General features: G+C 60.7%; 55 protein-coding genes and 1 other RNA gene (2 of these 56 cut by a window edge). 30 read left to right on the top strand and 26 right to left on the bottom strand.

From position 1 onward, the window contains the following. On the top strand, window positions 1-850 hold the end of the coding sequence (gene ppk1 / locus KUA23_RS29025) for a polyphosphate kinase 1 (protein ID WP_252993218.1). 1373 nt of this gene lie to the left of the window's left edge; only the last 850 of its 2223 coding nucleotides appear in the window; the start codon falls outside the window, past its left edge; it ends in the stop codon at window positions 848-850. 136 nt (window positions 851-986) lie between these two features. Here ppk1 and ppx read toward each other — a convergent pair whose 3' ends face one another. Then, window positions 987-2489 carry an exopolyphosphatase gene (gene ppx, locus KUA23_RS29020; RefSeq protein ID WP_252993217.1) on the bottom strand — a complete coding sequence of 501 codons (1503 nt, stop codon included), beginning with the start codon at window positions 2487-2489 and terminating at the stop codon, window positions 987-989. A gap of 447 nt (window positions 2490-2936) precedes the next feature. On the opposite strand from ppx, the gene KUA23_RS29015 reads away from it, so the two are divergent. The 4 genes from KUA23_RS29015 to KUA23_RS29000 all read left to right on the top strand — a co-directional run bounded on the left by KUA23_RS29015 (window position 2937) and on the right by KUA23_RS29000 (window position 7450). After that, window positions 2937-3596 carry a DUF1120 domain-containing protein gene (locus KUA23_RS29015; protein WP_252993216.1) on the top strand — a complete coding sequence of 220 codons (660 nt, stop codon included), beginning with the start codon at window positions 2937-2939 and terminating at the stop codon, window positions 3594-3596. Between the two features lie 132 nt (window positions 3597-3728). Then, on the top strand, window positions 3729-4418 hold the full coding sequence (locus tag KUA23_RS29010) for a fimbria/pilus chaperone family protein (RefSeq protein ID WP_252993215.1): 690 nt from the start codon (window positions 3729-3731) through the stop codon (window positions 4416-4418). Window positions 4419-4425: 7 nt separating this feature from the next. Continuing rightward, window positions 4426-6927, top strand: a complete 2502-nt coding sequence (locus tag KUA23_RS29005) for a fimbria/pilus outer membrane usher protein (protein ID WP_487250804.1) — start codon at window positions 4426-4428, stop codon at window positions 6925-6927. Continuing rightward, the gene (locus tag KUA23_RS29000) at window positions 6917-7450 is read left to right on the top strand and encodes a DUF1120 domain-containing protein (RefSeq protein WP_252993213.1); all 534 of its coding nucleotides are present in this window, start codon (window positions 6917-6919) and stop codon (window positions 7448-7450) included. Before KUA23_RS29005 ends, KUA23_RS29000 begins: the two co-directional genes overlap by 11 nt. On the opposite strand, the gene KUA23_RS28995 is transcribed toward KUA23_RS29000, so the two are convergent. From KUA23_RS28995 to KUA23_RS28980, 4 genes are read right to left on the bottom strand one after another with little or no spacing between them, the layout of a single operon-like run. Beyond that, window positions 7422-8159 carry an amino acid ABC transporter ATP-binding protein gene (locus KUA23_RS28995; RefSeq protein ID WP_065938032.1) on the bottom strand — a complete coding sequence of 246 codons (738 nt, stop codon included), beginning with the start codon at window positions 8157-8159 and terminating at the stop codon, window positions 7422-7424. The genes KUA23_RS29000 and KUA23_RS28995 overlap by 29 nt on opposite strands. Next, entirely contained in the window at window positions 8146-8796 is a 651-nt protein-coding gene (locus KUA23_RS28990) for an amino acid ABC transporter permease (protein ID WP_078050660.1), read from the bottom strand. Before KUA23_RS28990 ends, KUA23_RS28995 begins: the two co-directional genes overlap by 14 nt. Beyond that, window positions 8793-9461 carry an amino acid ABC transporter permease gene (locus KUA23_RS28985; RefSeq protein WP_017736949.1) on the bottom strand — a complete coding sequence of 223 codons (669 nt, stop codon included), beginning with the start codon at window positions 9459-9461 and terminating at the stop codon, window positions 8793-8795. The genes KUA23_RS28990 and KUA23_RS28985 overlap by 4 nt, the downstream gene beginning before the upstream one ends. Before the next feature lie 17 nt (window positions 9462-9478). After that, window positions 9479-10264, bottom strand: coding sequence for a transporter substrate-binding domain-containing protein (locus tag KUA23_RS28980; protein ID WP_078050658.1), 786 nt, complete (start codon window positions 10262-10264; stop codon window positions 9479-9481). Window positions 10265-10519: 255 nt separating this feature from the next. Here KUA23_RS28980 and KUA23_RS28975 point away from each other — a divergent pair, with 255 nt between their 5' ends. The 5 genes from KUA23_RS28975 to KUA23_RS28955 all read left to right on the top strand — a co-directional run bounded on the left by KUA23_RS28975 (window position 10520) and on the right by KUA23_RS28955 (window position 15751). Continuing rightward, window positions 10520-11215: a FadR/GntR family transcriptional regulator gene (locus KUA23_RS28975; RefSeq protein WP_078050657.1), complete on the top strand. Its 696-nt coding sequence runs from the start codon at window positions 10520-10522 to the stop codon at window positions 11213-11215. A 121-nt stretch (window positions 11216-11336) separates the two neighbouring features. Next, window positions 11337-11666 (top strand): thioredoxin TrxA, encoded by a 330-nt coding sequence (trxA, locus tag KUA23_RS28970; protein WP_015886460.1) that lies wholly within the window; start codon window positions 11337-11339, stop codon window positions 11664-11666. Window positions 11667-11900: 234 nt separating this feature from the next. Continuing rightward, window positions 11901-13160: a transcription termination factor Rho gene (gene rho / locus KUA23_RS28965; protein ID WP_016973082.1), complete on the top strand. Its 1260-nt coding sequence runs from the start codon at window positions 11901-11903 to the stop codon at window positions 13158-13160. 156 nt (window positions 13161-13316) lie between these two features. After that, window positions 13317-14783, top strand: a complete 1467-nt coding sequence (ubiD, locus tag KUA23_RS28960) for a 4-hydroxy-3-polyprenylbenzoate decarboxylase (protein ID WP_003176824.1) — start codon at window positions 13317-13319, stop codon at window positions 14781-14783. Next, on the top strand, window positions 14783-15751 hold the full coding sequence (locus tag KUA23_RS28955) for a CDP-6-deoxy-delta-3,4-glucoseen reductase (RefSeq protein WP_078050655.1): 969 nt from the start codon (window positions 14783-14785) through the stop codon (window positions 15749-15751). Before ubiD ends, KUA23_RS28955 begins: the two co-directional genes overlap by 1 nt. Before the next feature lie 98 nt (window positions 15752-15849). Here the strand turns inward: KUA23_RS28955 and KUA23_RS28950 are convergent, their stop codons facing one another. Next, window positions 15850-16332 carry a sn-glycerol-3-phosphate transporter gene (locus tag KUA23_RS28950; RefSeq protein WP_078050654.1) on the bottom strand — a complete coding sequence of 161 codons (483 nt, stop codon included), beginning with the start codon at window positions 16330-16332 and terminating at the stop codon, window positions 15850-15852. Between the two features lie 328 nt (window positions 16333-16660). Here KUA23_RS28950 and KUA23_RS28945 point away from each other — a divergent pair, with 328 nt between their 5' ends. Together KUA23_RS28945 and KUA23_RS28940 are read left to right on the top strand one after the other, a co-directional pair. Next, window positions 16661-19048: a TonB-dependent receptor plug domain-containing protein gene (locus tag KUA23_RS28945; RefSeq protein ID WP_252993212.1), complete on the top strand. Its 2388-nt coding sequence runs from the start codon at window positions 16661-16663 to the stop codon at window positions 19046-19048. A 26-nt stretch (window positions 19049-19074) separates the two neighbouring features. Further along, window positions 19075-19728, top strand: a complete 654-nt coding sequence (locus KUA23_RS28940) for a gamma-glutamylcyclotransferase (protein ID WP_099493183.1) — start codon at window positions 19075-19077, stop codon at window positions 19726-19728. Here the strand turns inward: KUA23_RS28940 and glpT are convergent. Beyond that, a complete protein-coding gene (glpT, locus tag KUA23_RS28935) occupies window positions 19725-21062 on the bottom strand; it encodes a glycerol-3-phosphate transporter (protein ID WP_025857408.1) in 1338 nt (445 codons plus the stop codon). The two genes, KUA23_RS28940 and glpT, sit on opposite strands and share 4 nt — an antisense overlap. Window positions 21063-21331: 269 nt before the next feature. After that, the gene (locus KUA23_RS28930) at window positions 21332-22309 is read right to left on the bottom strand and encodes an NADPH:quinone oxidoreductase family protein (protein ID WP_099493182.1); all 978 of its coding nucleotides are present in this window, start codon (window positions 22307-22309) and stop codon (window positions 21332-21334) included. A gap of 150 nt (window positions 22310-22459) precedes the next feature. Here KUA23_RS28930 and KUA23_RS28925 point away from each other — a divergent pair, with 150 nt between their 5' ends. After that, the gene (locus KUA23_RS28925) at window positions 22460-22867 is read left to right on the top strand and encodes a flagellar basal body-associated protein FliL (protein ID WP_015886451.1); all 408 of its coding nucleotides are present in this window, start codon (window positions 22460-22462) and stop codon (window positions 22865-22867) included. Window positions 22868-22964: 97 nt separating this feature from the next. On the opposite strand, the gene KUA23_RS28920 is transcribed toward KUA23_RS28925, so the two are convergent. The 4 genes from KUA23_RS28920 to KUA23_RS28905 all read right to left on the bottom strand — a co-directional run bounded on the left by KUA23_RS28920 (window position 22965) and on the right by KUA23_RS28905 (window position 28281). Next, window positions 22965-24083 (bottom strand): ABC transporter permease, encoded by a 1119-nt coding sequence (locus KUA23_RS28920; RefSeq protein ID WP_252993211.1) that lies wholly within the window; start codon window positions 24081-24083, stop codon window positions 22965-22967. After that, window positions 24083-26800, bottom strand: a complete 2718-nt coding sequence (rbbA, locus tag KUA23_RS28915; protein ID WP_252993210.1) for a ribosome-associated ATPase/putative transporter RbbA — start codon at window positions 26798-26800, stop codon at window positions 24083-24085. The genes KUA23_RS28920 and rbbA overlap by 1 nt, the downstream gene beginning before the upstream one ends. Beyond that, window positions 26797-27762 (bottom strand): HlyD family secretion protein, encoded by a 966-nt coding sequence (locus tag KUA23_RS28910; protein WP_078050649.1) that lies wholly within the window; start codon window positions 27760-27762, stop codon window positions 26797-26799. Before KUA23_RS28910 ends, rbbA begins: the two co-directional genes overlap by 4 nt. Window positions 27763-27831: 69 nt before the next feature. Further along, a complete protein-coding gene (locus tag KUA23_RS28905; protein WP_025857402.1) occupies window positions 27832-28281 on the bottom strand; it encodes an EVE domain-containing protein in 450 nt (149 codons plus the stop codon). Between the two features lie 195 nt (window positions 28282-28476). Here KUA23_RS28905 and KUA23_RS28900 point away from each other — a divergent pair, with 195 nt between their 5' ends. After that, a complete protein-coding gene (locus tag KUA23_RS28900; protein ID WP_164299887.1) occupies window positions 28477-28626 on the top strand; it encodes a hypothetical protein in 150 nt (49 codons plus the stop codon). Between the two features lie 7 nt (window positions 28627-28633). Here KUA23_RS28900 and KUA23_RS28895 read toward each other — a convergent pair whose 3' ends face one another. From KUA23_RS28895 to KUA23_RS28880, 4 genes are all read right to left on the bottom strand, one after another. Then, window positions 28634-29263 (bottom strand): 5-formyltetrahydrofolate cyclo-ligase, encoded by a 630-nt coding sequence (locus tag KUA23_RS28895; RefSeq protein ID WP_252993209.1) that lies wholly within the window; start codon window positions 29261-29263, stop codon window positions 28634-28636. 57 nt (window positions 29264-29320) lie between these two features. After that, window positions 29321-29499, bottom strand: a non-coding RNA gene (gene ssrS / locus KUA23_RS28890) — 6S RNA. A gap of 30 nt (window positions 29500-29529) precedes the next feature. Continuing rightward, window positions 29530-29847 (bottom strand): cell division protein ZapA, encoded by a 318-nt coding sequence (locus KUA23_RS28885; protein WP_003176812.1) that lies wholly within the window; start codon window positions 29845-29847, stop codon window positions 29530-29532. After that, window positions 29844-30053 carry a TIGR02449 family protein gene (locus KUA23_RS28880; protein ID WP_007982902.1) on the bottom strand — a complete coding sequence of 70 codons (210 nt, stop codon included), beginning with the start codon at window positions 30051-30053 and terminating at the stop codon, window positions 29844-29846. The genes KUA23_RS28885 and KUA23_RS28880 overlap by 4 nt, the downstream gene beginning before the upstream one ends. A 138-nt stretch (window positions 30054-30191) precedes the next feature. Here KUA23_RS28880 and KUA23_RS28875 point away from each other — a divergent pair, with 138 nt between their 5' ends. From KUA23_RS28875 to gcvH, 9 genes are all read left to right on the top strand, one after another. Next, the gene (locus tag KUA23_RS28875) at window positions 30192-30749 is read left to right on the top strand and encodes a YecA/YgfB family protein (protein WP_078050646.1); all 558 of its coding nucleotides are present in this window, start codon (window positions 30192-30194) and stop codon (window positions 30747-30749) included. A gap of 20 nt (window positions 30750-30769) precedes the next feature. Beyond that, window positions 30770-32092: a Xaa-Pro aminopeptidase gene (gene pepP, locus KUA23_RS28870; protein WP_078050645.1), complete on the top strand. Its 1323-nt coding sequence runs from the start codon at window positions 30770-30772 to the stop codon at window positions 32090-32092. Beyond that, the gene (gene ubiH, locus KUA23_RS28865) at window positions 32089-33276 is read left to right on the top strand and encodes a 2-octaprenyl-6-methoxyphenyl hydroxylase (protein ID WP_078050644.1); all 1188 of its coding nucleotides are present in this window, start codon (window positions 32089-32091) and stop codon (window positions 33274-33276) included. The genes pepP and ubiH overlap by 4 nt, the downstream gene beginning before the upstream one ends. Next, the gene (locus KUA23_RS28860) at window positions 33269-33754 is read left to right on the top strand and encodes a DUF4442 domain-containing protein (protein ID WP_078050643.1); all 486 of its coding nucleotides are present in this window, start codon (window positions 33269-33271) and stop codon (window positions 33752-33754) included. Before ubiH ends, KUA23_RS28860 begins: the two co-directional genes overlap by 8 nt. A 9-nt stretch (window positions 33755-33763) precedes the next feature. Then, window positions 33764-34981 (top strand): 2-octaprenyl-3-methyl-6-methoxy-1,4-benzoquinol hydroxylase, encoded by a 1218-nt coding sequence (locus KUA23_RS28855; RefSeq protein ID WP_177409536.1) that lies wholly within the window; start codon window positions 33764-33766, stop codon window positions 34979-34981. Between the two features lie 160 nt (window positions 34982-35141). Continuing rightward, window positions 35142-36146, top strand: a complete 1005-nt coding sequence (locus tag KUA23_RS28850; RefSeq protein WP_078050641.1) for an extracellular solute-binding protein — start codon at window positions 35142-35144, stop codon at window positions 36144-36146. Window positions 36147-36310: 164 nt separating this feature from the next. Beyond that, the gene (locus KUA23_RS28845; protein ID WP_078050640.1) at window positions 36311-37927 is read left to right on the top strand and encodes an ABC transporter permease; all 1617 of its coding nucleotides are present in this window, start codon (window positions 36311-36313) and stop codon (window positions 37925-37927) included. Window positions 37928-38083: 156 nt separating this feature from the next. Next, window positions 38084-39166, top strand: a complete 1083-nt coding sequence (gene gcvT, locus KUA23_RS28840) for a glycine cleavage system aminomethyltransferase GcvT (protein ID WP_078050639.1) — start codon at window positions 38084-38086, stop codon at window positions 39164-39166. 53 nt (window positions 39167-39219) lie between these two features. Then, window positions 39220-39603, top strand: a complete 384-nt coding sequence (gcvH, locus tag KUA23_RS28835; protein ID WP_033897550.1) for a glycine cleavage system protein GcvH — start codon at window positions 39220-39222, stop codon at window positions 39601-39603. 126 nt (window positions 39604-39729) lie between these two features. Here the strand turns inward: gcvH and KUA23_RS28830 are convergent, their stop codons facing one another. From KUA23_RS28830 to KUA23_RS28800, 7 genes are all read right to left on the bottom strand, one after another. After that, window positions 39730-40872: a DegT/DnrJ/EryC1/StrS family aminotransferase gene (locus tag KUA23_RS28830; protein WP_078050638.1), complete on the bottom strand. Its 1143-nt coding sequence runs from the start codon at window positions 40870-40872 to the stop codon at window positions 39730-39732. Between the two features lie 157 nt (window positions 40873-41029). Beyond that, complete coding sequence (locus KUA23_RS28825; RefSeq protein ID WP_252993208.1) at window positions 41030-41695, bottom strand: outer membrane protein; 666 nt, start codon at window positions 41693-41695, stop codon at window positions 41030-41032. 188 nt (window positions 41696-41883) lie between these two features. After that, entirely contained in the window at window positions 41884-42198 is a 315-nt protein-coding gene (locus KUA23_RS28820; protein ID WP_003176799.1) for a DUF2388 domain-containing protein, read from the bottom strand. Between the two features lie 69 nt (window positions 42199-42267). Further along, window positions 42268-42714: an NfeD family protein gene (locus KUA23_RS28815; RefSeq protein ID WP_034110117.1), complete on the bottom strand. Its 447-nt coding sequence runs from the start codon at window positions 42712-42714 to the stop codon at window positions 42268-42270. A gap of 10 nt (window positions 42715-42724) precedes the next feature. After that, window positions 42725-43645: an SPFH domain-containing protein gene (locus KUA23_RS28810; RefSeq protein ID WP_078050636.1), complete on the bottom strand. Its 921-nt coding sequence runs from the start codon at window positions 43643-43645 to the stop codon at window positions 42725-42727. A gap of 77 nt (window positions 43646-43722) precedes the next feature. Next, the gene (locus KUA23_RS28805; protein WP_214497191.1) at window positions 43723-45402 is read right to left on the bottom strand and encodes a GspE/PulE family protein; all 1680 of its coding nucleotides are present in this window, start codon (window positions 45400-45402) and stop codon (window positions 43723-43725) included. Between the two features lie 84 nt (window positions 45403-45486). After that, window positions 45487-45825 carry a hypothetical protein gene (locus tag KUA23_RS28800; RefSeq protein ID WP_252993207.1) on the bottom strand — a complete coding sequence of 113 codons (339 nt, stop codon included), beginning with the start codon at window positions 45823-45825 and terminating at the stop codon, window positions 45487-45489. A gap of 127 nt (window positions 45826-45952) precedes the next feature. On the opposite strand from KUA23_RS28800, the gene KUA23_RS28795 reads away from it, so the two are divergent. Beyond that, a complete protein-coding gene (locus tag KUA23_RS28795; protein WP_010207358.1) occupies window positions 45953-46423 on the top strand; it encodes an Lrp/AsnC family transcriptional regulator in 471 nt (156 codons plus the stop codon). A 67-nt stretch (window positions 46424-46490) separates the two neighbouring features. Here KUA23_RS28795 and KUA23_RS28790 read toward each other — a convergent pair whose 3' ends face one another. Then, a complete protein-coding gene (locus tag KUA23_RS28790; protein WP_099493171.1) occupies window positions 46491-47858 on the bottom strand; it encodes a CYTH domain-containing protein in 1368 nt (455 codons plus the stop codon). Between the two features lie 158 nt (window positions 47859-48016). Between KUA23_RS28790 and argE the strand changes: the two genes are divergently transcribed. Together argE and argA are read left to right on the top strand one after the other, a co-directional pair. Then, window positions 48017-49165 (top strand): acetylornithine deacetylase, encoded by a 1149-nt coding sequence (gene argE / locus KUA23_RS28785; protein ID WP_078050632.1) that lies wholly within the window; start codon window positions 48017-48019, stop codon window positions 49163-49165. A gap of 135 nt (window positions 49166-49300) precedes the next feature. Next, a complete protein-coding gene (argA, locus tag KUA23_RS28780) occupies window positions 49301-50602 on the top strand; it encodes an amino-acid N-acetyltransferase (protein WP_122427232.1) in 1302 nt (433 codons plus the stop codon). A 110-nt stretch (window positions 50603-50712) separates the two neighbouring features. On the opposite strand, the gene tauA is transcribed toward argA, so the two are convergent. Further along, window positions 50713-51699, bottom strand: a complete 987-nt coding sequence (gene tauA, locus KUA23_RS28775) for a taurine ABC transporter substrate-binding protein (RefSeq protein WP_252993206.1) — start codon at window positions 51697-51699, stop codon at window positions 50713-50715. A 370-nt stretch (window positions 51700-52069) separates the two neighbouring features. Between tauA and KUA23_RS28770 the strand changes: the two genes are divergently transcribed. Further along, complete coding sequence (locus tag KUA23_RS28770; protein WP_100491915.1) at window positions 52070-53476, top strand: OprD family porin; 1407 nt, start codon at window positions 52070-52072, stop codon at window positions 53474-53476. A 291-nt stretch (window positions 53477-53767) separates the two neighbouring features. Further along, window positions 53768-54406 carry a peroxiredoxin gene (locus KUA23_RS28765; protein WP_078050628.1) on the top strand — a complete coding sequence of 213 codons (639 nt, stop codon included), beginning with the start codon at window positions 53768-53770 and terminating at the stop codon, window positions 54404-54406. Window positions 54407-54526: 120 nt separating this feature from the next. Here KUA23_RS28765 and KUA23_RS28760 read toward each other — a convergent pair whose 3' ends face one another. Next, complete coding sequence (locus KUA23_RS28760; RefSeq protein ID WP_149873291.1) at window positions 54527-54724, bottom strand: hypothetical protein; 198 nt, start codon at window positions 54722-54724, stop codon at window positions 54527-54529. Between KUA23_RS28760 and ssuE the strand changes: the two genes are divergently transcribed. Further along, window positions 54723-55316, top strand: a complete 594-nt coding sequence (ssuE, locus tag KUA23_RS28755; RefSeq protein WP_015886424.1) for an NADPH-dependent FMN reductase — start codon at window positions 54723-54725, stop codon at window positions 55314-55316. The genes KUA23_RS28760 and ssuE overlap by 2 nt on opposite strands. Window positions 55317-55410: 94 nt before the next feature. After that, a protein-coding gene (locus tag KUA23_RS28750; protein ID WP_252993205.1) for a sulfonate ABC transporter substrate-binding protein crosses the window boundary here: on the top strand, window positions 55411-56014 show its 5' portion. 365 nt of this gene lie beyond the right edge of the window; the window shows 604 of its 969 coding nt (coding positions 1-604); it begins with the start codon at window positions 55411-55413; its stop codon lies beyond the right edge, outside the window.

The following is a 56014-nucleotide window of genomic DNA, read 5'->3' as shown; positions in this document are numbered from 1 at the left end:
AGAGTCCAACCTGCAACTGGCCAGCCGTCTGCAGGCGGCAGGCGCGGTGGTGATCTACGGTGTGGTCGGCTTCAAGACCCACGCCAAGATGATGCTGATCCTGCGCCGCGAAGCCGGTGAGATCGTGCGTTACGCCCACTTGGGCACCGGCAACTACCACGCCGGCAACGCCAAGCTCTATACCGACTACAGCCTGCTGACCTCCGACGATGCCTTGTGTGAAGACGTCGGGAAGCTGTTCAGCCAGTTGATCGGCATGGGCAAGACCTTGCGCATGAAGAAGCTGCTGCACGCGCCGTTCACCTTAAAGAAGGGCATGCTCGACATGATTGCCCGCGAGACCCAGTTCGCCCTGGACGGCAAGCCGGCGCACATCATCGCCAAGTTCAACTCGCTGACCGATCCGAAGATCATCCGCGCGCTGTACAAGGCCAGCCAGTCCGGCGTGCGTATCGACCTGGTGGTGCGCGGCATGTGCTGCCTGCGCCCTGGCATTGTCGGGGTGTCGCACAACATTCATGTGCGCTCGATCATCGGCCGCTTCCTGGAACACACGCGGGTGTTTTACTTCCTTAACGGTGGCGAAGAGCAGATGTTCCTCTCCAGCGCCGACTGGATGGAGCGCAACCTCGATAAGCGTGTAGAGACCTGCTTCCCGGTGGAAGGCAAGAAGCTGATCATGCGGGTCAAGAAGGAGCTGGAAAGCTACCTGACCGACAACACCCACAGCTGGAGCCTGCAGTCGGACGGCCGCTACGTGCGCAACACGCCGACCGGCAACCAGAACCCGCGCAGTGCGCAGGCGACGTTGTTGGAGAAGTTGGGTAGCCCGATTCTGACGGTGAATTAAAAACCGACGCGGTCTGAAAATGTGGGAGGGGGCTTGCCCCCGATGACGGTGTCAGTCAACAGATTCATTGACTGGTCCACCGCCATCGGGGGCAAGCCCCCTCCCACATTTGTTTTGCAGAGTTCTTCAGGTCAGGTCAGCGCAGGTTCAGGCTGAACCCCACCCGCGTCAGCCACTCCGCTTCCTGGGCGAAGTCCGCCTGGGTCAGCTGGTTCTCATCCAGCCAGCCTTTCGGAAACACCACGTCCAGGCTGTCGTCGTTGGCGCGCAGGGTCACCTGGGGCATTTCCTGGGTGCCACGGATGTGGTGGAACAGGATCGCAAAGCGCAGCAACACGCACAGGCGAATCAGCTTGATGCCTTCGTCGCCGAATTCAGCGAACTTGTCCTTGGGGATGTTACGGCGATGGCCGCGCACCAACAGGGCGAGCATTTGCTGGTCCTCGCGGGAGAAACCGGCCAAGTCCGAGTGTTCGATCAGGTAGGCGCCGTGCTTGTGGTAATGATAGTGGGCGATATCCAGGCCCACTTCGTGCACCTTGGCGGCCCAGCCCAGCAGTTCGCGCCAGACGCCGTCTTCCAGGTCCCAGTCCTCGGCCACCTGGTCGAAGGCGTGCAGGGCTTTGCGCTCGACACGGGCGGCTTGTTCCAGGTCGACGTGGTAGCGCTCCATCAACGAGGTGAGCGTGCGCTCACGCACGTCTTCGTGGTGATGGCGACCCAGCAGGTCGTAGAGCACGCCTTCCCGCAGGGCGCCGTCGCAGTGGTCCATGCGTTGCAGTTCGAGGGCGTCGAAGATCGCTTCGAGAATTGCCAGGCCCGCCGGGAAGATCGTGCGGCGGTCCGGCTTGATGCCGTCGAAGTCGATTTTCTCGGCGTCCCCCAGCTTGAACAGTTTGCGCTTGAGCCAGGCCAGGCCTTCGGCGTTGACTTCGCCGGTGCCATGGCCGCCAGCCTTGAGGGCCAGGCCGATGGCGCGAATGGTGCCGGACGAGCCGATGGCTTCATCCCAGGTCAGGCGGTGCAGGGCGTGCTCGATGCTCATGATCTCCAGGCGCGCCGCCGTGTAGGCCTGGGCGTAGCGCGCCGGGGTGATCTTGCCGTCCTTGAAATAGCGCTGGGTGTAGCTGACGCAGCCCATCTGCAGGCTTTCGCGCAGCAGCGGTTCAAAGCGCTGGCCGATGATGAATTCGGTACTGCCGCCGCCGATGTCGGCGACCAGGCGTTTGCCGGGGGTGTCGGCCAGGGTGTGGGACACGCCCAGATAGATAAGACGTGCCTCCTCGCGACCGGAGATGACTTCCACCGGGTGCCCAAGGATCTCCTCGGCGCGGCGGATGAATTCGCCACGGTTGCGGGCTTCGCGCAACGCGTTGGTGCCGACGATTCGAACGGCGCCCAGGGGCATGCCGTTGATCAGTTGGGCAAACCGCTTCAGGCAATCGAGCCCGCGCTGCATGGATTCTTCATTGAGCTGGCGCTCGTCGTCGATCCCGGCAGCCAGTTGCACCTTCTCGCCAAGTCGCTCAAGGATGCGGATTTCACCGTTCTGGGCCTTGGCCACGACCATGTGAAAGCTGTTGGAGCCCAGGTCGATGGCGGCGATCAGGGACAGATTCTTGGCTTGGGATTGCGGCATGGTTTGGGGGTCTCGGTCGATAACCTGACCATCGTGCCACGATCGACCGCTGACGCCAACGCGTAGTGCTTGGGGAATTTCCCTGAGGTGGTCTGTAGGTAATTCCTGTGGGATATGTAGGTTGCGCTTTCGCGCTTCTGTTAGCGATGTATTCGAGGTATGTAGGAATATGTAACTTTGCACTGTTGGAGGGGTGATTATGATGTCGCCTACAAATTCAGTGCCGGTTTTCTTTTTGGTGCCTGACTCAGTACTACTGCCGAAAAACGCACTGCCGACAGCTTGTTTATATGCCTCCGACAGTAATTGAGGTGTTGTCTTATTCTTTAATTGGGCATCGACAAGACAGACTGTCACTCGGCAATTGTGCCGTGGCGTTATTTATTTGTCGTCGGTTATCCAAAACAGAAATAAATGCGCCTGCTAACTTTAAGTGACAGGTCGAACATGAAAAAGATTGTTGGATTGACTCTGGGTATCGCTTGCCTGGCTGCGGCTTTTGGTGCACAGGCAACAACGAGTGCCCAGTTGAGCGTCAGGGGCACGATCAAACCCGCTTCTTGCAACCTCAGCATGACCGGAGGGGGCAATATCAATTATGGGGATATTCCCTCGAGCTCGTTATCCCAGACGGCCTATACACCGCTGCGGGAGATGACCACGCCCGTGACGATCAATTGCGGAGCAGGCTACACCCAGTTCGGGCTGACATTTGACGACCTGCAGCCGAACAGCAGGGTGAGAGACATTCTGAGCGCGCTTAACCAAGGTCATAGGGACATTCACAACTTTGGCTTGGGTACGGTCGCACAAAAAAACACGGGTGGTTATGCGATCACGCTTAAAGACCTGCAGTCGACAGGTAAAACGCTTTCTCTTATTACGCGTGGTACCAACGCCGGTGCCTGGCAGAACAGTGATGGCAAAGTCGCATGGCAGTCAAGTCAATATTCCTGGCGCAGCGGTGTAGTCCTTGTCCCGGCGTCACTCTCCCAGATGAGCGGGACTATCGCTGTTAGAGCGGTTATCAATAAGGCTCAAGACTTGACGCTAAATCGCGATGTCATTCTTGATGGGCGCGCCACGCTTACATTGGTTTACCTCTAAGCGATTCAACTATGGCCGATCAAAAAGCGGATACTTTTTGATCGGCTGTTTTCATATGAGTGCTTGGCTGTAATAGCTAACCTCATATTCTGCGGGGAACACTGAGTGTGTAGTCTTTCAGTAATAAATAAAGTGCGGTTGTTCGGTGTAAGCCTGTGTCTATGTTTTGTCGATGTGGCCACGGCCGACGGGATGCTGCCGGAGACTTCGGTGGTTATTCTTTATGAAGAGCAGGGCGAGGCCACGATAAACATCAGGAATACCGAGGCGAGGCCAGCGCTTCTTCACTCGGTCGTGGAGAACGTGCCCGAGGACGTGGAGCCCTTATTGATAGTGACACCCCCCATTACGCGGGTGGATGCGGGTGAAACCCAATTAGTGCGCTTCATTGCCACCTTGAAGGAACCGTTGAAGACCCAGCGCTTGAAGCGTGTGTCCTTTGAGGGTATTCCGCAGGCGCGGGCCGGAACGGGTGCGACCATTGGTATCACTGTTCGACAGAACCTGCCGCTGATCCTGCATCCCAAAGGCTTGCCTCGGCATGATTCGCCTTGGGAGTTGTTGACGTGGAGCCGGTCGGGGGAACGTCTGACCGTTCATAACGACAGCGCTTATGTGGTGCGCCTGGCGCCGGATGTGCAGCTACTTCCCCAAAAAGCCTTGGCCACTTTGCCGCGTACCTACATTTTGCCGGGGGAGGTGCTGACGGCACAGGTTGAGGGCAGCCTGGGCGGCTTGGCCGAGGTCGAGATACAGCCGGCCACGGTCTACGGTTTTTCGGTAGACCGCTACCGAGCCCCGATCACTACCGAAGGGAGTTGATCGGCGCATGGCTAACTTGTCGAATAGAAGCCTTTCAGCTTCTTGCTGGTCGCGCCGACCCTCGTTGCTCATGGGGTTTGCGACGCTGTGGAGTTTGCCCGGCCTGGTCTCTGCGCTGGAGTTGGGGGAGGGTTTCGACGTCGCGGCACTGACCACCTACGGTATCGACCCCAAGGTCTCGGACTATTTTCGCACTGCGGCGCGTTTTCGCGAGGGCACCCAGGTGGTGGGGCTACGGGTCAATGGCAATCCGCACGGGTTGGTGGATGCGCGGTTCGACGCGGAAGGCCAGTTGTGTTTCACCCCAGGGTTGTTGGAAAAAGCCGGTTTGGTGCAGCCGCGTGAAGTCGTCCGTGAAGGCACCACCGTCGATGACGCCTGCCACGACTTCCTCGGTGCGTTCCCGACGACGATGGTGCGACTGCGGCCCGGTGTCGATGAGGTGGCATTGGTAGTGCCGACCCAGTCGTTTCGCGAGCCGCAATGGGAGGCTGGGCATTTCGCCCATGGCGGCACGGCGGCCCTGTTCAACTATGACGTGCTGGGCTTTGACAGCCATTCGCGCAGTGGGTCCAGTCGGTTCGTGTCGGCTTATACCGAGGCAGGCTTCAACTTGGGCGACTGGATTGTGCGCAGTCACCAGTTCTATGTCGCTGACAAGGGTGACACCCGTACTGAGCACCTCTATGCCTACGCCCAGCGCGACATTGCTGCGCTGCAGTCCACTTTCCAGGTAGGGCAGATCTCCACTAACAACCCGTTGTTCGGTGGTCTCCAACTGTCGGGCGTGCAGTTTTCTCCGGACGGCCAGTCGCGGGTGCCGGCGGGCAGTAACAATGCGGTGGTAGAGGGCTTGGCCCGGAGCCAATCGCGGATTGAAGTGCGCCAGTCCGGCGTGTTGATTCACAGCACGCTGGTGCCTGAAGGCCCCTTCCGGCTGACGGGTCTGCCTTTGCTCAATGGCACCAGCGACCTGGAAGTCAGCGTCATCGATGTGCGGGGTGCCAAGCGCAGTTTCGTGGTCCCGGCGGCATCATTCGCGGGCGCCGCTCCAGCGGCTCCCGGTTACTACTTTTCCCTTGGCAAGGTGCGGGGCAACGTATCCGAGAGCGGGCCGTCGCCCGTGGTCGCCATGGGCAGTGGCACATGGGGACTGGGACGTGACTCCTCTGCGGGCTTTGGTCTGTTGAGCACGGATGAATACTGGTCGTCTGGCGGCACGCTGAGCAGCGTGTTTTTCCAGCGCGTCTCCGTAGGTGCGCGTCACAACCTGTCCCGTGACAGTCGAGATGCGCGCTACGGCTCACGCAGCAGCGTGTCCATGAGCAGCCCGGTGATTGCCGATATCGAGGTCAGCCTGAGCGCAACCACTCAGACCCGCGGTTATCGTGAGGTGCTTGAAGTCGGGCGCTCATCCAGCGCCGATGGTCTGGACTCTCGCTTCAAGAACCAATATACGGCGGGCATGAGCTGGGTCGACCCCACACTTGGGGGCTTTTCGGTGGGTTACACCCGTAGCGCCCAATTCGACGGGCACACGACCGAGCATGTGTTTGCGGCGTGGAACAAGTCATATCGCTATGCCGACATTGCGCTGATCGGCGACTCGCAGGTGGGCGGCTCCCAGGCTCGCCGTGATGCCCGGCTTGAAGACCGGCGCCGCGATTCGGCTCAGGAAGATAAGCTGTCCGTGCGGCTGCAAGTCCGTGTGCCCTTGGGGGCTGATCGGCGCGTGAGCAGCTATATCAGTCGCCAAGGGGGCCAGTCACGAGCAGGTAGCGCATTCAGTGAGCGGGTCAATGAGTACGTGAATTATGAGGTGGGTGTCGAACGCGATCTAAGCCATCGGGAGCAATCGATCCGAGCCAATGTGGACGTGCTGCCAAGGTATGTCCGAGCCGGGCTGGGTGTCAGTCGTGATCCGCAGGGCACCACCTATTCAGGGCAGGTGCAGGGTGGAATGGTGGTGCACCAGGGTGGCTTGACCTTCTCGCCTTATGCTGTGCAGGACACGTTTGGCATCGTCTCGGTGGGTGACATTGGCGCTGCAAAAGTCGATACCCCGCAAGGTCCGGTGTGGACCGACTTCACCGGGCAGGCGGTGCTCGCCAATCTGCCCGCCTACACCAACAGCCGCATTGAGGTGCAGACCCAGTCATTGCCAAAACGGGTCGACCTGAAGAACGGCACCCAAGTGCTTGCGGCAGGTCGGGGCTCCGTCAATAACGTGGCTTTCGAGGTCGTGACGGTGCGCCGTGTGCTGCTGAGCGCCAGCGATCAACAAGGGCGGCCGCTGCCTCAGGGCGCTTCGGTTTTGGACAAGAACAATCGGTTCCTGACCAGTGTGGTGGGTGATGGCATGATTTTCCTCAACGACGCCAATGACGCCCAAATACTGCGGGTCCTAATGCCGGACTCTTCCTCTTGCCTGCTCAACCTTACCCCCGAGTCGAAGGCCGACAATGACAGGTTCTATGAGACAAGTTCGGCGGTGTGCCATGGCCGTTAAGTTGAAAAGCGTGGGCTTCGCATTGCTCTGCATCGTGTGGATGGCCGAGGGAGCACAGGCGCAAAACTGCCGGGTGTCCGTAAGCCAGTCGCGCGTCGATTATGGCGTTATTCGCAGGGAGGCACTGGTTGAGACTCCCTCAATAGCGCTCAGCACACGCAGGGTGCAACTGAACGTACTGTGCGAGGAGCCTTCGGTCATCGCGTTGCGATTTACCGGCGCAGCCAATGGACAAGGTTTTCGGTTCGGCCGTCAGGGGCGCTTCAACCTGACCCTCAAGCATGCCCTGATGGATGGGCGTGCGGTCGAGTGGACGCAGGCACACTTGCCCGGCGAAAACGCCAGCGGGCAGTTATTGCCAGGCCAGGTCCTGGTGGCACGAGGGGCTGGCCAGCGGTTGAGCGCCCAGGTAGAAATCGATACCAACCTGCCCGCTGATGCGCTGCATGTTCGCAATCAAGCGGTGCTGGAGGGGCAGGGCAGTTTCGAGCTGGTCAGTCCGGCTGCTCCACGGAGCCGATGAAATTGGCGAACTCGGGGGTTTGCGGGTTGGCGAACAGCACCTTGGGGTCGCCCACTTCATGCACCTTGCCCTGGTGCATGAACACCAGCTTGTCGCCGACTTCCCGGGCGAAGCGCATTTCGTGGGTCACCATGATCAGGGTCATGCCGTCCTTGGCCAGTTGGCGCACCACGCTGAGCACTTCGTTGACCAGCTCCGGGTCGAGGGCCGAGGTGATTTCATCGCACAGCAACACCTTGGGCGACATCGCCAGGGCGCGTGCGATGGCCACACGCTGTTGCTGGCCGCCGGACAGGCGATCAGGGAAGGCGTCGAACTTCTCGCCCAGCCCCACACGCTCAAGCATTTGCCTGGCCAATTGGGCGGCCTTGGCCTTGGGCACTTTCTGCACCACTTGCGGCGCGAGCATCACGTTTTCACCGACGGTCAGGTGCGGGAACAGGTTGAACTGCTGGAACACCATGCCGACTTTCTGCCGCAGGCTACGCAAGTCGGCGCGTGCGGCGTCGAGGTATTCGCCATCGACTTCGATCACGCCGTCGTTGATGGACTCCAGGCCGTTGAGGGTGCGCAGCAAGGTGGACTTGCCCGAACCGCTGCGGCCGATGATCGCCACCACCTGGCCTTCTTCAACGGTCAGGTCGATGCCCTTGAGTACATGGTGATCGCCGTAATACTTATGCAGGGCGGAAATTCTAAGCAGAGGCATGCAGTCTCCTTTCCAGGTAGCGAGCACTGAGGGACAGGGGGTAGCAGAGCAAAAAGTAACCAAGGGCCACCAGGCCGTAGACCATGAAGGGCTCGAAGGTGGCGTTGGCGAGCATGCCGCCGGTCTTGGTCAACTCGGTGAAACCGATGATCGAGGTTACGGCGGTGCCTTTGATCACTTGCACCGAGAAGCCCACCGTCGGCGCCACGGCAATGCGCAGCGCCTGGGGCAAGATCACGTAGCGCAGCTGCTCCAGCGGGTTGAGCGCCAGGCTGGCCGAGGCTTCCCATTGCCCGTGGGCGATGGAGTCGACGCAGCCGCGCCAGATTTCGGCGAGGTAGGCGCTGGTAAACAGGGTCAGGGCAATGGCGGCTGCCAGCCAGGGCGAGATGTCCACACCGAGCAGGGCAATGCCGAAAAACACCAGGAACAGCTGCATCAACAGCGGCGTGCCCTGGAACAGCTCAATGTAGGTGCGGGCGACATTGCGCGGGAAGGCTTTGCGACTGATGCGCATCGTCATCACCAGCAAGCCGATCACGCCGCCACCGATAAACGCCACCAGTGAAAGCAACAGCGTCCATTGCAGGCCAGTGGCCAGGTTGCGCACGATGTCCCAGAAGGAGAAATCACTCATCGGCTGTTCCTCATCACGAAGCGGCGGCCAATCCAGTTGAGCAACTGGCGAATCATCAACGCCATGCACAGGTACACCAGGGTGGTCAGGGCATAGGTTTCGAATGCACGGAAATTGCGCGACTGGATAAAGTTGGCGGCAAAGCTCAACTCTTCGGTGGCGATCTGCGAGCACACCGCCGAACCGAGCATCACGATGATGATCTGGCTGCTCAGGGCCGGCCACACCTTGCCCAGCGCCGGTAGCAGCACCACGTGGCGAAAGGCTTCGAAGCGCGTCATGGCCAGCGCGGCGGCGGCTTCCAGCTGCCCGCGTGGAATGGCCTGGATGCCGGCGCGGATGATCTCCGTGGAGTAGGCGCCCAGGTTGATCACCATCGCCAGCACGGCAGCTTGCCACTCGGTGATCTTCAGCCCCAGGGACGGCAGGCCGAAGAAGATGAAGAACAACTGCACCAGGAATGGCGTGTTGCGGATCAACTCGACATACACGCCAAAGAACCAGGCGAACGGCTGGATCTTCCACGCCCGCACCACGGCGCCGACGGTGCCCAGGGCCACGCCGAGGATGGCGCCGATGGCGGTCAGCTCAAGGGTGAACAGCGCGCCGCGCAACAGCAGGTCGGTGTTGGCCAGGACCGGTACAAAGTCAAATTGATACGCCATGAGTCAGCTCCGTCGCTTCACAGATCGGCGGGCAGCGGCTCTTTCAGCCATTGCATAGCGTTCTTTTCCAGGCTGCCATCGGCCTTGGCCGCGACCAGGATCTGGTTGACCTTCTCCAGCAGCGCCGGCTCGTTCTTGTTCACGCCCACGTACACCGGCGAATCCTTGAGCTTCACTTTCAGCGCCGGCACCCGTTTCGGGTTGCGTTCGCTGATCGCGACCATCACCACATTGCCGCTGGCGATCAGGTCAACCTGGCCGGCCAGGTAGGCGGCGATGGTCGAGTTGTTATCTTCGAAACGCTTGATCGTGGCTTCCTTGGGCGCAACGGCGGTCAGCTCGATGTCTTCGATGGCGCCACGGGTCACGCTGATCGTCTTGCCCTTGAGGTCGTCGGTGCTGCTGATGGCGGCTTCAGGCGGGCCGAACACGGCCAGGTAGAACGGCGCGTAAGCCTTGGAGAAGTCGATGACTTTCTCGCGCTCGGCGTTCTTGCCCAGGCTGGAGATCACCAGGTCGACCTTGCCTGTGGTGAGGAACGGAATACGGTTGGTGCTGTTGACGGGGGTGAGTTCCAGCTTGACCTTGAGTTGGTCGGCCAGCAGCTTGGCGGTATCGATGTCGAGGCCGCGTGGCTTCATGTCAGGGCCGACCGAACCGAACGGCGGGAAGTCCTGGGGCACGGCAACCTTAAGGGTGCCACGGGCAATGATGTCGTCCAGACCATTGGCCTGGGCGGGTGCCTGGCTCAGCATCAGGCTGGCAAACAGGGCAGTAAGCAGGGCGCTGTAGCGCTTGGTCATGGCAACTCTCCGAGAAGGGCGAAGGAATTTTCTGGATTTGCTCAGTGCACAGCCCATGCCATCACGCTCAATAACGCCTGAAAGCCAGGGATCTATTGCGTTTTGGTGGTCGGACTGGTCTGAACAGTTCGCGGACTTTTCGCACCCTTTTCGAGCGCCGACAAAACCCTGCGAGCCCCTTTGGGGCGTGGCTTGCCGACAGCTGCGAATAGCTTTACAACTAGCGGGTCCGTTGACCGCAACCTTGAGTTTTTTATGAATTCCATCGCCCAAGCCGTACCGGAAGCGGCCCTGCAGGCCATCCGCAAACTGATCAAGGAGCAAGGCTTCGGGCCGGGCGATGCACTGCCGTCGCAACGCGACCTGGCGGTGCGGTTGGGGGTGAGCCGGGCGTCGTTGCGCGAGGCGTTGTCGTCCCTCAGCGCGCTGGGAGTGGTCAGTGTGCAGCCCGGCAAGGGCGTGTTCGTGCAGGCCGCGGAGGAATCGCCAGGGTTTGCCTGGCCTTTTGCGGCCCAGGCCACGCCACTGGATATCTTCCAACTGCGTTATGCCTTGGAAGGGTTCGCGGCGGGGTTGGCGGCGGTCACATTGACTATCGATGAGCTGGACAGCCTGGAAGATAACGTCGAGGCCATGCGCAAGGTGCTCAAGGCGGGCGACTTTGAAGCCGCTGCCCGGCTGGACTTCGAATTTCACCAGCGCATCCTGCTCGCCAGCGGTAATCAAGCGATGGTGAGCATCCTCAGCGCGAGTGCCGAGGTGTTCCTGGAGAGCCAGAAGCTACCGTTCATCCGGCCGGAGCGAGCCATGGAAACCTGGCAGGAGCACCGCAGGATCCTGCGCGCCCTGGCCCGGCGTGCCAGTGCGGCGGCGCAGAAAACCATGCAGGAACACGTGCGCAATGCGGCGTTGCGCACCGGCATCGCTTTTGTGACTCCCGTAACACCCTGAGGTGGGCTATACCCAAACTCATGCGCCTTCATAGCAAGACTCAATCAGCGGCAGCTTCCTGAACGGGGGAAGGGCGGCTATGATGGGCCACGTTTTTTTTGCTTACATTCCGGAGACATCCATGAGCAACGATCTTATCAAGCACGTCACCGACGCGACCTTTGAGGCCGAAGTACTCAAGGCTGCTGGCCCGGTGCTGGTTGACTACTGGGCTGAATGGTGTGGCCCTTGCAAAATGATCGCTCCAGTCCTGGACGACATTGCGACCACCTACGAAGGCAAGCTGACCATTGCCAAGCTGAACATCGACGACAACCAGGAAACCCCGGCCAAGCACGGCGTGCGTGGTATCCCGACCCTGATGCTGTTCAAGAACGGCAACGTCGAAGCGACCAAAGTAGGCGCGCTGTCGAAGTCTCAGCTGCAAGCTTTCCTCGACGCGAACATCTAAGCGTCGTCAAAAAAGCCCCGCAAATAGCGGGGCTTTTTCGTGAAACAGGGCTAGACGCTCCGAAACTCAGGTGGTACATTCGGCCCCGCACTGGTTTCTCCACTGCCCCCTGCAAGCCGTCGCCGACGCATTCCTTTTCGATTAGTACGCGATCCTGTCGCCTTCTCTGCGGCGCGGCCTCATTAAGCCAAAAGCTTAATTTCCCCCCTCCATAAATGATTACGTCATTCCTATATGAATCTGACTGAACTCAAGCAAAAGCCGATTACCGACCTGCTCCAACTGGCCGAAGAAATGGGCATAGAAAATATGGCCCGTTCGCGCAAGCAGGACGTGATTTTCTCCTTGCTGAAAAAGCACGCGAAAAGCGGCGAGGAAATCTCCGGTGATGGCGTGCTGGAGATTCTCCAGGACGGCTTCGGCTTCCTCCGCTCTGCAGACGCCTCCTATCTTGCCGGCCCAGACGATATCTATGTCTCGCCGAGCCAGATCCGTCGCTTCAACTTGCGCACCGGTGACACCATCGTTGGCAAAATCCGACCTCCGAAGGAAGGCGAGCGTTATTTCGCCCTGCTCAAGGTCGACACGATCAACTTCGATCGTCCCGAGAACGCGAAAAACAAGATTCTCTTTGAGAACCTGACCCCGCTGTTCCCGACCGTGCGCATGAAGATGGAAGCCGGTAACGGTTCCACCGAAGACTTGACCGGTCGTGTGATCGACCTGTGCGCCCCGATCGGCAAAGGCCAGCGCGGCCTGATCGTCGCACCGCCGAAAGCCGGTAAGACCATCATGCTGCAGAACATTGCAGCGAACATCGCACGTAACAACCCTGAAGTTCACCTGATCGTATTGCTGATCGATGAACGTCCGGAAGAAGTGACCGAAATGCAGCGCACCGTGCGCGGCGAAGTGGTTGCCTCGACGTTCGATGAGCCGCCAACCCGCCACGTGCAGGTTGCCGAAATGGTGATCGAGAAGGCCAAGCGCCTGGTCGAACACAAGAAAGACGTGGTGATCCTGCTCGACTCCATCACCCGTCTGGCCCGTGCCTACAACACCGTGATCCCTAGCTCCGGCAAGGTACTGACCGGTGGTGTCGATGCACACGCCCTGGAGAAACCGAAGCGTTTCTTCGGCGCCGCGCGGAACATCGAAGAAGGCGGCTCGCTGACCATTATCGCCACCGCACTGGTTGAAACCGGTTCGAAGATGGACGAAGTGATCTACGAAGAGTTCAAGGGTACTGGCAACATGGAACTGCCCCTGGACCGTCGCATCGCGGAAAAACGCGTATTCCCGGCCATCAACATCAACCGCTCCGGCACCCGCCGCGAAGAGTTGCTGACTGCCGACGACGAACTGCAGCGCATGTGGATCCTGCGCAAGCTGCTGCACCCGATGGATGAAGTCGCTGCCATCGAGTTCCTGGTCGACAAGCTGAAAACCACCAAGACCAACGACGAGTTCTTCCTGTCGATGAAGCGTAAGTAATACGACGTTTCAGGTCCGAAAGAATGGCGCCCTCAGGGGCGCCATTTTTTTTCGCCTGCTTTTTAAGCGCCGTTGGCACCCAAATGCACCGCGATAAGCTGCCAGCCGCCGTCATAGCAGGTAGGATGTACGCCTATTTTACGGGTGGCATGGTTAATGAAATTCAAGGATCTTCGGGATTTCGTGCAGCAACTTGAGCAGCGCGGAGAGTTGAAACGTATCCAGATGCCGATTTCCCCGGTGCTGGAAATGACTGAGATTTGCGACCGTACCCTGCGTAACAAGGGCCCGGCGCTGCTGTTCGAGAACCCGACCGGCTTTGATATCCCGGTGCTCGGCAACCTGTTCGGTACCCCCGAGCGCGTGGCCTTTGGCATGGGCGCCGAGTCGGTCAGCGAACTGCGCGAGATCGGCAAGCTGCTGGCCTTCCTCAAGGAACCCGAGCCGCCCAAGGGGCTCAAGGATGCCTGGTCGAAGCTGCCGATCTTCCGCAAGATCATTGCCATGGCCCCCAAGGTGGTCAAGGACGCGGTGTGCCAAGAGGTGGTCATCGAGGGCGATGATGTCGACCTCGCCATGCTGCCCGTGCAGACCTGCTGGCCCGGCGATGTTGGCCCGCTGATCACGTGGGGCCTGACCGTCACCAAAGGCCCGAACAAGGACCGCCAGAACCTCGGTATCTACCGCCAGCAAGTGATCGGCCGCAACAAGGTGATCATGCGCTGGCTGAGCCACCGTGGCGGCGCGCTGGATTTTCGCGAGTGGTGCGAGAAACACCCTGGCAAACCATTCCCGGTCTCCGTGGCCCTGGGTGCCGACCCGGCTACCATCCTCGGTGCCGTGACCCCGGTGCCTGACAGCCTGTCCGAATACGCCTTCGCCGGCCTGCTGCGCGGTAACCGCACCGAACTGGTGAAATGCCGTGGCAACGACCTGCAAGTGCCGGCCACCGCCGAGATCATCCTTGAGGGTGTGATTCATCCGGGCGAGATGGCCGATGAAGGCCCCTACGGCGACCACACCGGCTACTACAACGAAGTCGACAGCTTTCCGGTGTTCACCGTCGAGCGCATCACCCATCGGATCAAGCCGATCTACCACAGCACCTACACTGGCCGTCCACCGGATGAGCCGGCGATTCTCGGCGTGGCGCTCAATGAAGTGTTCGTGCCGATCCTGCAGAAGCAGTTCCCGGAGATCACCGACTTCTACCTGCCGCCCGAAGGCTGCTCGTACCGCATGGCCATCGTGACCATGAAAAAGTCGTACCCCGGCCATGCCAAGCGGGTAATGCTCGGTGTGTGGTCGTTTTTGCGACAGTTCATGTACACCAAGTTCGTTATCGTCACCGACGACGACATCAACGCCCGCGACTGGAACGACGTGATCTGGGCCATCACCACACGCATGGACCCCAAGCGTGACACGGTGATGATCGACAACACGCCGATCGACTACCTCGACTTCGCCTCGCCGGTGTCGGGCCTGGGCTCGAAGATGGGCCTGGACGCTACCCACAAATGGCCGGGTGAAACCACCCGCGAGTGGGGCCGGGTGATCGTCAAGGATGAAGCCGTCACCGCCCGTGTCGATGCGATCTGGAAAGAATTGGGAATAGATTGATGCGTGTAACCCTGCAACCTTCCGGCGCCGTGCTGGAGCTGGTCCCTGGCGAGCGAATCCTCGAAGGCGCGCGCCGCCTGGGCTACGAATGCCCCCAGGCCTGTCGCAATGGCGTTTGCCATGTGTGCGCCGCGCTGTTGGTGGAGGGCCGGGTGCAGCAAGCCGGGGAAGTGCGTGACCATGGTGAGTTCTACACCTGCATTGCCGAGCCGCTGGAAGATTGCGTGGTGTTGTGGGATGGCGTGCTGGCGCCGGGAGAGTTGCCGTTGCGCAAATTGTCGTGCCAATTGAGTGAATGCGTAGAGGTCGGTGGCGATGTGTGGCGTGTGCGCCTGCGCGCGCCGGCCGGCAAGGCGGTGCGTTACCACGCCGGTCAGTACCTGATGATCGAGCGCGAGAACGGCGAGAAGTCGGCATTCTCCCTGGCCTCGGCACCCCATGCGGGGCGCGAGCTGGAGCTGCATGTGCTGGTGCGTGAAGACAGCGCGCGCAGCCTGCTGGAGCAACTGCAGCGCAACCAGATGGCCCGCGTCGAGCTGCCATTTGGCGACACCCACCTGGCCGAACTGCCGGATGGGCCGCTGGTGTTGATCGCTGCTGGCACCGGCATGGCGCAGATGCACAGCCTGATCGAACATTGCCGCGCGTCCGGCTTCAAGCACCCGGTGCACCTGTACTGGGGCGTGCGTCGCCCGGAAGACTTCTACGAGATCGAGCACTGGGACCAGTGGCTGCAACTGCCCAACCTGTTCCTGCATAAAGTCGTCAGTGACTTGTGCGGCTGGGAAGGGCGCTGCGGGTTGCTGCATGAAGCGGTGTGCGAAGACATCAGCGACCTCAAGTCGGTGCACGTCTACGCCAGCGGCTCACCGGCGATGATCTACGGCACCCTGGACGCACTGGTCGACGCCGGCATGGATGCACACCAGATGCGCGCCGACGTGTTTGCCTACGCCCCACGTCCCTGACGCCGAGCCCCTTTGTAGGCGCCGGCTTGCCGGCGCTGTCAGCCAACACCGCTGTCGCAGGCAAGCCAGCGCCCACAGTAGACCGTGCCGTGTCAGTGTCAGAACCGTACGCCGGTCGTCACCATTGCCGCATTGAACCCCAGCAACACCAACTCCGCCGCCACCGGCCCGTAATGCGTGCCCACCGACGGAATGATCACCGGCGCCACGCCGAAACGGTTCAACGGTATCTTGTCGCGGTACTTGCCGCGATAACCCTGGATCGCCCCGCCCGTCAGCTTCAAATACACCGGATAGTCGGCCATGTCGTAGCGTTTTCCCGCATACGCATAGTACGAGCGCTGCCGGAACGAGTTGCGAAACGTCGCCCCGCCATACACAAAACCTGAGGCTTCATTGCGCTCCAGGCCGATCAGGTCCTGGTTGTTGTTGTGCTCCGGATCGGGCGCGAAGTGCCGGGTGTAGACGCTGGTCTGCGCGTACCAGAAGCCTTTGTCGTCTTCAGTCGCTGGCGCTTCGCCCGCCAGGGCAGTGGTGGCCTGGGCCAGGAACAGCAGGCCAGGCAGTCGGAATTTCTTCATGGATGCGACCTCGATAGTCGGTTTGGTAGGCGGCTAGGTGGGTCGTGACCGGTGCGCCATTTTGACGGCTTGGCGCGCTCCCAGGCTGAACCGGGGCTGAAAGTAGCGAAATTGCCTCACGCAATCCTGACGAATGGACGGGTTTGCTTATGCATTCACTTATGCTTTAAAGGTATTTAATTTGTTACATAAATATCATTAAGCTATATCGCAACGGACTACCGACTCATTCACAACCACCAACAACTGACCGCCACCGCCCGCCAGCCGGATCGATCGTATGAACCCAGAGCACGAGGTTCTGGGTTTTGAATCCAAGGGGAGCGGTATGGGGAGCTACAAGCAACACGCGCTGTACACGGCGATTTTGTCGGCCAATTTGCTGACCGCCGTGGGTTTCAATCCAGTCTTCGCGGCCGAAACGACCGCCACCGATGCACCCAAGCTCGACACCGTGATCGTCACCGGCACCCGTGCCCAAGAGCGCACGGCCAGTGCGTCGCTGTCGCCTATCGATGTGATTTCTGGCGATACCCTGCGCAGTACCGGCTCCGACGAGTTGGGCGCGGTATTGGCGCGGCTGATTCCATCGATCAACTTCCCACGCCCAAGCCTGGTGGATGGTGCCGAACTGGTGCGCCCCGCGCAGTTGCGCGGCCTGTCGCCGGATCAGGTGCTGGTGCTGGTCAATGGCAAGCGTCGCCACACCAGTGCGTTCGTCAACCTTGGCGGGGCGGTGGGTCGTGGCTCTGCCCCGGCGGACTTGAACGCGATTCCGCTGTCGGCAGTGGACCATATCGAAGTGCTGCGCGACGGCGCCTCGGCCCGCTATGGCTCCGATGCGATTGCCGGGGTGATCAACGTGATCCTCAAGCATGCCGACCATGGCGGCTCGATCTCCTCCAAGTTCGGCGAATACAAGAAGGGCGACGGTATCCAGCGTAATGTCAGCGGCAATACCGGCCTGGCGTTGGGCGACAACGGCTTTATCAACCTGTCGGCCGAGGGCGCTGACAATGACTACACCAACCGCGCCGGCGATGATTACCGCCCGGCCAGTATCGGCTCCACTACCTACGGCCAGCGCGTGTTCCGTCAGGGCGAGCCGGCCACCAATGAAGGCAAGTTCCAGTTCAACTCGGAATATGCCTTCAACGATGCGGCCGAGTTCTACACCTTTGGTGGCTACAGCAAGCGGCGCGGCGAGACGGCGGCGTTCTACCGGGCGAGCAACGCTTCCAACAACATCCCGGCGCTCAATCCCAACGGCTACCTGCCGCTGATCAAGGGCAACCTGGAAGACACCTCGCTGGTGGTGGGCCTGCGTGGCTTGCTGGCCTACGACTGGCATTACGACCTGTCGGCCAACTACGGCAAGAATCAGTACGAGCTGAGCACCGAAACCATCAATACCTCCCTGGGTCTGGCCACGCCGCGCAAGTTCGACAACGGCACCCTGAGCAACGACCAGAAGCAAGTCAGCCTGGACCTGTCTCGTGAATTCGACGTGGGCTTCCTGCCGTACCCGGTTTCCGTGGCCTTTGGCGGCGAATACCTGCACCAGGGCTATGAAATTGAAGCCGGTGAGCCGGCGTCCTACTACCAGACCGGCAGCTCGGGCTTGGGCGGCTTCCGCGATGCCGATGCCGGCACCAGCACGCGGCACAACTGGGCTCAGTACCTGGACCTGGAAACCAACTTCACCGAGAAACTCAGTGCCTCGGCCGCCGTGCGCCATGAGGACTACAGTGACTTTGGCTCCAACGTCAGTGGCTCATTGTCGGCGCGCTACGACTTCACTCCACAAGTGGCCCTGCGCGGCAGTATCTCCAATGGGTTCCGCGCGCCGTCCCTGGCCCAGCAGAATTTTGCCTACACCTCATCGCAGTTGATCGGCAGCACCATCCAGGAAGCGGGCACCTTCCCGGCCAACAGTCAGGTGGCTCGCTTGCTGGGCGCCGAAGACCTCAAGGCGGAAAAGTCACGCAACTACAGCCTTGGCCTGGTGCTGGAACCTGCCGATGACCTGACCGTGACCGTCGACGTGTACCGCATCGACATCCGTGACCGCATCAGCCTGTCGTCAAACCTCAACCTCAACCCGGCGGCGATTGCCTACCTGCAAGCCAACGGGGTGGGCAACATCAACTACACCAGCGCCCGCTACTTCACCAATGCCACCGATACCAGTACCGATGGCGTCGACCTCGTGGCCAACTATCGCTACCAGTTCGACAACGGCATTCGCTGGAACAGTACCGTGGGCTACAACTACAACCACACCAAGGTCACCGACGTGAAAGCCAACCCGGCGATCCTCGACAGCCTGGGTGTGAACCTGCTGCGGGTGGACCGTCGCGAGAAAAGCGGTTTGCTGGGCGATACCACGCCCGAGCACAAGCTGAGCCTGGGTAACGACTTCACGTTTGGCAATTGGGCGCTGCACAGCAACCTGGTGCGCTATGGTGAATTCACCAGCTACCAGGCAACCAAGGTCAACGACCAGACCTTCAAAGCTGCGTGGGTGTTGGACTTGTCGGCGGACTACAAGTTGAAGAATTGGACCTTCACCCTCGGCGGCGACAACGTCACCGATAAATACCCGGAGAAGGTCAATGCCTTCGCCAGCAGTGGTGGCAATTTGGCCTATAGCACTTTTTCGCCGTACGGTTACAGCGGCGCGTTCTATTACGGTAAAGTTGCCTATAACTGGTAAAGCACAGGAGACCTAAGCGATCCGCCATGACCGTTATTGAATCCGATCTTTTGCAATTGGCTTACCCTCCGCGGCTCGATCTTGGGCCGCAACTCACTCACGAACAGTTGATGAGCTCGATGCAGGCCACCATGGCCCAGCATAAGGGTGGGCCGGTCTGGCTTTTCGCTTATGGTTCGCTGATCTGGCGCCCTGAATGCTCGTCGACCGAGAGGCGGCGGGCACGGGTTCACGGTTATCACCGGGGCCTGTACCTGTGGTCCCACGAGCATCGGGGTACGCCGGAGTTGCCAGGGTTGGTCTTTGGCCTGGATCGCGGTGGCTCTTGCAGCGGGTTCGCCTACCGCTTGCCGGAGGATCAACTGGAGGCCTCGCTTTACGCTTTATGGCAACGCGAGATGCCTTACCCTTCCTACCGGCCACACTGGCTCAGCTGCCGCCTGGAAGATGGCACTACCGTGCAGGCGTTGGGGTTTGTCTTGGAGCGGCACTTGCCCAGCTACGCCGGTAACTTGCCCGACATTGTGCTGAACCATGTGCTGCAAAGCGCTTGCGGGCGTTACGGCACCACTCGCGATTATGTCGAGCAGACCGTCAACGCCCTGCGTAGCCACGCCATGCCAGACAAGAATCTGGAGGCGCGGCTCAAGCGCTGTGCAAAGGATTGCCCGGGCGGTTAACGCGCCGAGCTGACGCTGTTGGTGTGCCACAGCGTCGGGATCAGGAAGGCGATCGCCAGCAGGCACGCACCGATCAGCAGCACGAAACCACCGTCCCAGCCGAAATGGTCCACGGTGTAGCCCATGGCCGCACTGGCCGCCACCGAACCACCCAGGTAACCGAACAGGCCGGTAAAGCCCGCAGCCGTACCCGCAGCTTTCTTCGGAGCCAACTCCAGCGCCTGCAGGCCGATCAGCATCACCGGGCCGTAGATCAGGAAGCCGATGGAGAACAACGCGATCATGTCGATCATTGGGTTGCCCGGCGGGTTGAGCCAGTACACCAGGGTCGCCACGGTCACCAGCGCCATGAACACGATGCCGGTCAGGCCACGGTTGCCACGGAAGATCTTGTCCGACATCCAGCCGCACAGCAGCGTGCCCGGGATACCGGCCCACTCATAGAAGAAGTACGCCCACGACGATTTATCCACAGTGAAGTGCTTGGCTTCTTTCAGGTAGGTCGGTGCCCAGTCCAGTACGCCGTAGCGCAGCAGGTAGACAAACACGTTGGCGAAGGCGATGTACCACAGCATTTTGTTGCGCAGCACGTACTTGACGAAGATTTCCTTGGCGCTGAATTCGTCTTCGTGGCTGGCGTCGTAGCCTTCCGGGTAGTCGTTCTTGTACTGCTCGATCGGGGGCAGGCCCACCGATTGCGGGGTGTCGCGCATGGTGATGAAGGCAAACGCCGCCACCAGCAAGGCCACGGTGGCCGGTACGTAGAACGCGGCATGCCAGTCGTTGAACCAGGCCATGCCGAGCAGGAACAGCGGGCCGATCAGGCCGCCGCCGACGTTGTGGGCCACGTTCCACACCGACACCACGCCGCCGCGTTCCTTCTGCGACCACCAGTGCACCATGGTGCGTCCGCTCGGCGGCCAGCCCATGCCCTGGGCCCAGCCGTTGATGAACAGCAAAATGAACATCATGGTCACGCTGGACGTCGCCCAAGGTGCGAAACCGAAAATGAACATCACACCGGCCGAAACCAGCAGGCCGAAGGGCAGGAAGTAGCGGGGGTTGGAGCGGTCGGACACCAGGCCCATGAGGAACTTGGACAGGCCGTAGGCAATCGCGATGGCCGACATTGCCAGGCCCAGTTCGCCACGGGTGTAACCCTCGTCGATCAAGTAGGGCATGGCCAGGGAGAAGTTCTTGCGCAGCAGGTAGTACCCGGCATAACCGAAGAAAATACCGGCGAAGATCTGCCAGCGCAGACGTCGATAGGTGCTGTCTATTTTTTCTTCAGGCAGGGGCGCCTGGTGTGCGGCAGGTCGAAAGAAAGCAAACATTCAAGAGCTCCAAATTTCTTGTTTTGACTGCGGATGCGAATGTTACAGTTTCGTTACCGAAAATAGCATCGCCTCTTATCTGCAAACACAGGAAATGAGCGCTATTGCATGTTCTCTTATGAACATGTCGCGAATAGATAAGTGGTGGTCGTGAATAAATCTGTAGGCACCGGCTTGCCGGCGATGGCGGTGCTCAGGTTCATTTGTAGCAGCTGGCCCACCGCTATCGCAGGCAAGCCAGCTCCCACAACGATTGCATTTCAGGTGTGTTATCGGGTTTGGACAACCACTTTACCGACCGCCTTACGCTGCCCCAGGTCGTTGATCGCTTGGGCGGCTTGTTCCAGCGGATACACCTGCGACACCAGTGGCTTGAGCTTGCCTTCACCGTACCACGTGAACAATTGCTGGAAGTTCGCCGCATTGTCCTGCGGCTGGCGCTGGGCGAACGAGCCCCAGAACACTCCAACCACTGCCGCGCCCTTGAGCAACGCCAGGTTTACCGGCAGCTCAGGAATGCGCCCGCTGGCAAACCCCACCACCAGCAGGCGGCCGTTCCAGGCGATGGCGCGAATGGCCTGGTCAAACAGGTCGCCACCCACCGGGTCGTAGATCACATCGGCGCCGTTGCCGTCGGTGAGGCGCTTGATCTCGTCTTTCAGGCTGGCTTCGCTGTAGTTGATCAGCTCATCGGCGCCGGCGGCCTTGGCCACCGCGAGTTTGTCGGCGCTGCTGGCGGCGGCGATCACCCGCGCCCCCATGGCCTTGCCGATTTCCACGGCGGCCAGGCCCACGCCACCGGAAGCGCCGAGGACCAGCAGGGTTTCGCCGGGTTGCAGGTGGGCGCGTTGTTTCAGCGCGTGCATGGAGGTGCCGTAGGTCATGCTGAAGGCGGCAGCGGTGTTGAAGTCCATGCTCGGTGGGATCGGCAGCACATTATAGCCCGGCACCGCGACCTGCTCGGCAAAGCTGCCCCAGCCGGTCAGTGCCATGACCCGGTCACCGACTTTCAGGTGGCTGACCTTTTCCCCGACTTCACTGACCACGCCCGCCGCCTCGCCACCCGGCGAGAACGGGAAGGGCGGCTTGAACTGGTACTTGCCCTCGATGATCAGCGTGTCCGGAAAGTTGACCCCGGCAGCATGCACGTCCAGCAGGATTTCGTTCTTCTTGATCGCCGGGCTGGCGATCTCTTCCAGCACCAGGGTTTCGGCGGGGCCGAAGGCTTTGCACAGCACAGCTTTCATCGGACTATTCCTTTTGGCGTCGTGGCCGATAAGTGTAGGAGGGTACGCCCGTGGGTCAACGAGCATGCCCGGGCCTGATAAGCCGCCATAAGCTTGTGCTCTGCCTTGCTAGCGTTATGCTACCCGGCAACCGAATGTGAGGAATGAACTGTGAAAGCGTGGATCCTGTTGATGCTGGCCCTGACGTTGCCGATGGCAGCCCAGGCCGAAGAAGCCAAAGAAGGCGAGGCGCCGAAGGTCAGCTATATCAGCCTGAGCCCGCCGTTCGTGGGCAACTATGGTCTGGACGGCACCGCGAAACTCAAGGTGTTCAAGGCCGACATCGCCCTGCGCGTGACTGGCACCGAGGCGGCAGCACTGGTCAAAGCCAACGATCCATTGATCCGCAACCAGCTGGTGGCACTGTTCACCCAGCAAACCAACGAGGCCATGAGCACCGTTGAAGGCAAGGAAAAACTGCGCCAGGAAGCGTTGAAGCAAACCCAGCAAGTGATGAACGATGAGACCGGCAAGCCGGTGGTGGAAGACCTGTTGTTCAATAACCTGATCATCCAATAAGTCGCTACGCGACTATCGGGGGCAAGCCCCCTCCCACAGTTGGAAGGCGATCAAATGTGGGAGGGGGCTTGCCCCCGATGACGGCGGTACAGGCGCCTCAGGACGCCAGGCTCTTCCTGAACCGCGCCAGTGCCACGGCAAAGAACACCAACCCAACCCCCGCCAGCGCCAGCAAGTCCGGCCACACCACGCTCACGCCCGCATCACGGAACAGAATCGCCGCGCTCAAACTCACAAAGTGCGTCGACGGCGAGCCCTGCATCACCCACTGCAACCACTCGGGCATGCTGTCCAGTGGCGTACTGCCGCCCGAGAGCAGCAGCATCGGGATGATCACCGGGATCGCCAGCAGGCCGAACTGCGGCGTCGAGCGGGCGAGGGTGGCGAGGAAGATGCCCAGCGCGGTGCTGGCAAACAGGTACAGCGCCGTCACCAACAGAAACAAACTCAGCGACCCGGCCAGCGGCACGCCGAGCAAACCCTTGACCACCACTTCCAGCGACAGCCAAGTGCACAGCACCACCACCAGCATGTTGCTCCAGATTTTCGCCAGCATGATCTCCAGCGCAGTCAGCGGCAGCACCAGCAAGTGGTCGAGGGTGCCGTGCTCGCGTTCACGCAGCAGTGCGGTGCCGGTGAGGATAATGGCGAGGATGGTGATGTTGTTGACGATCTGGATCACCGCCAGAAACCAGCCGCCTTCCAGGTTGGTGTTGAACAGCGCCCGAGTGGTGAGCAGTGCGGGCGCCTGGCTGGCCACATCGGCTTGTCCGCTGTAGGTCAGCAGTTCGCGCTGGAAAATCCGCCCGATGTAGCCCGCGCCCATGAACGCCTGGCTCATCGCCGTGGCATCCACATTCACCTGCACGCCCGGCTGGCGCCCTGCCAGCAGGTCGGCCTGGAAATTCGCCGGCACATTGATCACGAAGGTGTATTTGCCGCTGTCCATGACCTTGTCCAATTGGTCGTACGCCAGCGGTGCCGGGGGCTGGAACTCCGGCGGCTGCAGCGCCTCTGCCATCTGGCGCGACAGCGAACTGTGGTCTTCATCGACAAACGCCACGCTGGCGTTGTGCACGCCGATCACCGAACCGGCGGCGGGCATATAGATGGCGACGGTGAAGGCGTAGAACAGAAACAGCAGCAACACGCTGTCGTGGCGCAGGCTGGTCAGTTCCTTGATTCCCAGGCGCAGGATATGCGCGAACTTATGCATCAGGCCTCCTGCTTCTTGAGCATGATCAGGCTCAGCCCGGTAAACCCGACAAAGAAGCCGAACAGCGCCAGGCATTGCGGCCACAACTGGCGCAGGTCCAGGGCCTTGGTGAAGGTGCCCACGGCAATATCCAGGAAGTGACCGGCCGGAAACAGCATGCCCATCAACGCCGCTGCGCCTTCCAGGGACGAGCGCGGCACAATCAGCCCGGAGAACTGGATGGTCGGCAGGCTGGTGATGATCATGGTGCCGAGGATCGCCGCGATCTGCGTACGGGTGAATGCCGAAATCAGCAGGCCCATGCTGGTGGTCGCCAGCACATACAGCAGGCCGCCGAACGCCAGCGTGAGAATGCTGCCCTTGAACGGCACACCGAATAGCCAGCGGTTCATCGCCACCAGTACTGCCAGGTTGACCAGGCTCACGGCCAGGTAGGGCGCCTGTTTGCCGAGCAAGAACTCCAGGCGGGTCAGCGGTGTGGCGTAGAAATTGGTGATCGAGCCCAGTTCCTTCTCGCGCACGATGCCGAGGGCGGTGAGCATCGCCGGGATAAACGCCAGGATCAGCGCCATCACCCCAGGGCCGATGGCGTTCACGCTGACCACGTCTTGGTTGTAGCGAAAGCGTGTTTCCAGTCTGGCGGCCGCCGGGTTGCCGCGGGGTAGGCTGCTCAGCTCGGCCAGTTGTGCCAGGTTGCCCTGGTGCACGGCCTCGACGTAGTTGCGGCTCGTTTCCGCACGAAATGGCATGCCGCCATCGAGCCACGCAGCCACTGTGGGTTGGCGCCCGGCGTACAGATCACGGCCAAAACCGGGCGGGATCTCCAGGGCCAATTTGATTTCCGAACGTTGCAGGCGCCGGTGCAGTTCATTCGAGTCCTGGATGGGCGACTGCTCGGCGAAATAGCGGGAGCTGCGAAAGGCCTCCAGGTAGGCGCGGCTTTGGGGTGTCTGGTCTTGGTCGTAGACCGCGAAGGCGAGGTTTTCCACATCCAGGGAAATGCCGTAGCCGAAGATCACCATCATGAACATCGCACCCAGCAGCGCGAAGGCCATGCGCACCTTGTCGCGCAGCAGCTCTTTGCCTTCGCGGCTGGCCACGGCTAATAGGCGGGCCAGGCTGAAACCGCGTTTGCTCACAGGCGCCGCGCTGGCTTCGCTGACGGTGTTGGCGGGTGCGGTGGGTTCGGCTTCGCCCTGGGCCTGCTCCAGGCAGGTGACGAACGCCGCTTCCAGGGTGTCGCCGTGGAATTGCCGCTGCAGCGCGTCTGGCGTATCGCAGGCGAGCACCTTGCCCGCGTGCATCAGGGAAATGCGGTCGCAGCGCTGGGCTTCGTTCATAAAGTGCGTGGACAGGAAAATCGTCACGCCTTGTTCGCGGGACAGCTCGATCAGCAACCGCCAGAAGTCATCCCGCGCGGCCGGGTCGACGCCCGACGTAGGTTCGTCGAGGATCAGCACTTCCGGGCGATGCAGCACCGCCACCGCCAATGACAAACGCTGACGCAAGCCGAGCGGCAGCTCGCCGGACGGTTGTTCGGCCACGTCACCGAGGTCGAAACGCTGGATCAGCTCATCAATGCGCGGACCGCTGTCGGCCTTGGGTAAGTCGAACAATTGCGCATGCAGCACCAGGTTCTGGCGCACGCTGAGTTCGCCATACAACGAGAAGCTTTGCGACATGAAGCCCACGCGCTTACGGGTGGCCAGGTCCTTGGCATTCACCGGGTTGCCCAGCAGCTTCGCACTGCCCTCCGTGGCCGGCATCAGCCCGGTGAGCACCTTCATGGTGGTGGTCTTGCCGCAGCCGTTGGAGCCGAGGAAGCCGAAGATCTCGCCTCGGCCAATGGCGAAGCTGACCTTGTTCACCGCCGTGAAATCGCCAAACCGCAGGGTCAGGTCATGGGCTTCGATGGCGATATCAGTGGTGGCGCTTTCTCGGGGCGGGATCACCAGCGGTTGGTTGTCGTGGGCGCTGTCGCCCTGGAAGTGGGTAAACGCCTCGTCTAATTTGCCGCTGGAGGTCGCGCCCGCCAGTTCACTGCTCAAGCCGTCCGCGATCAGCTTGCCGCGATCGAGCATCAGGCAGTGTTCGAACTGCTCGGCTTCTTCCATGTAGGCCGTGGCCACCAGCAGCGTCAGTTGCGTGCGCTCACTGCGTACGCTGTCGACCAGCTCCCAGAAACGCCGGCGTGACAGCGGGTCAACGCCGGTGGTGGGCTCGTCGAGGATCAACAGGTCCGGGTCGTGGATCAGCGCACAGCACAGGCCAAGCTTCTGCTTCATCCCCCCGGACAGCTTGCCGGCCGGGCGATTGGCAAAACGTGCGAGGTCGGTGGCCAGCAACAGGTTGTGCATGCGCTGGTCGCAATCGGCTTTTGACAGGCCGAACAGGGTGGCAAAGAAACGGATGTTTTCGCTGATGGACAGCTCGGGGTACAGGTTGCCGCCCAACCCCTGGGGCATAAAGGCAATGCGCGGGTACAGGCTGTTGCGGTGGCGGCGGTCATCGATGGCGCCGCCGAGCACCTGCAACTGGCCGTCCTGGAGCTTTTTGACCCCGGCAATCAAACCCAACAGGCTCGACTTGCCCGCGCCATCCGGGCCAATCAAGCCGCAGCGTGTACCGGCCGGCAAGCTGAAGCCGATGTCGACCAGGGCCTGCTGCTTGCCGTAGCGGTGGTTGATCCCCGTGGCCTGCAGCGCCAGGGCGGTCATTGCAGGTTGGCCGGCCAGTCAATGTCAGCCGTGCGCACATAGCCTGCGCCGGGCATGCCGGGCTTGGCCTGGGGCACGGCGCTGGGTTGGGTCAGGCGCAGTTTGACGCGGAACACCAGTTTCTGGCGTTCGTCGCGGGTTTCCACTTCCTTGGGCGTGAACTGGGATTTGGCCGCGACAAAGCTGATCTTGGCCGGCAGTGGCTGGTCGGGCAAGGCGTCGAGCAGGATGCGCGCATCGCTGCCGACGGTCAGGCGGCCGGTTACAGAGGCCGGCAGGTAGAGGTTCATGTATTGATCATTGGGATCGATCAACAGCAGTACACGGCCGCCCGCGCCCAGCACTTCACCCGGCTCGGCCAGGCGTAGCTGGATAATGCCGTCGATGGGCGCGCGCAGGCTGCTGTCATCGATCTCGCTGGTGAGCTGGGCCACTTGGGCCTCGGCGGCGCCGATGGCGGCCTTCACGGAGTTGACCTGGGCTTGCGCGGCAATCACAGCGGCATTGCCGGTATTTTGCCGTGCCTGCTGCTGATCAATCAGTTGGCTGCTGGCGAAGCCACGCTTGTACAGCTCCTGGGTGCGCTTGAGTTCCTGGTTGGCCAACAGTTGTTCGCTCTGGCGCAGTTGCACGTTGGCTTCGGCGGCGGCGAAGTTTTCCTTGGCACGCAGCACTTCGGCTTCGGCCTGGGCGCGCTGGGCTTCAAGGGTGCGGGTGTCCATGCGTGCGAGCAGTTGGCCCTTGAGCACCTTGTCGCCTTCGTCCACACGCACGTCGGCCAGGCGCCCGGGGATCTTGGCGGCGATCTGCACTTCGGTGGATTCCAGGCGGCCATTTCCCATGCTCAGGCCTTCGGGCAGGCGGTCCTGGGTGGAACGCCAGTAACCGAAGCCACCGGCACCCAGCAACAGGGCAATGAGTGCGATGGCGAAAAGGCGGGAGGTGTGGTGATTCGTTGACATGGCTGCTTCCTGCGGCATTAGCGTCCTAGTTTGAACGGTTTACCCCGGCGGGGCCTTGATACCGGTCAGTTAAAGCAAATTGAGCACGGCAGCCCATTGCTCTGGCGTGACGGCCATCACCGATAGCCGGCTGCCTTTTTGCACCAGGGGCAGCTCGGCAAGGGCAGTCTGCTGCTTCAGGTAGCCAAGGCCGAGCACCTTGGGGAAGGTCTGCACGTGCGCCACATTGATCGCACTCCACGGGTTTTTCTCCGGAGTGGCCTTGGCGTCGAAGTAATGGCTTTCTGGTTCGAGCGCGGTAGGGTCCGGGTAGGCCGCCTCGACGATTTTGCCGATGCCGGCAATACCCGGCTCCGGGCAACTGGAGTGATAGAAGAAAAACGTGTCACCCACCGCCATCGCACGCAGGAAATTGCGTGCCTGGTAGTTGCGCACCCCGTCCCAACGGGCTTCGCCGAGCTTTTCCAGGCCTTTGATAGAGAGTTCGTCGGGCTCGGATTTCATCAGCCAATAGGCCATTTTTGGGCTCCTGAAAAAGGGCGTGGGCAAGTTGTCAGGCAATTTGATGACAAACCGACAGTCGGTTGGCGCCAAGGTTTGCGTGTTGGTTCACGTTACCGCAGAATGCCGGCTTTTAAAGCTTGGCGCAGCTGCAACGGACTACTTTGGAACGTTGTTGTCATCGTGTACGAGGTGCCTGAAGGGGGGCAATCGATGCAACGTAAACCGGATTTACTATGGATTTTGGTGATTTTGTTTGGTCTGGGCGTCGTGACCACCGGGTATGCCCAAAGCTTGTGGTCGAACAAGACCGATGCTCCCGTTGAACTGGCTCAGCAGCAGCAACAACCGTTCAAGCGCTGACCCTTCTTCAAGGCGCCGCTGACTCCAGTGGCGTCTTCGCAATATACCAATGCTTATCGGTGACGGTGCCCGCCAGCGGCACATCCCAGCTTGCCTGTGCCAACCGTTCGACCTTCTGACATTCATGGGCCAGGCCCAGCAGCGTCGGCTTGCGCCACCTCTGTCGCCGCGCGAGGTAGGCCAGGCTGCGGTCGTAGAACCCGCCGCCCATGCCCAAGCGCCCTCCCGCATCATCGAACCCCACCAGCGGCAGCAACACCAGGTCCAGCGCCCAGACTTTGCGTTGGCGGCTGATATTCACCCGTGGCTCCAGGATGCGAAAGCGATTGGGCAGCAGCTTTTCCCCAGGCCTTACGCGCTGGAACACCATCTTGGTCCGCGGCCACGCGCTGAGCACCGGCAGGTAGGTGGCCTTGCCCCGGCGCTGGGCGGCGCGCAGCAGCAGGCGCGGATCGATTTCACCGTCCGTCGGTAGATACAAAGAGATATGTTTGGCCCGGCGAAACAGCGGATGCTGTGCCAGTTGCCGATACAGGCCGTGGGCGGCCTGGCGTTGCTCGCTCGGCGTGAGGGCGCGGCGGGCTTTGCGCAACATGCGTCGAAGTTGCGGACGGGAAAGCGGCGCAGGTTCGGTCATGGTTTTCGGCTCATAAAACAATGCCAGTCCGAGGACTGGCATTGAGTTTGGGAATTCAGGCTCCCCGACAGAGCCGCTGTCGACTTAGCCCTTGAACCCGAAAGTTCAAGGTGGAAGATGCAGTAGGCTTTAAGGCTTTCCGTCTAGCGGACATGCACACCAGCCCAACGTGCAACTTCCAGGGTAGTGCGAATCGGCTCAGGGACATCGCCGACTGGCAAACACGCCAGGGAGTGGGGCGAGTATACCTCAAACAGTCGCGGCAATCAGCCCTTGGGTGCGTCTGAATCGCTGGAAAGCACCAGATCGACTCGTTCCAGCAGGTCACGCACCTGCTCACGCGTCGAGCCGCTGGCCTGCACGTCGGGGCGTTCCTGCTTATGCAGTAAATCGTGGGTAATGTTCAGGGCGGCCATCACGGCGATGCGATCGGCGCCAATCACTTTGCCGCTGCTGCGGATCTCACGCATCTTGCCATCCAGGTAGCGGGCGGCGCTCACCAGGTTGTTGCGCTCTTCCTGGGGGCAGATGATCGAATACTCTTTATCGAGGATCTGCACGGTGACGCTATTGCTTGAACTCATGAGTCTTGCTCCAGGGCCTTCAGGCGCGAAATCATCGATTCGACCTTACGCCGGGCGATTTCGTTTTTTTCAATGAGGTGAGCGCGTTCCTCGCGCCAGGTCTTTTCCTGAGCTAATAGGAGTCCGTTTTGACTCTTAAGTTGCTCGACCCGAGTAATTAGCAGTTCGAGTCTGGCCATCAGCGCTTGCAGGTCGGTGTCTTCCATTGGGTTCCACTGGATTTGTCTGATGAATGGCAACTGCAGGATAAACGATCTGACGCCCTTGATAGTCTTGGTACGTCTGCCGGTGCTAGGATACAGCGCTCCATTCTAGACATTGCGCCGTCTGGCGCCTAGCTCACCATGCCCATTCAGAACTCCCCGTACGATGCTTTTTCCAAACTGCTGAGCACCAGCGGCCACCCTTGCTCGCCTGCCGAACTGCACGGCGTGCTGTTGGGTCGCAGCTGCACTGGCGTTGGCTTTGATGCCGACAACTGGCTGGCCGACGTGGCCGAGCTGCTGGAAACCGAACCGACCGAGAACGTGCGTAACGCACTGATCGGCCTGCAAGAGATGGTCAAGGGCGAGTTGACCGGTGATGACGTCACCGTGGTCCTGCTGCTGCCGACCGACGACGCGCCGCTCACCGAGCGCGCTGCCGCCCTGGGCCAATGGTGCCAGGGTTTCCTCCACGGTTTCGGCGTCAACGCCGGCGGCCTGGACCTGAGCACCGATGCCCAGGAAGTGCTGCAGGATCTGGCCGCTATCTCCCAGGTGCAAGATGCCCTGGAAGAGTCCGAGGACGGCGAAAGCGACTACATGGAAGTGATGGAATACCTGCGCGTCGCGCCGCTGCTGCTGTTCACCGAGACCAGGAAGTCCGCTGAGCCTGCTGCACCCAAGCCGTCGCTGCACTAAGAAAGGAAGCCCATCTGCCCATGATCCATATCCCCCGAGCGGAATACACCCGACGCCGCAAGGCGCTCATGGCGCAGATGGAACCCAATAGCATCGCGATCCTGCCGGCCGCCGCCGTGGCGATCCGCAACCGCGATGTCGAACATGTGTACCGTCAGGACAGTGACTTCCAGTACCTGAGCGGCTTCCCCGAGCCGGAAGCGGTGATCGTGCTGATGCCCGGTCGCCAGCACGGCGAGTACGTGCTGTTTTGCCGCGAGCGCAATGCCGAACGCGAACTGTGGGATGGCCTGCGCGCCGGTACCGAAGGCGCGATCCGTGACTTTGGCGCCGACGATGCCTTCCCCATCACCGATATCGACGACATCCTGCCCGGCCTCATTGAAGGCCGCGACCGGGTGTATTCGGCGATGGGCAGCAACGCTGAATTCGACCGACACCTGATGGAGTGGATCAACGTGATCCGCTCTAAGGCGCACCTGGGCGCCCAGCCGCCGAACGAATTCGTTGCCCTGGATCATCTGCTCCACGACATGCGCCTGTATAAATCGGCGGCAGAAGTGAAGGTGATGCGCGAGGCTGCGCGAATCTCCTGCGCCGCCCACGTGAAGGCGATGCAGGCCAGCCGCGCCGGGTTGCACGAATTCAGCCTGGAAGCCGAGCTGGATTACGAGTTTCGCAAGGGCGGCGCGAAGATGCCGGCCTATGGCTCCATCGTCGCTGCCGGGCGCAACAGCTGCATCCTGCATTACCAGCAGAATGACGCGGTGCTCAAGGACGGCGACCTGGTGCTGATCGACGCCGGTTGCGAAATCGACTGCTATGCCAGCGACATCACCCGTACCTGGCCTGTGAATGGCAAGTTTTCGCCGGAACAGAAGGCGATCTACGAGATAGTGCTGGCCTCCCAGGAAGCCGCCTTTGCCGAGATCGCGCCGAACAAACATTGGAACCAGGCGCATGAAGCGACGGTGCGTGTGATTACCTCCGGGCTGGTCGAGCTGGGGCTGCTCCAGGGTGAAGTCGACGAACTGATCGCCAGTGAAGCCTACCGTGCCTTCTACATGCACCGCGCAGGGCACTGGTTGGGCATGGATGTGCATGACGTGGGCGAGTACAAAGTGGGCGGCGAATGGCGTGTGCTGGAGGTCGGCATGGCATTGACCGTGGAGCCGGGGATCTACATTTCGCCGGACAACCAGACTGTGGCAAAGAAATGGCGTGGCATTGGCGTGCGCATCGAGGACGACGTGGTAGTGACCAAGCAAGGCTGTGAAATCCTGACCGGCGGCGTGCCCAAGACCGTCGCCGACATCGAAGCGCTGATGGCGGCTGCCCGATGAGCCGGGTCAATCTGGCGATTATCGGCGGCGGCCTGGTGGGCGCCAGCCTGGCGCTGGCGTTGCAGGCCGGGGCCAAGGCGCGTGGCTGGAAGATCGTGCTGATCGAACCTTTCGCGCCGGGCGACAGCTACCAACCGAGTTACGATGCGCGCTCTTCAGCGCTGTCCTTCGGCGCTCGGCAGATCTATCAGCGCCTGGGCCTGTGGCAGGACATTTCCCGGCGTGCCGAGCCGATCAAGCAGATCCACGTGTCGGACCGTGGAAGGTTCTCCACCGCACGTTTGTCTGCCATGGAGGAGGGCGTGCCGGCCCTCGGTTACGTGGTGGAAAACGCCTGGCTGGGCCAATGCCTGTGGCAAGGCCTGGACAAAGACGTGGTCAGCTGGCGTTGCCCGGCGGAAGTCACGCGCATGGAGCCGCTGCCCGATGGGTACCGCCTGACCCTCAACGATGAAACCGTGCTGGAGTGCGACCTCGCCGTATTGGCCGATGGTGGCCGCTCCGGGTTGCGCGAACAGCTAGGCATCGGTGTGAAAACCCGCCCGTACAACCAGAGCGCGCTGATCGCCAACATCACCCCGAGTGAATCCCATAACGGCGAAGCCTTTGAACGCTTCACCGATGAAGGCCCGATGGCCCTGCTGCCATTGCCGGACAACCGCTGCGCGCTGGTCTGGACTCGCCTCGGCATGGACGCGCAGCGCCTGGCCAGTCTCGACGAACGCAGCTTCTTGAGTGAATTGCAGGGCGTGTTCGGCTATCGCCTGGGCACCCTCAAGCAGGTTGGGGCGCGTCACCTGTATCCACTGACACTGGTGGAAGCCGAGGAACAAGTGCGTTCCCACCTGGCGGTCCTCGGCAACGCCGCCCACAGCCTGCATCCGATTGCCGGGCAGGGCTTCAACCTGTCCCTGCGTGATGCGAACGCCTTGGCCGAGGCCTTGCTGGCCGGGCCGCAAGTGCCGGGAGACTTGGCAACCTTGCAAGGCTATCGCGAGCGCCAGCGCCTGGACCAGAAACTCACCGTGGGCTTTTCCGACCAAGTGACGCGCCTGTTTGGCAGCGCCCAACCGCTGGTCGCCCTGGGCCGCAACATGGGCCTGCTGGGCCTGGACCTGCTGCCGCCGGCCAAGCGCTGGTTCGCCCGTCAGGCCATGGGCCTGGGCACGCGTCCCGATGCGTAAGTGGTTGATCGAGCGCCTGGGCAAGGCACGGTTGTTGCGTTGGATCATGACCCTGTACCCACCGTATCTGGGCGCGGGGGTCAGCGTACGGCACATGAGCGCCGATTTTCGTCACGTCAAAGTGCGCATGGGCCTGGGCTGGTACAACCGTAACTATGTCGGCACGCAATTCGGCGGCAGCTTGTATTCGATGGTTGACCCGTTCTACATGCTGATGCTGATGGAGAACCTGGGCCGCGACTACATCGTGTGGGACAAGGCCGCGAGTATCGACTTCGTTTCGCCCGGCAAAGGCCCGGTATATGCCGAATTTTCCATCGACGAGGCCTTGCTGGACGAGATCCGTCGACACACCGAAGGTGGCGAGAAGTACCTGCCCCACCTCAAGGTGCAGATTCATGACGGCTCCGGCACCCTGGTGGCGCGGGTCGACAAAACCCTTTACGTGCGGCGCAAGCCGCCAGTGAGACAGGCTTAAAGCATGGACATGCGCGCAGATGTGCTGATTGTCGGGGCCGGAATGGTCGGAAGCGCCCTGGCGCTGGCGTTGCAAGGCAGTGGCCTGCAGGTGCTGCTGCTTGATGGCAGCCCGTTGAGTGTCAAGCCGTTCGACCGTGACGCGGCCTTCGAGCCCCGGGTGAGCGCCTTGTCGGCTGCCAGCCAGCGCATCCTCGAACGCCTGGGCGTGTGGGACGGCATCGTGTCGCGGCGCGCCAGCCCCTACGGCGAGATGCAGGTGTGGGACGGCAGCGGCACCGGGCAGGTCCATTTCTCGGCGGCCAGTGTGCATGCCGACGTGCTCGGGCACATCGTCGAGAACCGCGTGGTTCAGGATGCCTTGCTCGACCGCTTGCACGACTGCGACCTGGGCCTGCTGGCCAGTGCACGCCTGGAACAGATGCGCCGCTCTGGCGATGAGTGGCTGCTGACCTTGGCCGATGGCCGCAAGCTGCGCGCGCCGCTGGTAGTGGCCGCCGATGGCGCCAACTCCGCCGTGCGCCGCCTGACCGGCACCGCGACCCGCGAATGGGATTACCTGCATAACGCCATCGTCACCAGCGTGCGCAGCAGCCAGCCGCACCAGCGCACGGCATGGCAACGGTTTACCGACACCGGCCCGCTGGCGTTTTTGCCGCTGGTGCGGGATGGGCAGGAGGATTGGTGTTCGATCGTCTGGTCGACCACGCCGGCCGAGTCTGAACGCTTGATGGCATTGGATGATGAAAGCTTTCGCCGTGAACTGGAGCGCGCCTTTGAAGGGCGGCTCGGTACGGTGCTGAGCGCCGACCCACGCGTCTGCGTGCCACTGCGCCAGCGCCATGCCAAGCGCTATGTGGCCGAAGGCCTGGCGTTGATTGGCGACGCGGCTCACGTCATCCATCCCTTGGCGGGGCAGGGTGTGAACCTGGGTTTTCTGGATGCAGCGACATTGGCTGAGGTCTTGTTGTCGGCAACCGAGCGCGGCGAGCGCCTGGCCGATGTGAAGGTGTTGAGCCGCTATGAGCGTCGACGCATGCCGCACAACCTGGCATTGATGGCGGCAATGGAAGGGTTTGAGCGACTGTTCCAGGCCGATCAACTGCCGCTGCGCTGGTTGCGTAATGCCGGATTGAAGATGGTCGACCAAATGCCCGAAGCCAAGGCAGTGTTTGTGCGCCAGGCGCTCGGGCTGAGCGGGGATCTGCCGGAGCTGGCCAAGCCCTGACATTGAATACGATCCCTGTGGGAGCCGGGCTTGCCCGGGATGAGGCCATAAGCCGCACTGCAAATCCCGGCCATGCAACATCTGGTAACGCCTCCACCAAGCGCCACTAAATGCCAGTCCTTATCATTTGCCCTCTTTTTGCAAATGAGAGACTGACCCCATGTTGGCACCCAAGCGCCTCCTGACTGCTCTGGCACTTACCCTGATCGGCAGCACCACCGTGCAGGCCGCCGACGAAGTGGTGGTCTACTCCTCGCGCATCGACGAACTGATCAAGCCGGTGTTCGATGCCTACACCAAAAAAACCGGCGTGCAGGTGAAGTTCATCACCGATAAGGAAGCCCCGCTGATGCAGCGCATCAAGGCCGAGGGCGAAAACGCCACCGCCGACCTGCTGCTCACCGTCGATGCCGGCAACCTCTGGCAGGCTGAGCAAATGGGCATCCTGCAACCGTTCACCTCCCCGGTGATCGACAAGAACATCCCCCTGCAATACCGTTCTTCCAAACACACCTGGACCGGCCTGAGCCTGCGCGCGCGGACCATCGCCTATTCCACCGACCGGGTAAAACCGGGTGACCTCACCACTTACGAAGCCCTGGCTGACAAACAGTGGGAAGGCCGCTTGTGCCTGCGCACGGCGAAAAAAGTCTACAACCAGTCGCTGACCGCCACCTTGATCGAGACCCACGGTGCGGCTAAAACCGAAGAGATCGTCAAAGGTTGGGTCAACAACCTCTCCACCGACGTGTTCTCGGATGACATCGCCGTGCTCGAAGCCATCAACGCTGGGCAGTGCGACGTGGGGATCGTCAACACCTACTACTACGGTCGCCTGCACAAGCAGAAACCGGACCTGGCCGTGAAACTGTTCTGGCCGAACCAGGGTGACCGTGGCGTGCATGTGAACCTGTCGGGCATCGGCCTGACCCAGCACGCGCCGCACCCGGAAGCGGCCAAGGCGCTGGTGGAGTGGATGACCACGCCTGAGGCGCAGAAGATCTTTGCCGACGTGAACCAGGAATTCCCGGCCAATCCAGCGGTACCGCCGTCGGCCGAAGTGGCGACCTGGGGCAAGTTCGTGGCGGACACCTTGCCGGTGGAAGTGGCGGGCAAGCGCCAGGCCGAGGCGATCCGGTTGATGGATCGGGCTGGCTGGAACTAAGTACAATCTGCAGGACACCGCAGATCTAAATGTGGGAGCGGGCTTGCTCGCGAAAGCGCCGTGTCAGTCGATACATCTGTGACTGATACACCGCTTTCGCGAGCAAGCCCGCTCCCACATTGTTCGTGGTGAATTCAAAATCATCATTTCCAGAGAGCTTTTCCTTGGCCCACCCCGCCCAACGCCGCTGGTACCTGCCGGTCTTCACCGTCGCCGCCCTGGTGCTGCTGCCGTTGAGCGTGCTGTTGCTGTCCTGGCAAAGCATCGACAACCAGATCTGGTCCCACCTCTGGGAAACCCAGATGCCGCGCCTGCTGGCCAACACCCTGACCCTGGTGCTGGGTGTCGGCGTGGGCGTGACGGTGTTGGGGGTCAGCCTGGCCTGGCTGACCAGCCTCTGCGAATTCCCCGGCCGACGTTGGCTCGACTGGGCGCTGATGCTGCCCTTTGCCATTCCTGCGTATGTGCTGGCATTTGTGTTTGTGGGCCTGCTGGACTTCTCCGGCCCCGTGCAAACCCTGCTGCGTGAATGGTTCGGCACCGGCTTGAGGCTGCCACGGGTGCGCTCTACCAGTGGCGTGATTATCGTGCTGGTGCTGGTGTTTTACCCCTACGTCTACTTGCTGGCGCGCACTGCATTCCTGGCCCAGGGCAAAGGCCTGATGGAAGCGGCGCGGGTGCTGGGGCAATCGCCATGGCGAGCGTTCTGGCACGTGGCCCTGCCCATGGCGCGGCCAGCGATTGGCGCCGGGGTGGCCTTGGCATTGATGGAAACCCTGGCGGATTTCGGCGCGGTCTCGGTGTTCAACTTCGACACGTTCACCACCGCCATCTACAAGACGTGGTACGGCTTTTTCAGCCTGTCCAGCGCCGCCCAATTAGCCAGCCTCTTGCTGCTGGTGGTGATGCTGGTGCTGTACGGTGAGCGCCGCGCCCGTGGTGCGAGCCGACCAAGTAACGAACGACCACGGGGCAAGGCGCTGTATCAGTTGCGCGGGTTCAAGGCGGCCGCCGCCAGTGGCTGGTGCGGGCTGGTGTTCGCCTGTGCCTTTGTCATTCCGATGCTGCAACTGGTCGCCTGGTTCTGGCAGCGCGGCCGCTTCGATCTGGATGAGCGTTACTCCGGCCTGATCATCCACACTCTGTACCTGGGTGGCATCGCCGCCTTGATCACCGTGAGCGTGGCGCTGGTGCTGGCCTTTGCCAACCGCCTGGCGCCAACGCGGGCAATCCGCTCCGGCATCAGCCTGGCCAATGTCGGCTATGCCTTGCCGGGGTCGGTGCTGGCGGTGTCGATCATGTTGGCGTTCAGCTACCTGGACCGTGAACTGGTGGTGCCGCTGTCCGGCTGGCTCGGCGGGGCGGGCAAACCGTTGTTGTTGGGCAGCCTGTCGGCGTTGGTGCTGGCGTATCTGGTGCGATTCCTGGCGGTGGCCTACGGGCCGTTGGAAAACAGCCTGGCGCGCATCCGACCGTCCTTGCCAGAGGCTGCACGCAGTCTGGGTGTGAGTGGCCCACGACTGTTTTGCAAAGTGTATCTGCCGTTGCTGCTGCCGGGGACCTTGAGCGCAGCGCTGCTGGTGTTCGTCGACGTACTCAAGGAAATGCCCGCTACCCTACTGATGCGCCCATTCGGCTGGGACACGCTGGCGGTGCGGATCTTTGAAATGACCAGCGAAGGCGAGTGGGCGCGGGCTTCTTTGCCCGCGTTGAGCCTGGTTCTGGTGGGGCTCTTGCCGGTAATCGGGCTGATCCGACGCTCGGCTCGGCAAATCGGTTAGGTGCCAGTCCTACGGCTTGCGGCTACAATGCGCGGCATTCGGTGCGGTCCGTCTTTCGGATCGAGTCGCTGGGCGTGGCTGCAGGCCTTGTAATTCAAGGTGTCCGGCACGAACGGCAACGCTGCGCACCTTCGCCACGCCCGGAAGGAGAAACCCATGGGACAGCGTACGCCTCTGTATGACCTGCATCTCGCCCTCGGCGCGAAAATGGTCGATTTTGGCGGTTGGGATATGCCTCTGCACTATGGCTCGCAAGTTGAAGAACACCATCAGGTGCGACGCGACTGCGGGGTGTTCGATGTATCTCATATGACCGTGATCGATGTCACCGGCCCCCAGGCCAAGGAATGGCTCCAGCACCTGCTGGCCAATGATGTCGAACGTCTGCATGGCTGCGGCCGTGCGTTGTACAGCGCCATGCTCAATGAAAAGGGCGGTGTGGTGGACGACATGATTGTCTACCGAACCGAGTCCGCCTATCGGCTGGTGGTCAATGCCGCCACCCGTGACCAGGACATGGCCTGGATGCACGCGCAGTTGGGTAACTATCAGGTGCAACTGCATGAACGGCCTGAATTGGCCATGCTCGCCATTCAGGGCCCCCACGCCCGGCAAAAGATTGCCGAGCTGGTCACCCAGTCTCGCGGCACCCTGATCCACCAGCTCAAACCCTTTGAGGGCCAGGCCGATGGCGATTGGTTCATCGCGCGCACGGGTTACACCGGCGAAGACGGCCTGGAGATTGTCCTGCCTGCCGACCAGGCACCGGGCTTTTTCAACGACTTGGTGGGCGCGGGCATTTCACCCATCGGCCTTGGCGCCCGCGATACCCTGCGCCTGGAAGCTGGGATGAACCTTTACGGCCAGGACATCCACCAGGATGTTTCGCCCCTGGCGTCGAACATGGCCTGGAGCATCGCCTGGGAGCCTGCGCAGCGTAATTTCATCGGCCGCGCCGCGCTGGAGGCGGAAAAAGCCGCCGGTGTGCAGTGGAAACTGGTCGGGCTGGTGCTGGAAGAACGCGGGGTTCTACGCGCTCACCAGGTGGTTCGTATCGCCAATATTGGCGAAGGAGAGATCACCAGTGGTAGTTTCTCTCCTACGCTGAGCAAATCCATTGCCCTGGCGCGCGTACCGACGGCAACTGCCGATCGGGCCGAAGTGGAAATCCGCGGTAAGTGGTACCCGGTTCGAGTGGTCAAACCGACCTTCGTGCGCCATGGCAAAACCTTGATCTAACCTATTTTTGGCAGGCCGAAGGCCGCTGACATTACTTCTTGAGGACACAGACTATGAGCGATATCCCTGCCGACCTGCGTTTTGCCGAAAGCCACGAATGGGCACGCCTGGAAGCTGACGGCACCGTGACCGTCGGTATTTCCGACCATGCTCAGGAAGCGTTGGGTGATGTGGTGTTTGTTGAGTTGGCCGAAGTGGGCGCGCAGTTCGACGCTGCTGGCCAAGCGGGTGTGGTTGAGTCGGTGAAGGCCGCCTCGGATATCTACGCTCCGGTTGCAGGCGAAGTGATTGCCGTCAATGAAGAGCTGAGCGGTAGTCCTGAGCTGCTGAACTCCGACCCGTACGGCGCGTGGATCTTCAAACTCAAGCCGAGCAACCCGGCTGATCTGGAAAAACTGCTGGATGCTGCTGGCTACAAAGCCGCCATCGGCGAGTAAACGCAAAACCCACTGTGGGAGCGGGCTTGCGCGCGAAAGCGGAATGTCAGTCACTGAATGTGTTTCTGATACACCGCTTTTGCGAGCAAGCTCGCGCCCACATTGGATTGTGTCAGCTGTGAGTGCTTAGTTCGCTTTCAGCACCGCTTTCACTGCTGCCACCGATCGCTCCACATCCGCCTCTGTCATCGCCGTGAACATCGGCAACGACACGATCAAACGCCCCACCTTTTCTGCGACCGGGAACATGCCTTCCTTGAACCCCTGTGCCCGATAAAGACTCAGCAGGTGGATCGGCGGGTAGTGATAGCCAATGCCGACTCCCTGGGCCTGCATCTGCTCCATGAAGGTGGCGCGGGCCGGCAGGCCGTCCTGGCGTTCCGGTAGCACCAGTTGGAACAGGTGCCAGTTGCTGTTTTCGAAGTCGGCTGGTGGCAGTTGTGCGCCGTACTGCTCTTCAAAATCACTGCCAAAGCATTTGAAATAGTGCCGCGCCAGGTGCTGGCGATGCGCGGTGATCTGCTCGATATGCGCAAACTGCCCCAGGCCAATGGCGGCGGCGATGTCGGTCATGTTGAATTTGCCGCCCAGCACGTCCACATCCAAGCCATCGAAGCCGGTGCGGGTCACGCCTTGCAGGCGATACTTCTCCGCCAGCCGCGCTTCCTCGGCGTTGTTCAAGACCAGGCAACCGCCCTCGGAAGAGGTGATGTTCTTGTTGGCCTGAAAGCTGAACGACACGAAATCACCGGTAGCGCCAATGCGTTCGCCATCCCAGCTCGAACCCAGTGCCTGGGCCGCGTCTTCGACGATGCGCAGGTTGTACTTGTTCGCCAGTGCATACAGCATTGGCATGTCCAGCGGCAGGCCGGCCAGGTACACCGGGATGATCGCCTTGGTGCGCGGGGTAATGGCCGCTTCTACCTGGGCCAGGTCGATATTGCGGGTCACCGGGTCGATGTCGGCGAACACCGGCGTGGCGCCCACTTCCAGGATCACGTTGGCCGTGGCAACCCAGGAGATTGGTGTGGTGATGACCTCATCACCCGGCCCGATACCGGCGATGCGCAAGGCAATCTCCATGGTGCAGGTGCCCGAGTTGAAGGTGCGCACTGGCCGGCCACCAAAGTATTCCGACAACTGCGCCTCGAATGCCTGCACTTTCGGCCCGCTGGTGATCCAGCCCGAGCGCAATACATCACCGACCGCCGAGATGGTGGCTTCATCAATGGTGGGTTTGGAAAACGGCAGGAAGGGCTGTTGGCTCATGACGACGAAGGCATCCGTTTCAGGTTGGCGATGAGTAAGCGAGGTATCAGTACCGGCATGGTTGCACGGCTTGACTGAATATAGCCTGTCGCCTGTGAATGAAACGTCACCGTCCGGGCAAAAAAATGCCGCTTCTACAGCGGCATTTTCTGCGGGTTCAGAAGGAGTAACGCGCTTCCAGAAACAGGTTCTGCTCCTTGAGCTTGCCTTTGAGTTGTTCATCCCGGGCGTTCACGCGGTTCGCGAAGGTGTTGTAGCCGGTTTCAACATCGCCCATTGCGATGTAACGGTAACCAGTACCCAGCGTGATTTGCTCACTGACCTTGGCTTCCAGCCCCAAGCCTACGCTGTAGGCGAAGTTATGCTGACGGTGATTGGCGAAACGACGGGTCTCATTGGTTTGATAGCCCTCGGCTTCAATGCGAGCGACACCTAGCCCGGCCATACCGTAGAACGATAACCATGAGTTGATCGGGATATCTTTATAGCCATTGAGCATCAAGCGTTGGCTCTGGACATGCAGGCTGTTGACGTTGGCATTGAAGGGGGCCCAGTAGGACTTGAATGTCGAGTCATTCGGCATCGTGTATTCCCCTTCCAGACGCCAACCATTGTCGAAGGCGTAGCCTGCGGCAAAAGAGGCGACGAATGCTTTGCTGCTATCCGGGGCGTCCACCCTGTCCGTCACGCGAGGGCTGGTGAGCAACGAACTGGAGAGGTTCTGGCGAGCGCTGTTGATTTTGGCTGATCCGTACCAGCTTTCCGCCTGGGCGTAGGCGGTGGAAAACGCAGAGAGCAGCAGTGCGTAGACAATCTTGTGCATGGGCAGTGATTCGCTTTATTTAAAAAGGAACCCTTAGCTTGTTGCCCCGCAGACTGAGGCTCGACAGGACTTCTCTGTATTCAGTTGGGAAAGCAGCAATGTTTGCGTAGTGCCCAGCGACGATGACCGTAGGAATTGAGGACAAAAAAATGCCGCTGTTAACAGCGGCATTTTTTATACAGCCCGAGTTATTCGGTCACTGCGTTTTTCGCGAGGATGGCGTTGGCCAGCTCCATGTCCGTGGCCTGCAGGCCAGGGTTATCGGCGCGGACTTTCTGCATCGCGGCTTCCAGGTACGGGCCACGGATCCCGCCGTCGCTGGCAACGAAGCTGCCTGCGTCGTCTTGCGCGGCAACTACCAGCTTGTGGTCTTTGAAGGTCAAGTACGTCGAGCCGGTGGTAGCGCCCGACGAGATGACGTTGCGCCAGAAACTGTCGGCCATGGCTGAACCGACAGGGAGGGAAAGCACAGCAAGGGTTGCGACAGCATATTTGAGACGCATGATGGGTGACTCCGGGTGGGTTATCTGTACTTTATGATTGTAGTTAACCCAACCGAGTTCCATCACTGACTAAACAGTTTCAACCTTTAAAACCACGCCTTCCTGGCCCACCACCCGTACTTGAGCGCCTACGGGGCTGTCAGGCCCGGTCACCATCCATACGCCATCGCCGACTTTTACCTTGCCCCGGCCATCCACAATCGCCTGGTGCACCATGAAGGTGCGCCCGATCAGCTCCGAGCCGCGCTCATTGAGACCCGGCTGATCACTGGCCTTGGCGCTGCTGCGCTGGCGCTTCCACCAGTACACCGCCGTCAAGATCGACAACACGGCAAACAGTAGGAGCTGCCATTCCAGCCCAAGGGGGGGCACCAGGAACTTGATGACACCCACGGCGGCCGCCGCGATACCCATCCACAACAGGTAGCCGCCGGCGCCGAATACTTCAAGAATCAACAGCACCGTGCCCAGTGCCAGCCAATCCCAGAACGAGAGATGCTGCAGGAAATCCCACATGGCGCCGGCCTCAGCCTTTCTTGTTGTCGAACGTTGCCTTGACGATCTCGCCGATGCCGCCGACCGCGCCGATCACCTGGCTGGCCTCCAGCGGCATCAGGATGACCTTGCTGTTGTTGGCTGACGCCAGCTTGCCCAGGGCATCGATGTATTTTTGCGCAACAAAGTAGTTGACCGCTTGCACGTTGCCCGACGCAATCGCCTCCGACACCACCTGTGTCGCACGGGCCTCTGCTTCGGCCTGACGCTCGCGTGCCTCGGACTCAAGGAACGCCGCCTGCCGGCTACCTTCGGCCTCCAGGATCTGCGCCTGCTTCTTGCCTTCCGCGGTCAGGATCGCCGAGGCGCGCAGGCCTTCGGCTTCGAGGATTTGTGCACGCTTGATCCGTTCGGCTTTCATCTGGCCGGACATGGCGGCCATCAGGTCGGCGGGTGGGCTGATGTCCTTGATCTCGATACGGGTGATCTTGATACCCCATGGCGCGGTGGCTTCGTCCACGGTTTTAAGCAGTTTTTCGTTGATGCCGTCACGCTGGCTGAGCATCGCATCCAGCTCCATGGAGCCGAGCACGGTACGGATGTTGGTTTGCAGCAGGTTGCGGATAGCGTGTTCGAGGTTGTTGACCTCGTAGGCGGCCTGGGCAGTGTTGACCACCTGGAAGAAGCACACGGCGTCGATCTGCACGGTGGCGTTGTCGGCGGTGATGACTTCCTGGGGCGGGATATCCAGCACGCTTTCCATCACGTTGATCTTGCGGCCGATGCGATCCATGATCGGGATGATGATGTTCAGGCCTGGCTTGAGGGTGTTGGTGTAGCGGCCGAAACGCTCGACCGTCCACTGGTAACCCTGGGGGACGACCTTGAAGCCCATGAACAGGATGGCGATGGCCAAACCCACGAAAAGAAGCAGTACGGTTCCGATCTGCATAGCGATTCCCTATCTGATGGTGTCAGTGAAACGACGTTCGGCCGATTGTAACGGTGTTGTCACCGATAAGAACGGTTTCACCGCGTAACAAACAAAGGATTTGTTACCGAATCCCCAGGGGTCACCCGTAATACTTCCGCCATCGTGGTCAGCCCCGCTTCGACTTTTTGCAGGCCGGCCCTGCGCAGGCTGCACATGCCTTGGGCCACCGCGGCCTGGCGCAGCACCTGCACATCGGCGCCGGGCGTGATCAGGGTTTTGAGTTCCTCGTTCAACACCATGATTTCGTACACGCCGGCCCGCCCCCGATACCCGCTGTTGCGACATTCAACGCACCCCACCGCTTCGTGGACCTCCCCCTGCGCCCGTTTGCAGTGGGGGCACAAAACCCGCACCAACCGTTGCGCCATCACGCCCAGCAACGTGGCTTTGATCAAATAATGCGCAATGCCCAGCTCCTGCAAACGGCTGATCGCGCTGGGAGCATCGTTGGTATGCAGGGTCGACAGCACCAGGTGCCCGGTCAACGCAGCCTGGATCGCCATTTCAGCGGTTTCCTGGTCGCGGATCTCGCCGATCATGATGATGTCCGGGTCCTGGCGCAGCAGGGCGCGGACGCCGCTGGCAAAGGTCAGGTCGATGTTGTGCTGCACCTGCATCTGGTTGAACGCCGGCTCGACCATCTCGACAGGGTCTTCCACCGTGCACAGGTTGATCTCGCGGGTCGCCAGTTGTCGGAGCGTGGTGTAGAGCGTGCTGGTCTTGCCGGAACCGGTCGGGCCGGTGACCAGGATGATGCCGTTGGTTTGCTGGGTCATGGTGTGCCAGCGCTGTTGGTCATCCACGGACAAACCCAGCTGGTCAAAGCCCTTGAGCAGCACCTGCGGGTCGAAAATCCGCATCACCAGTTTCTCGCCAAACGCTGTGGGCAAGGTGGAAAGGCGCAACTCCACTTCCGCCCCCGTGGGACTTTTGGTCTTGACCCGACCGTCCTGGGGCCTGCGTTTTTCCGCCACGTTCATACGCCCCAGGCTTTTCAGGCGGCTGACCACCGCCATCGTGACCTGGGGCGGAAACTGATAGACGTCATGCAGCAAACCGTCGATGCGAAAGCGCACGCGGCCCTGTTCGCGGCACGGCTCAATGTGGATATCACTGGCGCGCTGGCCGAAAGCGTACTGCAACAACCAGTCGACGATATTGACGATATGCGCGTCATTGGCATCCGGTTCCTGGTCACTGGCGCCGAGGTTGAGCAGGTCGACATGGCCGGGCGCCGCGACCTTTTGGTCGGCACCGCTGACGGACTTGGCCAACCGGTAGAACTCACCGATGCAACGCGCAATATCCTGGGGGTTGGCGACCACGCGCTTGATCGAACGCTTGAGCACCTGGGCCAGCCCGGCTTCCCAACTGCTGATGTAGGGCTGGGCGCTGGCGACAGTAACGGTCTGCGCGTCCACCGCCACAGCAAGGATGGCGTGGCGTTGGGCAAACGCCTGGGACATCAGCGGCACTACCGCTGCCGCGTCGATCTTCAAGGGATCAATGCGCAGATAAGGTTGCCCGGCCTGCTGGGCAAGCCATTCGGTCAGGGTTTCCAGGTTAGGACCCAGGGCTGCGATGCGTTCCAGGGGATGCTCGGTGTTGCTGGCCGGCAATGCCGACAAGTGCTGCGCGACTTCGGGAGTGATCAGCCGCCCTTCGACCAAAGCCGGCAACAGCTGATGCAGTTCCAATCGTTGATCGACAGGCATGGTGGATTTCCTGGGAGGCAGTGGGCGTAGATCCCAGGCTAGCCAGGCTCTGGCTATCCACCTCCCCGCGTGTATTGCAGGCTTTTACTGGGCGACGGCCACCGCCGCCGCAGGCCCCACGGAATCGGCGGACCACAGGTCCAGCGTGCAAACGCTGATCAGGTTTCGAATCTTTTCACCGATCACCTGGGCGCGGTGCCAGCTCAAGCCATCCATCACGATGTCGAGGTGCAGCAGGTCGTCTTCCCGGCTCGCTGTGACTTGCTGAGGCGTGAGGAACTGCAGGGCGAAAAAGTTGAGTACCCGGCACAACACGTCCGGCTCCGCCTCCGCGACGATCCGGTAGTGCGCCTGGCAATGGGCGCTATCCACGGCCCACGCATCAACGCGGGTAACAGGGTGGGTGGTTTCGACGGCGTGCATGCGAGCTCTCCAAAATCGGCTGGAGAAATTTTTACATTCGCCTCGGGAGATTTCTTATCTAAGATGAGCCTGTTATTCGATTAATCGACTCATTCAATTCAAGATAAGCGCCTTAACAGGTATTTATATGCACAGCGAGCTGGACGCCTACGACCGCCGTATCTTGGCTCTGTTGCAAGAGGACGCCTCGCTTTCCAGCGCGCAGATCGCCGAACAGGTGGGGCTGTCTCAATCCCCGTGCTGGCGGCGGATCCAGCGGCTGAAGGAAGAGGGCGTGATTCGTGGCCAGGTGACCCTGCTGGACCGCAAGAAGATCGGCCTCAATACGCAGATTTTCGCCGAGGTAAAACTCAACGCCCACGGCCGTTCCAACTTCACCGAGTTCACCGACGCGATTCGTGGGTTTCCGGAAGTATTGGAGTGTTATGTGCTGATGGGGGCGGTGGATTTTCTGCTGCGCATCGTCACCTCGGACATCGAGGCGTATGAGCGGTTTTTCTTCGAAAAACTGTCGATGGTGCCGGGGATTCAGGAGGTCAACTCGATCGTGGCGTTGTCCGAGATCAAGTCCACCACCAGCCTGCCAGTATTGCGCTGACAGGGATGGCCTTATCGCCGGCAAGCCGGCTCCTGCAGGGACAGTGCAGGAGCCGGCGATCGCGAACTTACAGACGCAACAAGGTCTTCCAGGCACGGTTCTGATACACCGCAATCGCCTGATGCATCCGCGCATCCAGCGACTCGTCGGTGATCGGCTGGTTGGCCAGTTGCACCAACTTGTTCAGCTCGCCATACAGGCGGTCGAGTTCCGGGATGTCCACCACCTGACGCGCGTGGTGCAGCCAGGCCTGGATACGTTCGATACGCGGCAGTTGCTCAGCCAGGTCTTCCGGCTGTTGCTGATAGCGCGGCAGTTGCAGGGCGACGGCATCGTCGGCCAACAGGCGCGGCAGCCAGTTGGTGATCTGCGCAGCGCCTTGGCGGTTGCCTCGTACGTTGCGGTCTGCGGTCCAGGTGCGGGCCAGCAGCCAGCGCGAAGCGTTCAGTGAGAACAGGCCCCAGCGCACGTCGTCCAATTCTTCGACGAATTGTTCCGGCGCGGCTTTGCGAATGTCTTCATCGTCATCACCGGCCTGAACCAGCGGGCGCCAGTCTTCCAGCAATGCATCCAGTGCGCTGCGCAGTTCGCTGGTGGATTGGCGCGGTGCGGCCTGGCCGAGGCTACCGATCAGGGCGCGCAGTTCGCCAAGGTTGTCGACCCAGTCCTGCAGCAGACGCCAGTGGCCATTGAACCGGTATTGCTCGGCCAGGCGCTGGCTGCTGCCGAGCAGGTGCCACATGATCGCGGCGAAGGCGTCGTCCAGTGGCATTTCGGCGTGCAGTTGTGGCGCGGGCAGGCTCAGGGAGTAGCTGCTGGCGTCGTACAGGCGGTAGCCGCGTTCGGCCTTGCTGATGTCACAGGGCATCAGCGCGAGGGTGGCGGCCAGTTCGGCGGCCAGTTCCAGCAGCGCTGCCGGCTCACCTTCACGCAGTTCCAGTTCCAGCTCGCAGATTTCTTCTTTCTGCTTGCCGACCACCACATGGCCGAGGTCCAGGGCGGCTTCGATCACCACCTTGGCCTTGCCACGGCCCCAGGCGATTTCGGCGCGTTCACGCACGAAGTCGGTGGTGAAGATCGGCTTGAGGGTTTTCTTGTCCAGCTCGGCCAGTTGCTCGGGCCAGCATTCGCCGTCGAGCTTCTTCACATCGAGCTTGGCTTTGGGCAATTCCCAGTTGTACTCGTTACGTTCCGACAAGCCGGCGACGCTTTGGCCACGGGTCTTGAGGGTCTGGATGATGTCGTCACCGTCCTTGCGCAAGCGCAGGGCGACTTTGGCCTGGGCCAGGTCGCGTTCGGGGGTGTCGAAGTACTGGTTCATCAACTCACGGCGTTCCCAGCCACTTTTGTTGCGTTTTTTCAGGAGCGGGTGCTCACGCAGCGCGGCGAGGGTCTCGCGGCTGACGCGGAGCTTGATTTCAGTTTCTTTCTGCATGGCCGGAAAATCCAGGATCGGGAGCGCAGCCGGGGAAAAGAGTGGCTGCCAAGGTCGTGCAGTGTACAGGACTGAGCCCGGCAACGTGCCGCAACGGTTTATTGTGTCGTGCAGATGGTTCTATAGTGAGGCTCATCCGGGAAGTAGAGAGACCGCGCATGCCGTTACCGTCCATGAAAGAGCAGTTTGCCGCGCTGATTGCCGCACCTTCGGTCAGTTGCACCCAGGCGTCTCTCGACCAGACCAACCGCCCGGTGATCGATTTGCTCGCCAGTTGGCTGGGTGACCTGGGTTTTGCCATCGACATCCAGCAAGTCAGCCCTGGCAAATTCAACCTGCTGGCCAGCTTCGGCAGTGGCCCTGGTGGCCTGGTGCTGTCGGGGCATAGCGACACCGTCCCCTATGACGCGGCGCTGTGGAAGACCGATCCGCTCAAGCTGACGGAAGTAGACGGCCGTTGGGTAGGATTGGGCAGTTGCGACATGAAGGGTTTTTTTGCCTTGGCCATCGAGGCGGTGTTGCCGCTGCTGGATCAGCCGTTCAAGCAGCCACTGCTGATCCTTGCGACCTGCGATGAAGAAAGCTCCATGTCCGGCGCCCGCGCACTGGCCGAAGCGGGGCGCCCGCTGGGTCGCGCCGCGGTGATCGGCGAGCCGACCGGGCTCAAACCCATCCGCCTGCACAAAGGCGTGATGATGGAACGCATCGACATCCTTGGCCAAAGCGGCCATTCGTCGGACCCCCGCCTAGGCCACAGCGCCCTCGAAGCCATGCACGACGCCATCGGCGAACTGCGTGGTTTGCGCCTGGCCTGGCAGCGCGAGTATCGCAACCCGCAATTCAGCGTGCCGCAACCGACCATGAACTTCGGCTGCATCCACGGCGGCGATAACCCCAACCGCATCTGCGGCCAGTGTTCCCTGGAATTCGACCTGCGCCCTCTGCCCGGCATGGACCCGCAGGTGTTGCGCGATGCCATCCGGCAGAAGCTCCAGCCGTTGGCCGAGCGTCATCAGGTCAAGATTGATTACGCGCCACTGTTCCCCGAAGTACCACCCTTCGAACAGCCGGAAGATGCCGAACTGGTGCGGGTTGCGGAACGATTGACCGGCCACCGTGCCGAAGCAGTAGCGTTCGGCACCGAAGCGCCTTATCTTCAGCGCCTGGGTTGTGAAACCCTGGTGCTCGGCCCTGGCGATATCGCCTGCGCCCACCAGCCGGGCGAGTACCTCGAAATGTCACGCTTGACGCCTACAGTGCGTCTATTGCGGGAACTGATCGAACATTACTGCCTGAAACCTGCATAAATTAACCCCTGCCTGTTCGTACATAGAAGGAGAGTGAGCGTGTCGCCAAGCCTGTTCCGACGATAACCATCAGCCCGCTGTGCGCTTTCACGATCCATCCTTTTTCGGCTGCTTTTTATTACAGGCCCAGGTTCCATGCCCGACTACGTTAATTGGCTTCGTCACGCTTCCCCTTACATCAACGCTCATCGCGACTGCACCTTTGTGGTCATGTTGCCCGGCGACGGTGTGGAGCACCCCAACTTCGGCAATATCGTCCACGACCTGGTGCTGCTGCACAGCCTGGGCGTGCGATTGGTATTGGTCCACGGTTCGCGCCCACAGATCGAAGCGCGCCTTGAAGCACGCGGCCTGACCCCGGCGTACCACGAAGGCTTGCGCATCACCGATGCCGCGACGCTGGAGTGTGTGATCGACGCGGTTGGTCAGCTGCGTATTGCCATCGAAGCGCGCCTGTCCATGGACATGGCCTCGTCGCCGATGCAGGGTTCGCGCCTGCGGGTGGCCAGCGGCAACCTAGTGACGGCGCGTCCGATCGGCGTATTGGAAGGCGTCGACTACCACCACACCGGCGAAGTGCGCCGCGTCGACCGCAAGGGTATCAACCGCCTGCTGGATGAGCGCTCGATTGTGCTGCTGTCGCCGCTGGGGTATTCGCCTACCGGTGAGATTTTCAACCTGGCCTGCGAAGACGTCGCGACCCGCGCCGCCATTGACTTGGGCGCCGACAAGCTGCTGCTGTTCGGCGCAGACATGGGCCTGATCGATGAAAACGGTCGCCTGGTGCGCGAACTGCGCCCGCAACAAGTGCCGGCTCATTTGCAGCGCCTGGGCAGCAGTAACTATCAGGCTGAATTGCTGGATGCGGCGGCCGAGGCCTGCCGGGGTGGAGTCGGGCGCAGCCATATTGTCAGCTACGCCGAAGACGGCGCCTTGCTCACTGAGCTGTTCACCCGGGACGGCGGCGGTACGCTGGTGGCCCAGGAACAATTCGAACTGGTGCGCGAAGCGGCGATTGAAGACGTCGGTGGCTTGCTCGACTTGATCAGCCCGTTGGAAGAGCAGGGCATCCTGGTGCGTCGTTCGCGGGAGGTGCTGGAGCGTGAGATCGAGCAATTCAGCGTGGTGGAGCGCGAAGGCATGATCATCGCGTGTGCAGCGCTGTATCAGATCGCAGATTCGGATGCGGGTGAGCTGGCGTGCCTGGCGGTGAACCCGGAGTACCGTCACGGTGCGCGGGGTGATGTGTTGCTGGAGCGAATCCAGACCCGTGCCCGTGCCCAGGGCTTGAAGACCTTGTTTGTCCTCACTACCCGCACCGCCCACTGGTTCCGTGAGCGGGGTTTTGTGCCGAGCAGCGTGGATCGCCTGCCGTCGGCGCGGGCGTCGCTGTACAACTATCAGCGTAATTCGAAGATTTTCGAGAAGGCTCTCTGACTTAATGCAAGGCTGGCTCTCGTGGGAGCTGGCTTGCCTGCGATTGCATCACCTCGGTTATGTGCAAGACCGAGTCGCTGGCATCGCCGGCAAGCCGGCTCCTACAGGGTTCAGGGCTTGACGAATTTATCGGTCACGTACGCTGAATAGTCTGGCAACACTGCCTCAACCTTTCCTTGTTCCTTCAAGAACTTCGCCGTCTCCCCAATCGCCTTCGCCGTGCCGCCTTTAAGCAGCGCGTCAGTTTGCTGTGCCTGCGCATCCGGGAACGTGGTGCCGGCCAACAGCTCTGGGATATCTGCGGCGTTTGAACCTGTCAGTTTGGCGATTTTCTGTACCGGCTCGGAGTCCACCGTCCACGCATCTTTATGGGCGGCGTAGTCGGCGAAGGAGTCCAGCGTGACCTTGGCAAACTTGGCCACTACGTCAGGATGTTTTTGCGCAAAATCCTTGCGTGCCACCCACACCTCAAACGTTGGTGCGCCCCACTGACCCACCTGGGCCGCGTCTGTCAGGGGCTTGCCGGTCTTGCGGATCTCTCCGAGCGCGGGTGACCAGACAAAAGCGCCGTCGATGTCGCCACGTTTCCACGCGGCGGCAATTTCGGCGGGTTGCAGGTTCACCACTTTGACTTGCTTGGTATCCAGGCCCCAGTGCTTCAGTGCGCCGAGCAGGCTGTAATGAGAGGTGGAGACAAAAGGCGTGGCGATGGTCTTGCCGACCAGGTCTTCGGGTTTTTCGATGCCGCTGCCGTTACGCACCACCAATGCTTCAGAAGTATTGATCTGGGCCGATACGATAAACGCGACGATGGGTAGATTGCGCGAAGCTGCCGCAGCGAGGGGGCTGGAACCGAGGTTGCCGATTTGCACATCGCCAGAGGCGATAGCCGTTACGACTTCTGGCCCACTGTTAAACCGGCGCCAGGCGATCTTCTCGCCAATGGCCTTTTCATACAGGCCGTCGGCCTGTGGGACTTTGCTGGGATCAATACCGGTTTGGTAGCCGATGGTTAAATCGGCGGCTTTGACACCAAAAGAAAGTATTAGTGACACAAAAACTGTAACAAATTGACGGGAGTATGTGCGTTTGGCCATGATGGCGTCGCCTTTTTGATCGTGGGTGACGTATGCAACAGTACGACCACACTAAACGATCTAAAAAAGCGCTAACAAATACCCTTTAGGAATTAGCTTATGGAGCGGTTCGTCTACCCTGACTTGTCCGCGTCATGCAAAGGCTTATTCCCGAATCGTATGAAAAAGAATGAAACAATTCTTTTTGGGTGTATGAAAAACTCATTACCCTGCAGGGACCAAATCAACTGCGATTAGACGAAGGTAGTAGACACACAAGGTTACGATTGACTTGGTAGTCACTATCTGGCGCTAATCGCGCATCTGTGGATCGAGGGCGTCAGACCCGAGACCAAAGAAATACAAAAATTAGAAATGAGAGGAGCGGTACATGAAGAAGTCCACCTTGGCTTTGGCTGTAGCTTTGGGCGCAATCGCCCAGCAAGCAGGCGCTGCCGGTTTCATTGAAGACAGCAAGGCAACACTGGGGCTGCGTAACTTTTACATCAACACTGACAACCGTGACGACGCTACCAAAGCGGCCGGCGCGCAGAACAAGCAAGAAGAATGGGGTCAAGCCTTCGACCTGCGTTTCATCTCCGGTTATACCCAAGGCACCGTAGGCTTCGGTCTTGATGCTATCGGCCTGCTGGGCGTGCGCCTGGACTCGGGTGGCGGCACCAACGGCGCCACTGCTCGTTCGACTGGCAACGCCGGTTCTTACGGCGGCACGGTTTTCCCGAGCAAGTCCAACGGCGAAGCTGTTGACAACTACTCCAGCCTGGGCCTGACCGCCAAGGCGAAGATCTCTCAAACCGAACTGAAGCTGGGTACTCTGCAACCCAAGCTGCCGGTTATCGTGACCAACGATGGTCGTCTGCTGCCGCAAACCTTCCAGGGCGGCCAGATCACCACGAACGACATCAAAGACCTGACGCTGGTTGCCGGTCAGATCGAGAAGGTCAAGGGTCGTAACTCCAGCAACGTCGAGAACCTGTCTATCGCAGGTGCCAACGGCCGTACAGCCGCTGGCCGTGACAGCAACAAGTTTTACTACGCTGGTGGCGACTACAAAATCACCAAAGACCTGACTGCCCAGTACTACTACGGCAATCTGGATCAGTTCTACAAACAGCACTTCCTGGGCTTGCTGCACAACTGGGCAATCGGTCCTGGTGTGCTGAAAACCGACCTGCGCTATTTCAATAGCCGCGACGATGGCGCCAACGGCCACGACGCGAATTACTACACCACAGGTGACTACGGCACCAACGCCGCCGGTGCGACCGTCACCAAAGGTAAGGTCGACAACAACCTGTACAGCGGCTTGTTCCTGTACACCCTGGGTGGTCACACCTTCGGTGGTGGTTACCAGGTCAGTAACGGTAACAGTGACTTCCCTTGGTTGAACCAAGGCGACGGTTCGTCGGCTTACCTGACCACCGACATGCAGATTGCCAAGTTCGCCCGTGCCGGTGAACGTACCTGGCAAGCTCGCTACGCCTACGACTTTGCCAAGGTTGGCGTACCAGGTTTGACCGCCGGTGTGGTCTACCTGCGTGGTGACAATATCGACACCCGCGGTAACGTCGGTTCGACCCGGCCGCAACGTGCTGTCAATGGCGACGGCGGGAACGAGTGGGAACGTGACATCACTGTTGCCTACGTCGTACCAGAAGGTCCGTTGAAGAACGTCGGTGTGGCATGGAAAAACGCAATGTGGCGCAACGACATTCCTGGCCAGCGTAACCAAGACGAAAACCGTCTGATCGTCAGCTACTCGCTGCCACTGTTCTAGTAGCGTGAAGCTGTTGTAAGTGTGCAAAACCTTGCCCGGTGCAACACCGGGCAAGGTGTCTTGCTTTCAAGTCGGGCCAAACCCCCGCAGGCCCTTCCTGAACCCCTCTGTGTACAGCGTCTCAAGGCCTTCTCGAACCTTGGAAGCGATGGTGCTCCTCGCCTTCGAATACGTCCAATGAACAGATTTTTAATATTCCTTTATCGTCTAGATAAATCGATATTTATTCTTTTTAAATAATCCGCAATGCATGCACAGTGGGCTCCATAAGCACTCACCAGGAGCCACACCATGAGCCTAAGACTGGGCGATATCGCCCCCGACTTCGAACAGGATTCCAGCGCCGGCAAGATTCGTTTCCACGAATGGCTGGGCGATAGCTGGGGTGTGTTGTTTTCCCACCCGGCGGACTTCACCCCGGTGTGCACCACCGAGTTGGGCTTCACCGCCAAGCTCAAGGACGAATTCGCCCAGCGTGGCGTCAAGGCCATCGCCCTGTCGGTGGACCCTGTGGACTCGCACCACAAGTGGATCGAAGACATCAACGAAACTCAGAACACCGTCGTCAATTTCCCGATCCTGGCCGACGCCGATCGCAAGGTGTCTGACCTGTATGACCTGATCCACCCCAACGCCAGTGACACCCTCACCGTGCGTTCCTTGTTCGTCATCGATCCGAACAAGAAGATCCGCCTGACCATCACCTACCCGGCCAGCACCGGGCGCAACTTCCACGAAATCCTGCGGGTCATCGACTCGCTGCAACTGACCGACAACCACAAGGTTGCCACACCCGCCAACTGGCAGGACGGTGACGAGGTGGTGATCGTGCCGTCGCTCAAGGATGAGGACGAGATCAAGAAACGCTTTCCGAAGGGTTACCGGGCGGTGAAGCCGTACCTGCGGCTGACCCCTCAGCCCAATCGTTGATGCTGAAATCGCCATCGCGGGCAAGCCCGGCTCCCCCAGGGGAATACGGTCAACTGTGGGAGCTGGGCTTGCCCGCGATGGCGGCGGTGCATGTACCACAGCATTGAGATGTAAACCGAATCACATAGCAGGGGTTTTCAGGCCGTTTTCACGGCCTTTTTTTTCGCCTGGGATTTGATCGCTCGCATATGCATTTAAAGAATAAACACATGAAAAAATAAGATTTAAAGATATATAAATCTGCTGATAAGGTCTGTTCCATCTTGGCGCCATCGCCACACAGCGAACCGCCGACACCTGCTCAAGGAATTCCTGCATGTTGGTCGTAACACTTGGAGGCAGTCCCAGCCAGCGTTCCCGCTCCGGGGTGTTGCTGGATAAAACCCGTCAGTGGTTGCAAGACAAAGGCGTAGAAGTGGTGAGTTACCAGATACGGGACTTCCCGGCGGAGGACTTGCTGCACGCGCGCTTCGACAGCCCCAAGGTCATCGACCTGCTGCAACAAGTGGCTAACGCGGACGGCCTGGTGATCGCTACGCCGGTGTACAAGGCGTCGTTCTCCGGCGCGCTGAAAACGGTGCTGGACCTGCTGCCCGAGCGCGCCCTGGCGCACAAGATCGTATTGCCAATGGCCACCGGCGGCAGCATCGCCCACATGCTGGCGGTGGACTACGCGTTGAAGCCGGTGCTGTCGGCGCTGAAAGCCCAGGAATTGCTGCACGGCATCTTTGCCGAAGACAGCCAGATTGCTTATGGCGAGGGCAGCGCCCAGGCGCAACTGGTGCCGGTGCTCGAACACCGTTTGCACGAGGCCCTGGAAACGCTTTACGGCGCCATGGCCCGTCGCCCGAAACCGCTGGACCCCCATGTGTTGAATGAACGTTTGTTGAGTGCTCGCTGGAGCATTTAAGCCACACCGAAATGTAAAAAACTCACCTTACTCAGCCGCCAACGGCCAAGCAGGTGCAGCCAACCCCCTCATCGCATTATTTGGAGAGAGCGCCATGCGCACTGTCATCTTGCGTCGTGGTCTGGTCGCACTGTTTGCTGCGGCTGTGTCCTTCGGCGCCATTGTTCAAGCTCAAGCGGCCGAGACCCTGCGGATCGGGTATCAGAAGTACGGCACGCTGGTGCTGCTCAAGGCCAAGGGCACCCTGGAAAAACGCCTGGCGGCCCAGGGCGTGAACGTGCAGTGGACCGAGTTTCCTGGCGGCCCGCAATTGCTTGAAGGCCTGAACGTCGGCTCGATCGACTTCGGCGTCACAGGCGAAACCCCGCCGGTCTTCGCCCAGGCAGCCGGCGCCGACCTGGTCTACGTGGCCTACGAGCCGCCAGCACCGACCAGCGAAGCGATCCTGGTGCCGAAAGATTCGCCGATCAAATCCGTGGCCGAGCTCAAAGGCAAGAAAGTCGTGCTCAACAAAGGCTCCAACGTGCACTACCTGTTGGTACGTGCCCTGGAAGATGCCGGCCTGAGATACACCGACGTGCAGACCGTGTTCCTGCCGCCCGCCGATGCCCGCGCCGCCTTCGAACGTGGCAGCGTGGATGCCTGGGTGATCTGGGACCCGTATCAGGCCGCCGCCGAGAAACAACTGCAAGCCCGCA

It is taken from the genome of Pseudomonas pergaminensis (assembly GCF_024112395.2).
Classification (GTDB): domain Bacteria; phylum Pseudomonadota; class Gammaproteobacteria; order Pseudomonadales; family Pseudomonadaceae; genus Aquipseudomonas; species Aquipseudomonas pergaminensis.
The sequence above is the reverse complement of the archived record's forward strand: the minus strand, read 5'-3'. Positions and strand labels throughout refer to the sequence as shown.

Bases quoted from the DNA above. Each gene is read 5' to 3' on its own strand.
- ppx (WP_252993217.1), bottom strand. From the start codon at position 2,489: ATGCCGCAATCCCAAGCCAAGAATCTGTCCCTGATCGCCGCCATCGAC.
- KUA23_RS29015 (WP_252993216.1), top strand. From the start codon at position 2,937: ATGAAAAAGATTGTTGGATTGACTCTGGGTATCGCTTGCCTGGCTGCG.
- KUA23_RS29005 (WP_487250804.1), top strand. From the start codon at position 4,426: ATGGCTAACTTGTCGAATAGAAGCCTTTCAGCTTCTTGCTGGTCGCGC.
- KUA23_RS29000 (WP_252993213.1), top strand. From the start codon at position 6,917: ATGGCCGTTAAGTTGAAAAGCGTGGGCTTCGCATTGCTCTGCATCGTG.
- KUA23_RS28995 (WP_065938032.1), bottom strand. From the start codon at position 8,159: ATGCCTCTGCTTAGAATTTCCGCCCTGCATAAGTATTACGGCGATCAC.
- KUA23_RS28990 (WP_078050660.1), bottom strand. From the start codon at position 8,796: ATGAGTGATTTCTCCTTCTGGGACATCGTGCGCAACCTGGCCACTGGC.
- KUA23_RS28985 (WP_017736949.1), bottom strand. From the start codon at position 9,461: ATGGCGTATCAATTTGACTTTGTACCGGTCCTGGCCAACACCGACCTG.
- KUA23_RS28980 (WP_078050658.1), bottom strand. From the start codon at position 10,264: ATGACCAAGCGCTACAGCGCCCTGCTTACTGCCCTGTTTGCCAGCCTG.
- KUA23_RS28975 (WP_078050657.1), top strand. From the start codon at position 10,520: ATGAATTCCATCGCCCAAGCCGTACCGGAAGCGGCCCTGCAGGCCATC.
- trxA (WP_015886460.1), top strand. From the start codon at position 11,337: ATGAGCAACGATCTTATCAAGCACGTCACCGACGCGACCTTTGAGGCC.
- rho (WP_016973082.1), top strand. From the start codon at position 11,901: ATGAATCTGACTGAACTCAAGCAAAAGCCGATTACCGACCTGCTCCAA.
- ubiD (WP_003176824.1), top strand. From the start codon at position 13,317: ATGAAATTCAAGGATCTTCGGGATTTCGTGCAGCAACTTGAGCAGCGC.
- KUA23_RS28955 (WP_078050655.1), top strand. From the start codon at position 14,783: ATGCGTGTAACCCTGCAACCTTCCGGCGCCGTGCTGGAGCTGGTCCCT.
- KUA23_RS28950 (WP_078050654.1), bottom strand. From the start codon at position 16,332: ATGAAGAAATTCCGACTGCCTGGCCTGCTGTTCCTGGCCCAGGCCACC.
- KUA23_RS28945 (WP_252993212.1), top strand. From the start codon at position 16,661: ATGGGGAGCTACAAGCAACACGCGCTGTACACGGCGATTTTGTCGGCC.
- KUA23_RS28940 (WP_099493183.1), top strand. From the start codon at position 19,075: ATGACCGTTATTGAATCCGATCTTTTGCAATTGGCTTACCCTCCGCGG.
- glpT (WP_025857408.1), bottom strand. From the start codon at position 21,062: ATGTTTGCTTTCTTTCGACCTGCCGCACACCAGGCGCCCCTGCCTGAA.
- KUA23_RS28930 (WP_099493182.1), bottom strand. From the start codon at position 22,309: ATGAAAGCTGTGCTGTGCAAAGCCTTCGGCCCCGCCGAAACCCTGGTG.
- KUA23_RS28920 (WP_252993211.1), bottom strand. From the start codon at position 24,083: ATGCATAAGTTCGCGCATATCCTGCGCCTGGGAATCAAGGAACTGACC.
- rbbA (WP_252993210.1), bottom strand. From the start codon at position 26,800: ATGACCGCCCTGGCGCTGCAGGCCACGGGGATCAACCACCGCTACGGC.
- KUA23_RS28910 (WP_078050649.1), bottom strand. From the start codon at position 27,762: ATGTCAACGAATCACCACACCTCCCGCCTTTTCGCCATCGCACTCATT.
- KUA23_RS28905 (WP_025857402.1), bottom strand. From the start codon at position 28,281: ATGGCCTATTGGCTGATGAAATCCGAGCCCGACGAACTCTCTATCAAA.
- KUA23_RS28900 (WP_164299887.1), top strand. From the start codon at position 28,477: ATGCAACGTAAACCGGATTTACTATGGATTTTGGTGATTTTGTTTGGT.
- KUA23_RS28895 (WP_252993209.1), bottom strand. From the start codon at position 29,263: ATGACCGAACCTGCGCCGCTTTCCCGTCCGCAACTTCGACGCATGTTG.
- KUA23_RS28885 (WP_003176812.1), bottom strand. From the start codon at position 29,847: ATGAGTTCAAGCAATAGCGTCACCGTGCAGATCCTCGATAAAGAGTAT.
- KUA23_RS28880 (WP_007982902.1), bottom strand. From the start codon at position 30,053: ATGGAAGACACCGACCTGCAAGCGCTGATGGCCAGACTCGAACTGCTA.
- KUA23_RS28875 (WP_078050646.1), top strand. From the start codon at position 30,192: ATGCCCATTCAGAACTCCCCGTACGATGCTTTTTCCAAACTGCTGAGC.
- pepP (WP_078050645.1), top strand. From the start codon at position 30,770: ATGATCCATATCCCCCGAGCGGAATACACCCGACGCCGCAAGGCGCTC.
- ubiH (WP_078050644.1), top strand. From the start codon at position 32,089: ATGAGCCGGGTCAATCTGGCGATTATCGGCGGCGGCCTGGTGGGCGCC.
- KUA23_RS28860 (WP_078050643.1), top strand. From the start codon at position 33,269: ATGCGTAAGTGGTTGATCGAGCGCCTGGGCAAGGCACGGTTGTTGCGT.
- KUA23_RS28855 (WP_177409536.1), top strand. From the start codon at position 33,764: ATGCGCGCAGATGTGCTGATTGTCGGGGCCGGAATGGTCGGAAGCGCC.
- KUA23_RS28850 (WP_078050641.1), top strand. From the start codon at position 35,142: ATGTTGGCACCCAAGCGCCTCCTGACTGCTCTGGCACTTACCCTGATC.
- gcvT (WP_078050639.1), top strand. From the start codon at position 38,084: ATGGGACAGCGTACGCCTCTGTATGACCTGCATCTCGCCCTCGGCGCG.
- gcvH (WP_033897550.1), top strand. From the start codon at position 39,220: ATGAGCGATATCCCTGCCGACCTGCGTTTTGCCGAAAGCCACGAATGG.
- KUA23_RS28830 (WP_078050638.1), bottom strand. From the start codon at position 40,872: ATGAGCCAACAGCCCTTCCTGCCGTTTTCCAAACCCACCATTGATGAA.
- KUA23_RS28825 (WP_252993208.1), bottom strand. From the start codon at position 41,695: ATGCACAAGATTGTCTACGCACTGCTGCTCTCTGCGTTTTCCACCGCC.
- KUA23_RS28820 (WP_003176799.1), bottom strand. From the start codon at position 42,198: ATGCGTCTCAAATATGCTGTCGCAACCCTTGCTGTGCTTTCCCTCCCT.
- KUA23_RS28815 (WP_034110117.1), bottom strand. From the start codon at position 42,714: ATGTGGGATTTCCTGCAGCATCTCTCGTTCTGGGATTGGCTGGCACTG.
- KUA23_RS28810 (WP_078050636.1), bottom strand. From the start codon at position 43,645: ATGCAGATCGGAACCGTACTGCTTCTTTTCGTGGGTTTGGCCATCGCC.
- KUA23_RS28805 (WP_214497191.1), bottom strand. From the start codon at position 45,402: ATGCCTGTCGATCAACGATTGGAACTGCATCAGCTGTTGCCGGCTTTG.
- KUA23_RS28800 (WP_252993207.1), bottom strand. From the start codon at position 45,825: ATGCACGCCGTCGAAACCACCCACCCTGTTACCCGCGTTGATGCGTGG.
- KUA23_RS28795 (WP_010207358.1), top strand. From the start codon at position 45,953: ATGCACAGCGAGCTGGACGCCTACGACCGCCGTATCTTGGCTCTGTTG.
- KUA23_RS28790 (WP_099493171.1), bottom strand. From the start codon at position 47,858: ATGCAGAAAGAAACTGAAATCAAGCTCCGCGTCAGCCGCGAGACCCTC.
- argE (WP_078050632.1), top strand. From the start codon at position 48,017: ATGCCGTTACCGTCCATGAAAGAGCAGTTTGCCGCGCTGATTGCCGCA.
- argA (WP_122427232.1), top strand. From the start codon at position 49,301: ATGCCCGACTACGTTAATTGGCTTCGTCACGCTTCCCCTTACATCAAC.
- tauA (WP_252993206.1), bottom strand. From the start codon at position 51,699: ATGGCCAAACGCACATACTCCCGTCAATTTGTTACAGTTTTTGTGTCA.
- KUA23_RS28770 (WP_100491915.1), top strand. From the start codon at position 52,070: ATGAAGAAGTCCACCTTGGCTTTGGCTGTAGCTTTGGGCGCAATCGCC.
- KUA23_RS28765 (WP_078050628.1), top strand. From the start codon at position 53,768: ATGAGCCTAAGACTGGGCGATATCGCCCCCGACTTCGAACAGGATTCC.
- ssuE (WP_015886424.1), top strand. From the start codon at position 54,723: ATGTTGGTCGTAACACTTGGAGGCAGTCCCAGCCAGCGTTCCCGCTCC.
- KUA23_RS28760 (WP_149873291.1), bottom strand. From the start codon at position 54,724: ATGCAGGAATTCCTTGAGCAGGTGTCGGCGGTTCGCTGTGTGGCGATG.